This is a genomic window from Nostoc sp. LPT (assembly GCF_017115165.1).
Taxonomy (GTDB): domain Bacteria; phylum Cyanobacteriota; class Cyanobacteriia; order Cyanobacteriales; family Nostocaceae; genus Nostoc.
Genome location: NZ_JABXKF010000024.1, coordinates 1 through 57,671, shown reverse-complemented (window position 1 = coordinate 57,671; position 57,671 = coordinate 1). Strand labels below are relative to the sequence as shown.

Below are 57,671 nucleotides of genomic sequence, written 5' to 3'. Positions count from 1 at the left end.
TAAAACAAGAAAATCAACAGTTGCTCGTTCTCCCTAACTTAGATGAACTGACTTAATTAGTAAATCGCCGCTACTTTTAAATCTACCTGCTACTTTAGTTAATGCTGCTGAATAATATCGTGTCCGGTTAAAGACTTATCATTTAGACCGCAGTTATTGCTGGGGGCAGGGAGCAGGGAGAAAGAGGCTTTTGCGCTTTTTGCACAGATGCGGGAATTATAACTAATTAGGCGGACATGATATAAGCACTTAATCAGGCAAAATCAAAGGACGCGATCGCGTTGTAGTTTAATATAAAACTTATAATCAAATCACGAAATTGAAATTGATTAATAAGGCGATTGTCTCTAACATACTCCATAAGCGCAAGAATAAAAATAGCAATTGACAAGACTTTTTGTTGCCGATGAAACTTCCATCACCAGCTTGGGAATAATAAATCATGCTTGAGAAATATTTCTAATGAATCTCAGCAGATTAGGTGTGTTTACCATCGACAATTAAAGGAACAATTTGTTAATGAAAGTCAGTTCATCAGGAATTAAGCTAGGTTTTGCAGTTGTTAGCAGCAGTTGTCTCGCAGCAGTAGCGATCGCTATTAGTGGAACAAGTGCAATTGCTGCTAAATTCATCACAATTGAAAGCACTGGCACATTATCAGGAACTATCCAACTTCCCAGAAATAATCCTAATTTCAATAACAGTATTACTCGTATTGATACGGATGACACTGGAACTTATTACCGGAACTTAGGTACTAATAATAATCCTAATTATGTTCCTGTATACTAGTCAGACTATTTAAAGGTAGAAACACGCTCTGATGGAAGTCTGCATTACTTTGTTGACTTTAAAGGTATTCCGATTGTCTCGTTTGATGGTGTTCTGACATCGCCGGTTCTTTCTGGTGGTCAGTTGACTGCCTTTCTTTACCAGGGACAATTGGCAGGAACCACATTTCAAGGAGTAGTTCAAGATGAATTTAATCTCACAAAAGCTTTCTACACTGGTACTGTCATCGACCCAGACACCGGAAATAAGTATCAAGGTACTTTTGAAGTGAGTGGATATGGAGAGCGATATAGTAATCCCAATGAGAATTTAACTCCCACGGTCTTTGATTTTCAGTCCGATATCCCAGGTTTGCCAGGTGTAACATCCTTGACTATAACTAACGCTAGCTTGGCAAATTTAAGAATCAAAGTACCTATAAATGAAACTTCTATTCCAGAACCCACTAGCCTTCTCGGAACTTTGATGGTAGCTAGTTTTGGTATCGTTCTGAAAAGAAGAAAAGATATCGGACTTAGGAAGACGTTTTAAAACGGAAAGGCTGTTGTAAGAAAGCTCACAAGGCTTAAGCTGAATAGTAAACATATCAGCACCTTGTGAGCAAATGACTCCTGAATTCAGGAGTCAGAATTCAGGAGTCAGAATAGTTAAAGAATCAGATGAAGATTTGATAAATGAATATCCTAGCTATACTAAACTTCTTATATATTCTGGCTTCTGACTCCTGGGTGCTGAATTCTTGAAATTTAAAACTGATTCACCTATCAAAACTTTTGGGACAGACCATTAGTGTAATTTTAAATATAAGCCGGATTTACAAAAGTCCGGCTGAGTTTAATCAATCATCTATACGCAGTAGCTTGCGGTAAAACGGTTGTGAAAAATCGGTCACGCGATAACGTTTATAGTTGTCCATAAGTTCAATTAAAAAATTAATGAACTCGAAACTAGCCATCATCAGTTCATAACTCAGGTCAGCATTGCCATCAAACTGAATTCGGCAACGGGTTAAGTCTGAGGGTAAAGTAGCAACATTCCAGGAGGCGACAAAGGGGACATGTTCGCTAGCTTCAATCTTCCGATGTCCCTCCAAGACCCCTTTTTGATAAAGACTGATGGCATAGGGTAAGAAATTGCGCCTAGCGCCCTGAACATAAGGTAAGTAAACACTGGCTTGTTGTTGAGTTGCAGGCTGGAGTTGCTCAATAGACATAGTTAAATATTCCTCAAGTTAGTTAGCAACTGGGGATATTAGTGGATATTAGTAGTATTCCCCAAAGATGTATCTAAAGCACATAGTGGGGAATAGGGAATGGGGAATGGGGCATGGGGAATAGGGACTGGGGGACTGGAGAGCAGAGGAGTGGAGTTCAAAGACTTGTCAGCAAGTATCAAAGACTTACCCCTTATGCCCAATGCCCCATGCCCAATGCCCCATGCCCAATAAATGAAGTTACTACTAAGAAATATTAAAATTTCGGTTACAATGATGCTGCATTAACTGTTATCGAATCTGGGAGCGATAACACTAAAAATCCCTACTGTAAAGTGGTGAATACCGTTGTTGCAGTTTTTCCCAACAAAAAGCTGCTGCTACCTTGCTATTACTTTACCCAAACCGGAGTTCTCATTGGAGAAAGTCCGACTCTACAAGCTTCCTGCCCAAGTGGCTATCAAAGGAATTAAGCCTCTGTCTAAGAGTAGCAAACGTGGTTAATGCGAGGTAATTACGCAGAGTGGCGGTGACAACAAAGGTAGTCCCAGCGGCTTTTGGCTTAGGGATAGCGGGTATTGCAGTTTGCCCATTCCGATTAATATCGGGAAAAGTAGCTTAGGGATATTTGTCCGTAAAATTACTAACTGTAGACAAATAGTGGTTTTTGAATCAAGCAACCTAACCTATGCCAGCGAATTCCTGGCCCGAGGAAGATTCTTATCAAGAGCTTGATCCGCTCAACTCCTTGTTGTCTGACCTATCAGTAGATGAGGAGTCAGTGTTAGAGACAGATTCTATGTCTCTACCATCCCGGTTTCAAGGTCGTAGAGGCAAAGCAGCTCTCGTCTTGACTATCGTCTGGAGTGGCACGATCGCTCTACATTTAGTTTCTTGGGCTTCCATTTTTATTCTAGGACTGACCACCATTCTAGGATTTCATGCTTTGGTGGTAGTGTTTACTAAATCCCGTCGCTATCCAAAAGAAATACAGGGAGATTTACCTTCTGTTTCTGTGCTGGTGGCTGCGAAAAATGAGGAAGCGGTAATTACTAAATTAGTCAAAAATCTTTGTAATCTGGAATATCCAGGTGGGCAGTACGAAATTTGGATAATTGACGATCGCAGCAGTGATAGCACGCCACGTTTATTAGCAGAACTCCAACAGAAACACGACCAGCTGAAAGTACTAAGGCGTTCAGCCGAAGCTACTGGTGGCAAATCGGGGGCGTTGAATCAGGTATTGCCGCTGACAAAGGGCGACATTATAGCAGTATTTGATGCTGATGCCCAAGTAACACCAGATTTGCTGCAACAGGTAATACCTTTATTTCAAAGAGAAAACGTGGGGGCGGTGCAGGTGCGAAAAGCGATCGCCAACGCTAAAGAAAACTTTTGGACTAAGGGTCAAATGGCCGAAATGGCACTTGATACCTGGTTTCAGAAACAGCGGACTGCCCTTGGTGGCATTGGCGAACTGCGGGGCAATGGTCAATTTGTCCGGCGTTCAGCCTTGGAAAGCTGCGGTGGCTGGAATGAAGAAACCATTACCGATGATTTGGATTTAACAATCCGTTTACATTTGGACAAATGGGATATTGAGTGTGTTTTTCATCCAGCCGTACAAGAAGAAGGAGTGACAAGTGCAGTTTCACTCTGGCATCAGCGCAACCGTTGGGCAGAAGGCGGTTATCAGCGCTATTTGGATTATTGGGATTTAATTCTCAAAAACCGCATGGGAACACGGAAAAGCTGGGATTTGCTGATTTTTCTGCTGATTATGTATATCTTGCCGACAGCAGCAGTCCCAGATTTATTAATGGCGATCGCTCGTCATCGTCCACCAATGTTAAGTCCGATCACAGGCTTATCCATTTCTATGTCGATGGTAGGGATGTTTACAGGTCTGAAGCGGGTACGTCAAGATCAAAAATTCCCACTCTCTACATATCTTATGATGCTGGTGCAAACCCTGCGTGGCAGTTTATATATGTTGCACTGGTTAGTCGTCATGAGCAGTACTACTGCCCGAATGTCGGTAAGACCAAAGCGCCTAAAATGGGTGAAAACTTTGCATACGGGGAATGGCGAGTAGGGAATGGGGAATGGGAAGATGAGGGAGATGAGGGAGATGAGGGAGATGAGGAGAAGTTGCAGTAAGTTTTTCCCCAATGCCCAATGCCCAATTTCTTATTCATCATCCACTTCTGCTTCTTCTACCCATTCTGGTGTAGTTATGGAATCGGAGAATTCTGGGAAATCATCTGCAAAACGGATAATTTGTCCGTTGAAAAATTCTGCTACACGTTGAGCTGCGATCGCTACTTCGTCAGGTTCCCAATCAGGTGCGGGTGTTTGTTTTGGGGGTGGAGGCAAAGTTTGCATCCCGTTTCCATTTACCCCGTTTCCATTTACACCATTTCCATTTACACTATTGCCATTTCTTGCTGCCAACTCGCTTTTTTGTGGTGCTGGTGATGGATTAGTTGGCTGTGGTGCTGGCGCTGGAGGCGAAATTTGCTGGTTGTAACTAGGTGTGGGTGGCTGCTGAGGGCGAGTAGAGTCTTTTGGCGGAGGATTTTTTTTGGCTGAGGTAGAGTTTGAAGAAGTTCCTTTTTCTATATTTATCTGGATTTCACGCTGGAAAGTCTGCTGGAAAGCTGCCGTAATCATCGGTAGATAAGATTTTCCCTTGTCATACCATGCCTGTTTAATCGCAATTCGAGCCACAACACCGTCGAACTCTATGAGTTGGCTCATTTGACGCAGCATTTCTTGCCTTGATTTTGGCTGGAGGTTGGCAAGCACTTGTTGCCAAATCTGAGTTAAGTCATATTCTGCTTCGCCAACAACTTCTGAAGTAACTGATTCAATATTCACCGATGGCACAGGAACAGCAACAGGTTCTGGGGTTGGTGGTGAAACTGAGTTAGCAACAGAATTGTGATTTGTTCGCTGTTCAACTGGGGGAGATGAAGTGACGGACTGATTTTGGGCAGCCGCTTGATGATTGGCAGATGCAGAATTATGATTTGTTTTCGTTTCAGCTAAAGGTACAGAAGAGACTAGATGATTTTGGGCAACTACTGGAGGATAGCTTGGAGATACAGCAGGTGTATTAACTCGCGGCGCGACACTTGAGGCTTGTGGCTGAATATTCGTCGCACTCGGTAACAATCCTAGTAATGTTACTTCCAACCACAAACGCGGCTGGGTGGTATTTTTAATTTGTACTTCAGCTTCTCGCAAGTGTTTTTGTCCTGCCAAAATCACGCTCATATCGAAGTATTGAGCAAATTCAATCAGCGCTGTCCAGGTTTGCTGAGTACAAGCAACCAAATCATGGCGGTTGGGTGCTGTTTTAGCAATCAGTAAATCGCGGTAAAAAGCAGCGAGATTTTGCAGAATAGTTAGGGGTTCTCGACCACGATCTAGAATGTAGTGAGTACAGTCTAAAACTGCTTCCGGTTTATCTTGAGCGATCGCATTTAAAAGCGCTAACAAGTCCTGTTCGCTGACTGTCCCCACCAAATCCCAAACTCGCTCTGGTGTTACTTCACCCGCTAACAAGCCCAATTGATCGAGTAGACTTTCGGCATCCCGTAACCCTCCCTGAGAAAGTTGGGCTACCAGGGTGACAGCATCAAGTGAAATATGAATGTTTTCATAAGATGCGATCGCACTTAAATGCTTCACCATCGCCTCTAATTGAATGCGTCTAAAATCAAACCTTTGACAGCGCGAAATAATTGTTGGTAACACCCGTTGCGGGTCTGTTGTCGCCAACACAAAAACTACATGCCTCGGTGGTTCTTCTAGTGTCTTGAGTAGCGCATTGAATGCCTGGGTACTGAGCATGTGGCATTCGTCGATTACATAAACCTTGTAGCGACACTGCACAGGAGCAAACTGGGCTTTTTCAATCAACTCGCGGATATTATCGACACCAGTGTTGCTAGCAGCGTCGATTTCAATTACATCTAGGGTGTAGCCCTTGGTGATTCCCTGACAAACCTCACACACACCACAAGGTTCAGCCGTGGGCTTGTCACTTTTGAGACAATTGAGGGATTTAGCCAGAATCCGGGCACTAGAAGTTTTCCCCGTACCTCTAGGCCCAGTAAATAAATAGGCAGGGGCGATTTTGGATGTGCCGATCGCGTTCGTGAGGGTGGTGGCGATCGCCTCTTGACCCACCAGTTCAGCAAAACTTTTGGGACGATATTTGTGGTGCAGGGGTTCATAAGACATGGAAATATAGACTTCAATGCCTTTCAAAGTTAATTACTAGCACCGAGTCGAGTTTGGGATTCAACTATTTTAAACTCTCATACCTGCTTTGTTTATCGATGTTGCCATAGCGCCAGACTCAACTAATGCCGTAAATTTTGGCACTCAGGAAACTTGCAACCAGATATGATTTCAACATCTATGTATGGGAATTATAGCATACTTTTTAGTACATTTGTTCTGATTAAGAAGAGTGGGTAAGAATAACTATTGCCCAATCAGGACTTAGGCACTCAAATCCCCCAACCTCCTTAAGGGGTTAGGAGGATCTACGTTTCAGGCTTCAGTGCGTAAGTCCTATACATATCTCAAGCTAGACTCAGAACAGAAACACTATTTTTTAAGTGTTTATACTGTAGTTTCAAAGAAAAAGTATCGTTAGATTTACATAAATCACAAAAAAAAATGCCTTTTTAAACTACTCCTAATGACTTGTGACTTAGAGGCTGAGGCTACATAAACTAACGTTTTGAGGTTTCTTTAGTTAAAGATTTTCAGGCGTTGCATAACAGTAACAATTGTATAGTCTTTGTCCTTGTTCTACAAAGAATTAGGACACTGTTTTCGTTTGCTTTTAAATAGCAAACAGTCAGCAATATTTAATCAGTAAACCAAAAATTTTCCAGATTATGAATCATAACATCAATTACAAACCGACTCAACTGCTTTTTATTGATGCGACTGTTAGTGACATTGAGACTTTATTGCAAGGGGCTTTACCTGGTATTGAAGCGCACGTCCTTTCTGGTGAGCAAGATGGTGTAGCCCAAATTACCCAAATTCTGCAACACCGTCCAGAAGTTAATACAGTTTACATTGTTTCTCATGGTAGCCCAGGTTGCTTATACCTACCCAACACCCGACTGTGTCTTGATACCCTGCATCACTACACGTCACAACTTCAAAGCTGGTTCACTCTCTCCACCTCTCCCTCTCTCCACCTCTATGGTTGTAACGTCGCTGCTGGCGATGCAGGCGAAGAGTTTATAGAGAAGTTGCATCGACTAACTGGAGCAGAGGTGGCTGCGTCGCGCCAGGTAATTGGTGATGGTTACTGGTCGCTCGACATTAGCTCGACAGGAACAAATGCACCTGCCCCATTCAATGAAGCGGTGCTAGCAACCTGGATGGGACGACTGACACTGAGCATTAACAACCTCAGCAATTCATTCTATACCGAGCAGGCTCCTGCGATTGTCTTGGACAACGATATAAGCTTCTCAGGGGGTACGGACTACAAGGGCGGCTATATCGAATTCAGCCTGGACACTCCGACCTCATTCGATAATCTGACGCTAATCACAGATGGAAGCCCTTCTACTGTCAACAGTCAAATTTCCATCGTTGGTGATACGGTTTATATCGGCAATGGGACTAAAGCAGCAGTAGTCGGCAGCGTAGACCAGACGTTCAACGGTCAAAACGGTCAAAAGCTGCGGGTCAACTTTTTCAACGACGATTTCAATAACGGCAATTTTAATCTCGGTTCGCCTGGAAGTACCACCATACCGGGCTGGACTAGCGTGAACCAGCAGGTACAATTCGGTATCGATACCATTGCTGGCTTGCCGACGCCCATCGACACGACTATTCCGGCAAACGCATCCAACGCCGACAAAAATACGGCCGCAGACCCTGGCAGTATGACAACAGTCCTCGATTCTACTCAGAACGATGGGTCTGGCAATTCCGTCCAGTTGACGAGTTCAGGAATCACGACCGCCCAAGGCTTTGATATCGTTCGTGGGCCCTACATCTACAGCAATAGTACGGCATACCTATCAGTTGATGACGAGGTGTCTTTTGAATGGCAGGCTCAGGGTGGCGATGATGCCTATGACGTTTATGGCTACATCGTTGATGTCAACACTGGCTATATCCAGACTATTCTGGACGAGACGGGTAGCAGTGACACTGCCTCCACTACTTGGGCGACAAAGAAAATTACCGTCTCCAAGGCTGGTGAGTATAAGTTCGTTTTCGTTGCTGGTACTTACGACTTTAGCGGCGGTACGGCGGCAGGGGCACAGCTTTACATCGACGACGTGACCGTTACCAAGGCAGTGCCGCTTCCCGTTCTAAACGACACTCATCTATCCACCATCGCTCGGAGGGTTCAGTACAACAACACTTCCGATAACCCCGACACATCGAAGACCCTGACTGTTTCCGTTGAAAACAACGCTAGCCAAACGGCAAGCGCCACCGCAACTATCAATATCACGCTTGTCAACGACGCACCCACCCTCACAGCAACAGCAGCCACCCTCAGCAATGGTACAGAAAATACCGCTTATGCCATTACTGCCGTTCAACTCTTACAAGGGTTCACCGACGTTGACAATGATACCCTTTCCGTTTCTGGATTAACTGCTATCAATGGCACTCTGACTGACAATGGCGACGGAACTTACACCTTTAACCCTGCTGCTAACTACAATGGTACAGTTAGCCTTAACTACAACGTCATTGATGGCAAGGGTGGCATTACCACCGCAACTGGCAGCTTTAGCCTAGACGCGGTAAATGATGCACCTACCTTCAAGCTTTCAAAAATTGCGGATGATATCTTTAAAATCTCTAATAGCAGTAGCAAATCAAAACTTCAAGTTACTCTCACTGGACAAAGCTCTAATTTTGTAAATGAAATAGGAGTGTTTACTGTTGACGATGCTCAAGGTAATATCAATGGTATTGCTCCAGGCGCAACAGGTTATGCCCAAGCAGCTTTAGACCGAGCTAAGGTAATTTTCTCTGCTATTGCCAATCTTCCTAATGGGTTTAATACCGACAATTTGACACATCTGTTGGAATTTAACTCCGGTGATAACTTGAGATTTTATTTGGTGAAAAATAGTACAACTGATGCTCTACGAACTGGAGTAAGTCCATTCACAGACATACTATTTTCCGATCCTTTAACGCAAAAGATTACAGATTTGGGGAATGATGACTTTTCCCTTGCGTGGAAAGATGGCTCTGGTAATAACGCTGCTGACTTCAATAATCTGGTGGTAAAAATTCACTTCACAAATGATTCATTACTTCTGGGTACAAATCTCCAAGGAAACCCCGAAGGAGAAATGATTGATTTGCGCGGTGTTACAAGTCAGGTAAAAGCTGATTTTGTGGTCAACAGAGAAGCAGCTTTCAATAATTTCATCGGCTTCTATCAAGTAGCTGATGACAATGGTGGCATTGACACCAACTCAGATGGCAAAGCAGATATTCTCATCGGCCAGGCTGGTTATACTGAAGCCGCAGTTCGGGGGCGGGTTGCAGGCATTGACTTGACAGTTAATAATCAAGGTAGTGCAACTTACACAGGAACTTTCCAACCAGGTTCTATCTTTGTACCATTTATTATTACTAAAGGTACGCCTGATGCTTTACTTGATAGCAATCCAAATAACGATCCAGCAGTTTACTTCCCATTCTTAGGAGCTAACGCTGATAAAGTAGATCACATTCGCTTGCTAGGGAATAACGTTTTTGGCTTTGAGGATTTACCAAGTGGTGGTGACAAAGATTTCAACGATATGATCGTGCGAGTCAATATGACTATCGCCTAGTCTAAATTATTAAACATCGCCGCTAGCTAACAGTCGCCAATATTTCATAATGCAATACGGTTCAGTTAAGGACTAATGGTGTAGATAATTGGTCTTTGAAGACGCGATAAATCGCGTATCTACATGAGATAAATCGCGTATCTACATGAGGGTTTTGGGCTTATCTGAACCGTATTGTTTTATAATGTCTTCTTAATAAATCTCAACACTTCCACGATTAACTATTAAACTAGTACAGGTCGGCAGAAATAAACAGACCATTCAAAATGACACAAAAGCCCGGAATACAATTCTTTTGACTTTTGACTCTTGACTTTTGCCTTGCGGTACTAGGACTTACACAAAAACCCTCTCAAACTCTCATTTCTCCGTGACCTCTCCTTTTGGGAGAAGACCGCCCTGGCTTTCCAATAATGCACTAGAGGAAAAAAGAGATTTTCTGTCTATACGTTTTATTGACTGAACTAACCCTATAGTCCAGTGCGATCGCTACAATTTTATAGATAAGCAATACTCGATGGTGCAGCAGATGCTCAAGCGGCTATTTCAATGGCTCAAAAAGCTTTTTGGGGGCTTGTTTGGTGGAAAACAGACTACCTCAAAATCTAGGGGAAATGTGGAAAAAGAACCAGCACCACCCTTAAGCGATACGGATCTGGAATTTCTCTTCAACGAACTGTTGCAAGGAGTACATCAAGCACGAGGGGAAGCATGGGCACAGAAGTGGCTGCATAATATCGAACATCGGATCACAACTGAAGACTGGGTTGAGTGGTTAGGGCGCTTTGGCGACAGATTGCTCGCATCTCCGACACCAAATAATGAAATGGCTGCGCGGTTAGTGCAATTGGGTGAATTGGGCGTCGGAGAAATTGGAGATGTTGCCTATAATATCGGGATGCAGTTGTTGACACGCAATGAAGGCGAACCAATTTGGGAATACGAAGGGCCAGATGCTTTTAGCACTCCTTTGACTTCTGAAGTAGCTGCCCCAATATCAGAGTCAGCAGATGCACCAGAAAACCCCCCAGAGGGAGAATACCAAACTGTCACCCTAGAACAGTTGTTTGTGATGTTGCAGGAGGATGAAAATTTACGTCAGCAGATTGCTCAACAGCTTGCCGTTGAAACAGACGATCCACAAGTGCTTGTCGAGGCATTAATTAGTCAGTTATATCCTGCTGGTCAACCGACTACAGAGTAAACTGAAAATTAACTGCTTGCCAGAGTCAAATTCAAGAGTTAAATCTGGGAATTGTTACGTTGTAATGCTATTCTCTTGAAGATTTGTATATTTTTTGCTAACCTGCTACGGAAGCGCTGTCTGAATCTAATGGATTTTTACGTAATTGATGATTTTTTTAACACAACGATGGCTACAATCTAGAAAAACAAAATCCAAGAGTGTGGCAGATGCTCAGGCGGATATCGCAGTCGCTTAAAAGGTTTTTAAAGCGCCTCATTGCAAGTAAACAGAATAGTTCTCTCAAGGGTTCGAGAGGACGCAATCTGGTGGGGGTACTACCAGAACTGACCAATGCGGATCTGGAACAATTGTTTATCCAATTGTTAGAAGGCGTGCAGCAAGCACGAGGACGACAGTGGGCATTGAGGTTTCTGCAACGGATCGAAAATCGCATTCCGGCTGAACGTTGGATAGACTGGTTGGTGATGTTTGGTGAAAGCTTGCTAGCTTCACCTACACCAAATCCTCTTTTAGCAACACAGATGGTGCAATTGGGAGAACTTGGTGTTGGCAGAATTGGAGAAGTTGCTTATGACATTGGCATTCGGCTAATGCAAAACTTACCTACAGAGATACAATATCAGGACAATCAGGCACAAGATGAGGTAGAAAGCACTCCTGGGCAAGAACTGCTCCGCGATTTGGGCGAACAGTTATGGGAGTATGATCAGCCTAATGTGGTAGAAACTACTCCAGGGCAAGAACTGATCCGCGATTTAGGCGAGCAGTTATGGGAGTATGATCAGCCTAATGTAGTAGAAACTACAACCAATGAAGAAATTCTCCCAACTTCTCCTGGACAAGAGCTAATCCGTAGCTTGGGCGAACAATTATGGGAGTATGATGAGCCAGATGTTGAACCAATAACATCAACACCCGAAAATACCTCTTTTGAGGAAAGATTGCCCGAAAACTTCGAGGAACTGGTATGGGAGTATGAAAGGGAAGACGCCCAAACCACAATACCAGAAAATATTCTTCTGCCCGCACCGGAAGATTCAATTACCTCGTTAGCCCAATTGAGGTTTGACGATGAAGAAGAAGTTGTTCAAATTACAACACCAGCAAATCTCCTTTCCACTAGACAAAAGACTGAATTAGCAACGTCTTCTTCGGTGGAAACCTGGGATAACACTTTGACGAATTTAGAGCCGAATGTGGCTAATACCTTAGATGAGTTGTGGGTAAAATTGGATCAAAGTACCAATTTAGTCCAGCAACTTGCTTCAGACTTGGCAGTTCAAAGCAGTAATTCACCTGATATTATTGAGCGAAATAACGATAATCCGATTATCCACGCTCAAGGGTGGTTTTACCAAGGTCTAAGCCAAGCGAAAACAGGTGATTTGTTAGGCGCGATCGCATCTTATGACCAAGCCATTGAACTGCAACCCGGATTCTCAGAATATTGGTTTAATCGAGGCTTAACGCTGTTCCATTTAGAACGTTTTGAAGAAGCCATCGCCTCTTACCAAACAGCCGTAGAACTGAAACCAGACTTTTACAAAGCTTGGTACAACCGGGGTGGAACTCTCGGAGAATTAGGATATTTTGAAGAAGCGATCGCTTCTTTTGAAAAAGCTATAGAAATCAAGCCAAACTACAAAGAAGCGTGGTCTAGCAAGGGTTTGGCACTGCTGAAATTAGGTTGGCTACCAGAAGCTATTGCTAGTTATGACCAAGCACTACAACTCGAACCAGAAGACCAGGAAAACTGGTATCACCGAGGCATAGCCCTAGCTGTCAGCGAACAATTTGCCGAGGCGATTATATCTTACGACAGAGCTATAGAAATTGACCCAGAGTACCACGAAGTTTGGATAGATCGGGGTGTAGTGCTGTTTAATTTAGGTAGGTGGTCAGAAGCGATCGCCTCCTGGGATAAAGCACTTTCAGTTCAAGCCGACTTCTACTTAGCTTGGTACAACCGAGGTATAGCTTTAGATAACTTAGGACACCGCCCTGAAGCGATCGCCTCCTATCGGCAAGCGATCGCCATTAAACCCGACTTCCACTTAGCTTGGTATAATCAGGCAGTAGCACTGTTTTATTTAGAACAATTTGCCGAAGCGATCGCCTGTTATGACAACGCTTTGCAAATCAAACAAGATTATTGGGAAGCTTGGATTGGTCGGGGAACTGCGATCGGTAATTTAGTAGATTCTGAGGTATTGCGGAATTTGTCGAGTAGTCTGATAGCGACAAATCCCACCTTACAACAAGGCGGCTACGAAGGAAAATTAACCAGCTACGAAGAAGGGTTAAAGCATCTGCGGACAGATACCCATCCAGAAGGTTGGGGTAGATTGCATTTTGCGATCGCTAATACCTACTACGAGCAAGGCAAAAAACATACCAGTCCCCGCGATTATTGGCGCAAAGCTGCATCTGAGTACCATCAAGCGCTGTTAACCTTGACACTAGAATATTTTCCCCAGTTGCACCTAGAGGTTTTGCAGTCTCTAAGCAAAGTGTTGATGGGTTTGGGACAAACCACACAAGTTCAAGAATTGCTGCAACGTGGGACAGATTTATTGCGACAATTACTGAGTGAAGAAACTCGCTCAGACGAAAGTAAAAAACAGCTAGCTCTAAAATTTGCAGGCTTCAATCAATTGGCAGTTGATTTAGCTGTGGAGTCTGGTGATTTAGTAGAAGCTTGGGAAATTGCCGAACAAGGTAAAAATGCTTGTTTAAACTGGCTGCTTTCTGGCTGGAATGATAATATATATTCGCCTTATTATGGCGCAATTCAACAACTATTCAATCCCACAACAGCAATTATTTACTGGCATATTAGTCCAGTTGCCCTACATACTTTCATTCTCAAAGACCAAGCACCATCACCAATTCTCCTGTTTACACCCATGCAAGATGTTGGGGCAATACCTTTAGGAGAAGACGTTATCCGTCTAAATGAATTGCCTCTACCCGAAGCAGTGCAACGCCTAATTGAATTTGAAATTTGGCTAGAAGATTGGCATCAACAATACCAAGAATATCGCAGCACAGCCCACGACAAAGAAAGTAAAAGTCAGCATTCTTGGCGAGTTGATATGGAAGAGAAACTGTTGCAACTGTATAAAATTCTGAATATTTCTACAATTGCACAGGAACTCGAAGGCATCACCCAACTGGTCTTAATTCCTCACCGTGACTTGTACAGATTGCCCATTCATACACTTTTCCATCTTTCTTCGCCATCACTAGAAGAGTTACCAAATGTGGAATCAAATTTCAGCTTTACCTATCTACCTAGTGCCCAAATAGGTTTATCAATCAGAACTGAGGATATTTGGCAGTGGCAAAATAAGTTATTGCTCAGTGTAGAATATCCTGAAAGTACAGGTTATCCTACCCTGAAATTTGCCAAACTGGAGTCTGAAATTGTTAGCCAGATGTTCAATAATATCCAACGAATTCAGGGGGCAGAAGCTACAAAAAATATTGTCGGAAAGGCCTTATCTGATAATTATAATATCTTGCATTTTACGGGTCATGTCACTAATAATCTAGCTGAACCTAAAAAGTCAGAATTGGCATTGGCAGGTGAAGACAGACTTACTCTCGATGAAATATGCCAACAAAATCTTGCAAGTTACAACCTTATTACCCTCTCTGCCTGTGAAAATTTAAGTACTAGCAACCACACTATCAGCAGCGAATATATGAGTTTAGTCAGTGGTTTTGTGAGTCAGGGCGTACCTCATGTAGTGAGTACTCTCTGGAGTGTAGAATCTTCGGCTAGTGCCTTGGTAACGATCGAGTTTTACCGACGATTACAGCCTAATAAATCAGCAGTTACTGCTTTAGCTGAAGCAATACGATGGCTGAAAGAACTAACTGCTGGAGAACTAACAAAATGGTATGAAGATATCTTGAATAATCTGCATCCTGAAGAAGTAAGAATTCAAACTTATTTAGCAACACAACTATATAGAAACAGTAAAATGGCATCAGATAAAAATCTTTATAATCATCCTTATTATTGGGCAGCATTCACGATTATGGGTAAGCCGAATTAAAATAATTCGTAATTCGTAATTTGTAATTCGTAATGAAGCTTGCAGACTCGCTACCGCTGCGTTAACGTAATTCCTAATGGGAAGGTTTATTATGCCAGATGTTCGGTTTGATAAATACTATCGTTATGAAGAACTGACAAGCATTCTACACAGTTATGCAAAGGAATTTCCCCAACTAGTACGCATAGAAAGCATTGGCAAGAGTTACGAAGGACGTGACATCTGGCTATTGACAGTTAGCAACTTTGCCACTGGCGCACATCAAGAAAAACCTGCCCTCTGGGTTGATGGCAATATTCACGCCACTGAATTAGCACCGTCAAGTGTTTGTCTATATCTCTTGCAAACATTAGTGACGGCTTACGATACTCACCCAGAAATTACCCGTTGTTTAGATACCCGCACCTTCTACATTTGCCCCCGTGTTAACCCTGATGGTGCTGAGTTGGCATTGGCTGACAAACCGAAATTTATTCGCTCTGGGACTCGTCCCTATCCTCATAATGAGGAAGGTAACGATGGGTTAGTGATGGAAGATATCGATGGCGATGGTCGCATTTTACTGATGCGAATCCCCGATGCGAATGGGGCTTGGAAAGTCTGTCCTACTGAACCCCGCCTGTTGGTGCGACGCGAACCAACAGAAACAGGTGGTCAGTATTATCGCGTACTACCGGAAGGAAATATAGAAAATTATGACGGAGTTGAGATTAAAATTCAGCGTTCTAAAGAAGGGCTAGATTTAAACCGAAATTTTCCATTTTTGTGGCGGCAAGAATCTGAGCAATCGGGGGCTGGCCCCTATCCTACATCTGAAACAGAAGTGCGATCGCTTGTTGAGTTTATCACTACACATCCTAATATTACAGGAGCGATCGCCTTTCACACCTTCAGCGGTGTTCTCATCCGTCCCTACACCCACCTCAGCGATGATGAATTCCCGGTCAATGACCTCCGCACCTATCAACGCATTGGTGCAAAAGGTACTGAACTTACCCAATATCCAGCCATCTCCGCCTTTCATGATTTCCGCTATGACCCCAAAGCCGTAATTACAGGTACATTCGATGATTGGGCTTATGAATACCAAGGTCTATTTGCCTGGACAGTAGAAGTCTGGAGTCCGCAGCGCCAAGCTGGAATTAATGATTATAAATACATCGATTGGCAGCGAGAACACTCTGTAGAAGATGACCTGAAGTTGCTGCGTTGGAACGATGAAAAACTTGTAGGTAAGGGCTACGTAGATTGGTATCCCTTCGAGCATCCCCAACTTGGTCAGATTGAACTAGGCGGCTGGGATACGATGTATGCTTGGACAAATCCACCCCCTGAGTTTCTGGAGAAAGAAATAGCCCTCTTCCCAGAATGGCTGGTTTGGCATCTGTTAATATCTCCTCGTTTAGAGATTTACGATGCCAGTGTCCATAACTTGGGTGACGATACTTATCGGGTGCAATTGGTTGTGCATAATACAGGCTGGTTGCCCACTAATGTTACCCAAAAAGCTTTAGAAAAAAAGCTAGTGCGGGGCTGTATCTGTGAAATTGAACTACCTTCTGGGGGAACTTTAGTAACGGGTAAGCCCCGTGAAGAGTTAGGTCAATTAGAGGGACGAGCCTATAAGCCTTCAACTCCCATTAGGCGGCACAGCGATCCTACCAAGGATCGGGCAAAGGTGGAATGGGTGGTGCGTGTGCCTCAAGGTAGTACAGTTAAATTGCTAGCCCGTCATGAACGTGCTGGAGTTGTTCGCACTGAATTGACATTCCCATAATTTTGACATTTAAAATTGTCAAAAATTACCCTAATACAGCTTTGTCGAAACCGATAATTACTGTTCGCCTGATTACACGCGACGAACTTCCCCAACTTTTGGCTTTATATCATCATCTAAATCCCGTTGATGCGCCTCTACCAGCTGATGATGTTTTACAATCTATCTGGGATGGGATTTTACATGATCCCCGCTTGTATTACATTGTGGCTGATGTTGATAACCAGTTAGTAGCAACATGTAATTTAACCATTGTTCCCAACTTGACGCGTGGCGCACGTCCATACGGCATTATTGAAAATGTTGTCACCCATCTCGATTATCGACAACAGGGATTGGGTACGCAGGTGCTACATTATGCCTTAGCTTTAGCATGGGAGCAACAGTGCTATAAAGTGATGCTTCTGAGTGGCTCAAAACGCGAAGAGACGTTGAACTTCTATGAAAATGCAGGATTTAAGCGTGGACTAAAAACTGGATTTGTTGCCTTACCTCCAGAAGAGTTGTAAGCAAGATTGATACTGATTAGACATCTTCTAAAAACCCTAGTTTATCTTTGGGTTCATTTTCATAAAATTGTCTTTTGGAAAAAAATAATTCTTAGGCGAAAATCTTGGCGCAATCAGGCTCGAAATTTTTGATTGCGATCGCTAATTTCCAGTTTAGTATTTGAAAATTTACCCTCAACGACAACTATCTAAAGAGTGAAAGTTTTTCTTCAAAATCCAGCCCTGAGTTAGTTGTATAATCTCGATAAAAGATTAACAATACACCATATCGCCAAGATTGATTTTATTTCTTAAATATTGCTAAAGATTATGATACATTGAGTTTGACGGCATTAACCCTCGTCGGCAATTATAAAGAGACGGCTATTAAAGCCAATTAATTTACTGCTTGACTGCAATTTTAGAACTGAATAAAATAGCCTACTTGCATTAATTCTCTTTATTGTTGCAACATTTTATATTACCACAAGAGCCATGCTTATTCTTACGTATGCTCTGCGGTTTTTTAAAAAAAATAGGAATTCGATACTATGTGTGGTGCACATGAGGATAAACGTTATGAGATGTCAGAGCAGCTACTCATAATGTTCAACGTTTTAATTTTCCAGAGCTAAAAGGTTTCATTTCTGGTTTCCATATCGAGGCGAACCAAATAATCATCTAGATATTTGTATTCACTTAGCCTTGATCCAGTATTTTCCAATCGTCAACCCAAGAAATTGAAAAGAGGATATTTCCATGTCTAGTTTGTTTCGTTGGTCATCAGCAAAGGTTACTTTGCTAGTTCTGGGAATGACAGCTGCTACAATAACTCCCATCGTAATTTCTGCCCCAGCTTTATCTCAAACTCCTGTTCCATCTGCGACACCATCACCTGAGACACCATCACCTGCGACACCATCATCTGACACACCATCACCTGCAACACCATCACCTGCAACACCATCGCCTACCTCAACAGTTAACCTGTCTGATGTTTCCTCAGATTATTGGGCGCGTCCCTTCATTCAAGCCCTAGCTGAGAATAACGTGATTAGTGGCTTTCCTGATGGCACTTATAGACCAAATCAGCCTGTAACTCGTGCTGAATTTGCTGCCTTGATTCAAAAAGCTTTCGGTAATCAAAACCGAGTTCGGCAATTAAGTGCAGGTGGATTTAGTGATGTTCCTGCTAACTACTGGGCAGCTGCTGCAATTCAAAGCGCTTACGAAACTGGATTTTTGGCAGGCTATCCTGGGAATGTATTTAGACCAAATCAAGAAATTCCCAGAGTGCAGGGGATTGTTGCTTTAAATAATGGCTTAGGTTTAACTGGTGGCGATACAAGTACTCTTACTAATTTCTACAACGATGCCTCAGCCATCCCGGAATATGCTGTTAATAGTGTGGCAGCAGCGACAGTAGGTAATCTTGTTGTCAACTACCCGGATGTAAAACAGCTCAATCCACAACAGTCTTTGACTCGTGCTGAAGCAGCAGCACTTTTATATCAAGCTTTAGTTAAAACAGGACGGGCACAACCTATTGCTAGCAATCTTCCAGCTAGTCAGTACGTTGTAGCTGGAACTCCTGTCAGTACTGATATTGTTTCTCTGGCAGCATCGAGTAGTTCTTTTACAACTCTGACTTCTTTATTGAAGACAGCCGGTCTAGCAGATGTTCTTCAACAGCCAGGCCCTTATACAGTCTTCGCTCCCACCAATGACGCATTTGCTGCTTTGCCTGCTGCTACCTTACAACAGTTAGAGCAACCAGAGAATAGAGAAGCGTTAGTTAAGATTTTGAGATATCATGTGGTTCCCGGTGCGGTAACTGCTAGTCAACTCTCGACAGGGGAATTGACAACCGATGAAGGAAGACCTGTAAATGTTAAAATCGATTCCGCAAACAGTCAAGTCTCGGTGAATAATGCCAGAGTTCTCCAGGCGGACGTGAAAGCTAGCAATGGTATTATCCATGCAATTAACCAAGTCCTGATTCCGCCTGATGTTAACATCAGTCAGTTAAATCAGCCGCCAGGAAGTACAACACCTGATGTTAACGTAGGTAGAAGTACTCGTGGTGGCAGAAGCTATATCGGAGTTGGTGGTAACATTGGTTTGAGCGGCGATGATACAGCTCTGAGCGACACTAACTTTACAGTGATCAGCAAACTTGGTCTGACAAACAATATATCAGTGCGACCATCGGTGATCTTTGGGGACGATACAATATTTCTAGTTCCTGTGACTTTAGATTTTTCTCCCCGTAGAGCAGGTTCAGTGGGTGAAAGAACCTTTGCTATATCTCCTTACATCGGTGCGGGTGTAGCAATTGAAGCTAATACTGATACTGATATTGGATTACTGTTAACAGGTGGTGTAGACCTTCCTCTGGGTTCTAAACTTACGCTAACAGGTGGTGTAAATGCTGCTTTTGTGGATGATACTGATGTAGGACTACAGTTAGGAATTGGCTATAACTTCTAAGTAAATAGAAGTAGAACATGTGATAAGGGCGCACAGTTAGTTGTGCGCTCTTGCTGTATTAAGGTCGCTTGATTGCTAAAGTAAGTCCATCGCCGATGGGGACAAGGGAGAGGCTAATGCGTTCGTCATGATGTAACTTCTCGTTGAACGCCCGGATTGCTTGAGTGCTTTGATTTTGATTTTGCTCGTCAGCGACTTGTCCAGACCATAAAACATTATCAATCGCAATCAATCCACCTGGACGCACTAATTGCAGCGATCGCTCATAATATCCATCAGAATTTTCTTTATCAGCATCAATAAAGGCAAAATCAAAAGTCTCGGCTTGCCCAGTTGCTAATAACCGATCTAAAGTTTCCAAAGCTGGTGCCAATCGGAGATCGATTTTATCAGCAACTCCAGCTTCTTGCCAATACCGCCGAGCGATCGCAGTAAATTCTTCACTCACATCACAAGCGATAATCTTGCCATCAGCCGGCAGTGCCAAAGCTACAGAAAGTGAGCTATAACCCGTAAATACTCCAACTTCTAGGGTTTTCTTCGCTGCAATTAACTGCACCAGAAGGCTCATAAACTGCCCTTGTTCTGGTGAAATCTGCATTCCACTGCGGGGATGGTTTGCGGTTTCTTGGCGCAACCTCCCAAGAATCTCTGGTTCCCGTAGCGAAACAGATAAAAGATAATTGTAGAGTTGGTTATCAAGACCTATAGACTGTTTTGGCATGATAGATGAGAGAATTGAGAGAAACTACAGTTATACTATCGCTGATAAGTGGAATCTCAGGAATAACATGGTGCGGTTAGTTTTGACAGCGATATTGCTGGTGCTAGTAACAGCTTGTGGCAGTATTGGACTGCTACCGACTAGCGATTTAGTGCAAAAAGCGATCGCATTTGGGCTAGAACAAACTCAACAAAAACTTAGCCAACAGTTGGATTTAGATTTTCAAGGATTTGAAATCAAGCGGTTATCAATTACCCAGGAACAACCCCTGACGATTGACAATTTACCAGCTTTCCGCGTTCGGGGAACCTACGACTTGATTGTTAAACTGCCAAAACGGCGCTTGACGCAACCAAAAAAAACCTTTGATATTTATCTCCAAATTCAGCAAGAAGGTAAAACTTGGCGATTGCTGCTTCCAGAAAAAGGTAGTAAAAACACTCAATCAATTTGGCGTAGCTATCTCATCCAATAATTGGTATAACAAGTTCGCTATTCACCCAACAATTGAAATATCAACAGACGGACGTAATTTTGCACAAACTGACAAAACTTGATGAATTTCATGCGTTAAAAACTGATCAAATAGTTCCTTATCTATCCTGAGATCGGAGTCCAGCGTAGGAAAAGCTTGTTGATATAAAATGTAATCGAATCTTGATGCCCATTTTCTTGCTCCTAATCGCGCTGTTATCGAGCAATTATCAACCATAAAGGCGATGCCTTTGTGGTGCATATAGGGATTAAGAGAATCCACGCTTTCAATAATGGATTCATTAGCGATTTCTGAGTAGGAGTGCCCTTTTTCTTGAAGTAAGTCTACCTGAGCCATCATTGTGGCAATATAAATGCCTGCGGTGATGGGATTAACGGCAATATTTTCTGGATGTCTTTTAGCACGGACACTAGCGCCAACTTGCCACATTTGGGTTCCATCAATATTTTTCATAGGATAGCGTTGATGCCGATGTTCTGCTTCAATAACACTCTTGATTTCGCTTCCAGAAGCAACATCGTCATATATCTCCATCAAAATTTCAAAAGCAGGATGATAAGCAGCAGAGTAGGCTTTCTTAAAAGCTTCCTGATCTGTTTCATTTAAAAACTCGTAAACAGACAAAATTCCCTTTTGGGAAATCAGCTTAGTAATTGGGCCAGTGAGAGATTCCACACTCTTAGTAAACGCACTTTCTTTAGAGAATCCTTGACCAATAAACCAACGGTAAAGACTTTCTACAATCCCGTGAACTGCTCCAAGTAACACGCCTCTTTCTCCAAAGATATCAGACTTATATTCTTCTTCAAGCGTAGTTTTAAATGTAACAGGTGAACCGATAGCAATTGACCATCCAAGTGCGTAATCTGTTGCTTTGCCGTTAATATCTTGATGAATGGCAAAGCTAGAATTAATGCCAGCCCCATTCACTTCTTTACCTTGCTCATAAAGTCTCCTAACTGAAAGGCCCATCCCTTTGGGACATACGGCAATCACGTTAATATTTTCCGGAAAATCTTTACCAATACTTTTGAGGTATCCCAACAAAAATCCATGAGATAAGCCGAGTGTAGAACCTGGACAAAGAGACTCAAAAATTCGCTCTATATTGTTAGCTTGTGCAGCATCAGAAATGAGAAGTATGGACAATTGTGAAGACGAAAGCACTTCATACATCTCTCCCAATGTGCCATCCTCTGTGGTAAAGCCAGCTTTTTGAGCTAATGGAATAGAAGTCGAATTTTCTCGCAGACCTATTTTGACTTTAAGATCAGTTCCCCTAAGAGAATCTCTTAAATTCTGTGCTTGGGCAGAACCTTGAGATGACCAACCTATGACTCCGATTTGCCCAATACCTGCAAATGCTTTGGGTAAAAGTGGAAAAAGATGATGCCCTCCCCGGATGATATATTCTTGTGTATTTGCTAAAAGAATTTTTTCTTTTTGAAATATCTTGGTGTTGAAGTGCAAACTACTCATAGACTTATTACTACAGTGCTATATTTCGCAACGACTAGCTAATACATTAGATGCTAGCTGTCGCCCTGTCCAACACATTTTTTACAGGTAATTAACACTTAAAAAGTTCAAAAAATGGAGCTAAGGCATTTACGCTACTTTGTCGCAGTTGCAGAAGAATTACATTTTGGTCGAGCAGCCCAAAGACTCCATATGGCGCAGCAACCTCTAAGTCAACAAATACGCCAATTAGAGGCAGAATTGGGTGTCTCACTATTCCACCGCACCAAGCGTCAGGTTCAGCTTACAGAAGCAGGAAAAGCTTTTTTGCACGAAGCGCGTCAAGTTTTGGATAAAGCATCTCACGCAATAAAAGTGGCAAGACTTGTTGCACAGGGAGAAATTGGGCGACTTGCTGTGGGTTTCTCTGGTTTTGCAACTTATAGCATTTTGCCGAAAGTTCTTCGGATATTTCGAGAGCGTTTCCCTAGCGTGGAATTGGATTTAGAGGAAATGACAACCAGCGCCCAAGTACAGGCTTTACAAAACCGTCAAATTCATCTTGGGCTGATGATTCCCCCTGTAAATGATGCGTCTCTAAGCTTGTCTATGATTCTGCAAGAACCATTTGTGGTGGTTTTGCCAGAGTCTCATCCTCTAGCTAAAAAGCCGGAATTAACTTTGTCCGCCTTAGGCAATGAATCTTTTATTTTGGTGTCGCGTCATTTAGAACCCGGCTACTATGATTTATGTATCAGTTTATTCCAACAAGCTGGTTTCAGTCCTAAAGTCGTTCAAAAAGCAAGCCATAAGCAAACAATACTCGGTCTTGTCTCTGCTGGTATGGGTGTTTCCCTTGCTCCTGCATCAATTCGTAATATCCACAGGACAGGGGTTGTTTATACCAATCTCAACACGTCAATAGCAAACGTGGAGCTTGCAGCCGTCTGGCGACAAGATGAGTCATCACCTATATTGCAAACATTTATTGAGATCATTAAAGAAATTGTTCCTCAGAATTGATTTATGGTTGACCTATTGAACATCAGAATTTTTGAATTGTGAATTACGTACAATAAGATATGTGCTACGAAAAAAACTATCATAAGCATTCTGAACCCAAGAAATTTTGAGGTTTGAATTCCGCACAGTGGGATATGTGCTACTCAAAAAACCATCACAAGCATTTACGTATAACTGCTAGGGTAGAGTCACGATCGAGGTGATAGTTTCATCGGAGACAGGGTAAGATGTATATCAACTTTTTCATCGGTTCCATTATTGGAATTGTGGTTCCGGTGCTGGTGGCTTTTGGCTTACTGCAATGGTTGCACATACCTACAGGTAATTTTCTTGACTGGGTGATTGGTGGTGCTAGTTTTTGGTGGCTGTTGGTAATTGTTACCGTACCGTGGAATGTGCATTTTCAAGCCAAAGAAGTCTTAGCAGAAGCAGCACAATCAACTGAGAAAGGCATTCCAGTTGATGAGAAACAAGTGAAGTATGTCACAGTGTTGGCAAAGCGATCGCTCTGGGTTGCCATTGCTTTACACTTATTCTCAGCCGTTGGTCTTTATACTCTTGCTGCCACTGGTATTAGTACGGTTGGATATATAAGTTCTGGTGCAGCTTTGTTATTAACAATTCTGCGTCCTGCGATTCGCGCTTATGAGTATTTATATGCGCGGTTAGCGATGATTCGCCAAGAATGGAAGTATCCGCGCGAAGATATTTTTGAACTGCGCGATCGCTTCTCTATATTGGAACAAAAAATCCAGTCATTGGAAGATCAACTCAACCCAGAACAACCCTATTCATTATCCGCAACTCAACAACGCTTTAGTGAAGAGACTCGTAGAGATTTAGCTCGAATTGCCGCTAATTTAGAAGAATTACGGGCGACAAATCAAACGGAACATGAGCGTTTGGGGAGAGAAGCCAGAAATGCGATCGCGCAACTTTCCACCGATGGGCAATTTCTCGATCATGTCCGCGAAATTATTCGATTTTTTAAGACCGCTTAATTATTATTCTCATAGCTAGCTGAATTTTAAATTTTGGATCGTGGTAGTGAATATTTATCATCCAAAATTTAAAAAGTTTCTTCAAAGAAGGTTAATGAGACTCTACAAACAGAAAAGTAAGTTTTATAAACATTGTATATTTGGGCATACAATGTTTATTTTTTTTAGAAAAAAGGAAAAAATTATAAATGTTTGATTCTCTGATCTTAGTTTTTATATTAGGCATGATTATCCCTTTTTTTCTTGCTCAGATTATGCCAAACAGCAAGTGGCTAATAGGTTATGCTGTTTGTTTTGGAATTTTTGTTCTTTTTATACATTACGAGCACTTGACAACGCCAAGCGAGCGAAGAGGAAATGGTTTTGTCTACGCCTGGGCAGTACTTATGACTCGTTTAATTTATACATCAGGAAGTGTGGGAATAATCAACAGGGCTGTTGTATTAGCCTATAAGTCAAGAGGATATAAAATCAATATATGGTTCATAGTTAATATAATTTTTCTTGATTGGATGCTTATTTATATCGCATTAAAGATGTGGTAAATTTATTTCTACCTGGTTGAAAATGCACTATTGAGGCTCATCGTGTACCTAACTAGAACAGGAAAGGCTATAGTAAAGCTTACATAACTTCAGGAGTACTCACGGTGAATCAGATACAACTGACTTTAACTATTGGTTACTTATTAATGACATGCTATTTTTTAACTAATTGGTTAATATTTTCCCTACGTCATTTTGCTTCCAATCCAGAAGATAAATTTTTATCGATTGTGATGTTTGTGGTGACAACTATCTTCTGGCCTCTGATGATTCCGATGTCTTGTTTAGAAATGGTTCAACAAAAGCGAATAGACTTTAGTAAAATGATTCCTGTTATTTTAGTAATATTTGTATTTAGTATTTCATATTATTTAACCGAATAATTTATAATTCCTCCTCACAAATTGCATAGATATTAAAGAGAAGCCGGAGGTTTAACTTGTTACCCTCCGGCTTCTTTGTGCAACACACTACCTTAACTTCTTAGGCGGTGTATTTATTGCATTTGGAATTTCCTAACGGCGTCTGCTGCCAAAACCAGTTGAGCGGCGGGGTGCTGAACTACGCCCACTACCAAAACCACTACCAGAATTGCGTCTGGGTGAGGTGGCTCTGCCAGAAGGTTGCAAGGTACTACCACCAAAACCAGAACCAGAAGGACGGTTATTACCTGTAGTGCTACGCGGTGCATTGCGTATATTTGAATTTTGAGGATATGACCTTCTAATTGTCCCTGTATTGCGGAACGCAGTGCGATTTGTCACGGCTGCGGGTGGCGCATTATAGCGAGTTTGGTAGTTTTGAACTGCTTGGCCATAGCTTCCACCATATCCACCGAAGCCACTTAATCCTTGTCCTGATTGATAGACAGGGGGTACATAATACTGGGGTCTAAACAACAGACTACCAATCGCCTGACCTGCCACAGCACCAGCCACAGACCCAGCAAATGGTGCCCAGAAGTTATTTTCTCGACGGACTACAACCGTCTCTTGTTGTCCTGTTTGGGGATTAGTTTTATTCTCGGTAACGTTATGGACGTACTCAATTTTAAAGTCTTCCGTCAAATATAAAATCGGTTGTCCTTTTTCTACCTTTAGATAGGTTTTCTTACCCTGCTTGATTTCATCATCAGTTAACCGTGCCATTTGCAAATTTTCGGTTGCAAAGGTTGGGGGATTATTGTTAAGTAAAAACAAGCTATACTCACCAGTTGCATCGTCATAAGTAGCTTGTTGTATTTGATACTGCCCATCACTGAGTTTTGTGTTAGTAGAGGTTTGGCTAACGTTCTTAGCTGGAGGGGTAGTGGTATTTTGCTCTCCTCCCCCACAGGCTACAGTTGTCAGGCACAAACTCATAGCTAAAAAAACGGCTGTAAATTTACGCACTATGGTCATGATCATTGGATTATTGTCCTATCTCCAAGCTTAACAATTTCTCGATGTGAGTAGTAAGTACGGACTACCCAACAGATTACAAAGGAATCAGTTCTGGGTAATATTGCAACAGCTGATCGCTAGTTAGTTCATCGCCTAACTGTGCTGGAGAGAAATGCACTTGGATTGCCTTCAATCTATGTTTATAATGCAAATTTATCAATGCTTTCAATCCTTCCTTGAGTGCCTGAACGTTAGAAAGGTCGGTTTCCAAATCTGGTACTTCTCCTTCATAAGCTACTGTAATCATCACAATCACGTTGCGGGTTACAGGTATGGATAAAGGTTCATTCAATCCAGAGTTAGAGGCATAATCTGGTTCGCTGAGATATCTTTCGGCAGAGTCAGTAAATAATTCATTCACGTAATCTCCTGCCTCACCTTCATTCCAAAATACGTCACCTTCGTTGGCAGCAGAAAGCCAATATTCATCATATTGCAGCAGGGTTTGGCTAATTTCTACCAATCCTTCTCCTAAAACTTCTAAATCGCCATCGGCATCGATCGCATCCCGTCCAGCATTATTTAATACTCCCAAAATTGGCGCTACCTCACCTCCCCCTAAGTGCAGAAATAAGCGAAACACTACATAGCGAGTTCGACCAATCATTTTATTAAAGATATTGCTCATTTTTTCCTCCAAAATTTTGTTTTTTGTCATTTGTCATTTGTCATTTGTCATTAGTTCAATGCCCCATCCCCATAACTAATGACTAATATAATGAAATCCTTTGACAAAATCTATAATAATATCTAATGAAGGTAATATACTTTTTGTTGAATCACTGGACATATCATAAGCTGAAGCATTAAGAGCAGAGCGATTAATAAATCTTTTCCCAAAGTTGGGATGGTCATAAACAATCAAAGTGTGGGCACTGGAATTCGTTAAAACTATTTGGGCTGGGGCTTTACAAAAATTTAATTTTGCGGCTACTTCGATATTTTTTTTCATCTGTTTAATTGTTGTAGCCTGATTCATAGCTTGTTCAAAAAGAGTATTTAATTGTTTTACTATATGAGGCGATTTTAAGTTTTGGTTTGCAACATCACTGTTAATCATTTGCACTATACTGGAAATATTCTTTTGAGTAGATGCTGCATCTAGAAAGGGAAGAATGACAATGTAAGCAGTGGGAAATAATGCTTCGTCGCTATCTACATGAAAGGTGAAAATAGTCCGACGACGGCCACTTTCGATACTTGGAGGTTGTTTCAACCCTCGATATTCTTGAGCAATTTGGTAGTAAGCGCCAGCGATCGCAAAATTGGCTTCGTGTTCTAGGGCTGCATCAACTATAATCCGAATTGTTGGCGGTGTTTCGTTAAAAAAATCTCGTGACTCTTCAGAATGGAAGTTTTGGACAATGGAGCGATCGCCAGCTGGGCTAAGATCGACCCATTCACAAACCATGCCTTCGGTTTTTAAACCAAACCTGGAGGTTGCATAAAGCTTGGCTCCTGTTAAAGTTGCTCCTGTTAAGTCAGCACCGATCCATTCTGCTCTAATTAATTTTGCCTGAGTTAAATTGGCGTGGACTAAACTTGTATTTGTTAAATTGGCATTGCTTAAATCTGCGCCAATTAAATCAGCCCCGCTCAATTTTGCACCGCTCAAATCTGCCCACCGAAGATTTGCGCCGCTCAAATCAGCCCCACTCAAGTTAGCATGGCTGAGATTGGCTTGTCTGAGTTCGGCATCTCGCAAATTTGCCCCGCTCAAGTCAGAACGACTCAGGTCACTGGCGTTTAAGTTAGCCATCTCCAAGTTGGCTCCTGTTAAGGAAGCACCTTTCAAGATAGTCTCACTCAAGTTAGCGTGACGGAGATTCGCTTGGCGGAGTGTCGCCTCTCGCAAATCAGCACTGGTGAGATCGGCCTCCAACAAATCAGCGCGACTGAGGTCAGCGCGAATTAACTCAGCGCGGATTAATGAAGCTCCTCTGAGTTGAGCGCGACTGAGATCCGCTCGAATCAAATTAGCGACGTTGAGACTGGCGTTGTTGAGGATGGCGCTGCATAGATTTGCGCCACTCAGTCTGGCTACATTCAGCTTGGCATTGCTCAAGTTAGCTTCACTCAGATTCGCGCCACTCAGGTTGACTATACTCAAATTAGCATCGCTCAGATTCACCCCACTGAGTTTGACCCCACTCAGGTTGGCTTCTGGGAGGTCAACACCACTAAAGTTTAAGACTCCTGCTGCGTATTGTTCCAGTAATTCCTCTACAGTCATTGATGCTACCCCTTGGATACCAACTTTAATAGTTGGTAAAGTCATAAAAAACGGAATGTCAAAATCAAAAATGAATATTGGAATTTTAGGATTGGGATTGATAGGCGGATCTTTGGGCTTTGATTTGCGATCGCAAGGACATCATATCTTAGGAGTTAGTCGCCGTGAAGCTACCTGTCAAAAGGCAGTTACCCTCGGCAGTGTCGATGAAGCATCAGTCGATCTGAGCCTGTTAGCAGCCGCAGAAGTTGTATTTATTTGTACACCTCTAGCCCTTATTGTGCCCCAATTTGAACAGTTAGTCGCTCATTTGCCTACCGCTACAGTCGTCACTGATGTGGGTTCGGCGAAAGCACAGATAGTCAAGGATATTTCTCCCCTTTGGGATAATTTTATCGGCGGTCATCCAATGGCGGGAAGAACAGATAGTGGGATAGAAGCTGCACAGCGAGATTTATTTGTTGATAAACCTTATGTATTAACACCGATAACGACAACCCCAACTACAACAATTACAGTTGTGGAAGAAATTGTGCGATCGCTAGGAGCTAATATCTATTTTTGTCAACCAGAGCAACATGATCGCGCTGTTAGTTGGATTTCCCATTTACCTGTAATGGTCAGTTCCTCGTTGATTGCTGCTTGTTTGAGCGAAACTGACCCCGATGTTTTGCAATTAGCCCAAAAGTTAGCCAGTTCAGGTTTTCGGGATACTAGTCGTGTGGGTGGTGGGAATCCAGAGTTGGGCGTGATGATGGCGCGGTATAATCGTCAAGCATTGCTGCGATCGCTGCAACAATATCGTCAAAACCTCGATGAGTTGACTAACTTAATTGAGCAAGAAAATTGGGCAGTTTTAGAGGAAAAGTTCAAATCAAGGCAACAGGCACGACCTGATTTTGTTTAATAGTTGTCAGGTGCGTTTAGCTATGGATAACGCACCCATTTTTTAATTTAGTGAGTTAATTAATAAAGTTTGTTGGCTGCTTTTTTGTCAAAACAACTCTCCACAGCTACTCAGGAATTCCAACAATATAAATCTTTAAAAATGCTACTCAACAGTCTGATAGTCACCAAACCGATGTACCATACAGATAAATTTACAAAAATCAACAATGGTAGAACGTCCAATCAAAAAATCGGAACGTCAGTCTCAAGGAAGCACTGACAGCAATTCCGAAAATTCGGATTCTGTAACCCCTATTGAATCCAACCCCAAAAGCTCAAAACCGAGCCGCGATCGCTCATCTGACAAAGGTAAAAAAGCATCATCATATAAGGATGAAAGCAGACAACCGGTGAATCCTGCACTAGCGCGTGGCCCAAAACCCGTTAAACCTCCAGCCCCCAAAGTTAAAACAGAAGAACTTGAAACAGAATCAGAATCTATCTCTGAGGAGTCTCAAGAGTAACATTACAAGTGTTGTTGTGTGTGATGTGGGAGGCTATAAGCATATAAAGACTGGGATTTCTGGCTCCGAAGGCAGCGATCGCGCCCCCCATCACCATTAAGTTATTTTTAGCGATCGCATCTCTCAGAGAGTTCCTGTATGTCAAATGCGCGAATGGGTAGGTGTACAAATTCCACAGCCATAAAAAAGTGCTTATATCTCAATACCAGCAAGCATTTCACCTTACTTATCACCCAATTATCATCCGCGCAATCTCTGAAATGCTCACAAAAACTAGGGTGTCAGCCTTTAATTTTTCCCGGCACTCTTCCCAAAGGAATTCTCTAATGCTATGATTGCTCCAGAATCGCGCAACCGCACCTTGAAAACTAAATATAGCTTGGCTTTCACGCTCCCGCTATTGCAATTTATCAAAATCCCTATTAGGGATTGAAACTTTACGCAACAACTACGTAGTCGACTCCAAGACTAATTGCAATTTATCAAAATCCCTATTAGGGATTGAAACCACACCATAAAGTGATTCAACTGATAAATTATCAAATTGCAATTTATCAAAATCCCTATTAGGGATTGAAACCTGGCTTTGCTATTCTCTCAACTTTTGACTTTACAGAACATTGCAATTTATCAAAATCCCTATTAGGGATTGAAACAAAGCCAAACATTTTTAACTAGGGGATTGGGTATTAAGATTGCAATTTATCAAAATCCCTATTAGGGATTGAAACACGTACAATATCGCAGTATAAAATGTACGCCCTACTTTATTGCAATTTATCAAAATCCCTATTAGGGATTGAAACTGAGCCAAGCGATCGCGCCAATCTTCAATCTTTGCTAATTGCAATTTATCAAAATCCCTATTAGGGATTGAAACATCGTGAAATACCATTGTAATCTCAGCTAACTTTGGAATTGCAATTTATCAAAATCCCTATTAGGGATTGAAACAGAGCAACAAACTTTTATCCCAGTCGATAGAGCTATTGCAATTTATCAAAATCCCTATTAGGGATTGAAACATAGATAGAACTCTTTGGGAGACCTGGGAGATTATTGCAATTTATCAAAATCCCTATTAGGGATTGAAACACTGAGATATTTTTGGCTCCATGCTTGGCAAGCATTGCAATTTATCAAAATCCCTATTAGGGATTGAAACAACGCCTCTCCCACTTTTGCAGCTTCATTTTTTACATTGCAATTTATCAAAATCCCTATTAGGGATTGAAACATATCGCTTCTTTACTTGTTATCTACTTCCTATTTTGATTGCAATTTATCAAAATCCCTATTAGGGATTGAAACGGCTCACATATATGACGATACTTGGAGTAACGCTGAAGATTGCAATTTATCAAAATCCCTATTAGGGATTGAAACTTGATGGCATTAACGACATATCGGGACAAACTCTGATTGCAATTTATCAAAATCCCTATTAGGGATTGAAACGCGAGTTGTGATGCTTGGACTAAAACCGTCTGTAATTGCAATTTATCAAAATCCCTATTAGGGATTGAAACAGTTTACCTACGCACTGATTCAGTACTAATTACAGATTGCAATTTATCAAAATCCCTATTAGGGATTGAAACTTGTACTTAACCCTTTGTAATCCTGGCACGACTAAGAATTGCAATTTATCAAAATCCCTATTAGGGATTGAAACTACTTGGGCCCACATAAAGCCCGTAGCCGCGAAATTGATTGCAATTTATCAAAATCCCTATTAGGGATTGAAACCTAAATCCCGAAATTGGGCCGGGCTAGCCTAAAGATTGCAATTAATCAAAATCCCTATTAGGGATTGAAACTGCTGTGTATGGAGAAGAACACGCAGTATTCCAAATTGCAACCATCACGGCGAGCGCCAGCCTGAATCAACAGAGCGATCGCGCTTAACATTTACCAATTAAAAGCGATCGCTCCACCACAATACATTACTGTTCTTCACCTTTTTTTTGAAGGAGCGATCGCCAATCTTCAATCGCCTTCTCCGTCCACAGCCAATTTTTAGCTAATTTATCTACCTGGAAATTTTCTCGGTCGGACTTGAGAACCGTTTGCCGCAACTTGATCGCTTCATTCAGATACTGTGTCTGCTTACCACTAGATTGACTAAGTGCAGATTTATACAGTCCAAGAGCTAAACCAGCATAAGAAGTTAAAGCATCTTGAGGAACTGCTGTATTTCTGGATGTTGAATTTGTGTTCTGTTCTTTGAGAGCTAAATTCAAAGCCTTGAACCAAGAATCATTGGCGCGATTCAGATTGCCTTCTGTGTAGTAGGCAAATCCCAAAGCGTTATTATACAAAAGCGATTCGGGTTTAGCTTTGGCAGCAGTTTCCCAATAACGACGGGCATCATCGACACTATAATTATTGTCTCCAGTTTGGATAGACTGCCATGCCAATCGTCCCTTGTAAAAATTCACAGATGGATCGTCAGCTTGTTTACTAGGAATTAGTTTTAAGGAAGTTTCAGCCGCAGCCAGTGCGCCCCGATTGAGTAGTTCTTCTACAGCCAATAACCCACCTTGCAAGTCACCCTGACTCAATTTTTCCGTAGCAGTCGCAGTGACAATCCCAGTCGCTTCTATTCCTAAATCGATATTCCGCTGCTTTTGAATCGGTCGAGAGTCAGGTAGAGACTGGGTGGGAATTTCTGGTATTTTAGGCAGTGCTTGGGGGCGATTTTGCCACCACCAATTTAAACCGATCGCAGCTGCTAACGCACTGATCCCCACAACGCCCACAATTGGCCACAGCTTACGGCGACGGGTACGATTTCTTGGTGCGGGTGGTTGCGATGCCTGGGTTGGGCTATGCCTATGCGAAAAATTAGAATTTTGCCAATTTTCTTCAAGGTTTCCAGGAGTTGCAGGTGGCGGTGGTGGAACTTCTCCCCACAAATCTGCTGACTCTTCTGAAGAAGTCATTTCCTCTGAAATCTGGCTTTGGTGAAGACTACTTTCGCGAATTTGTTGATCCGGTTCAGTTGCAGCTTTTTGGTTATCTAGCTGACGAAACAAATCCGAAACTATTGCAGAATCTTCTTCATAGCTTGGGTCATCATACTCAATTTCATCAACCAGATCGCCCCAAGTATCTTCACCCAGCCAGTCCAATCCAGAAGAGTCCCGCGTCAAACCAGTAGGAATCATGTCTTCCATTCCTAAAGGTATCTCACTATCATCAGGCATACCAGGGTACATCGTAGAAGTTGCCCCTAAAGGCGGACTATACTGATTCAGCGACTCCGTACTTGTAGATACCTCAGTTTCCTGACTTAAAAAACCGTCAAATTCTGGCTGGAGATATAAAATCGGTAATGCCCAGTACATCTGGTGAGAACCATAAGCAGAAATTAATCCTTGGCGCACCCGACTTACACACAAATCTACTGGATATCCCTGACTTAAGTTGCGGTAAAACAATTGTGTGAGCGTCAACGCCACTTCATCAGGAATCCGTTCTGACATCGCCAAAACGCTTCTAATTCCGCGCTTTACGAGACTTTCTGCTAAGTTTCGTTCGCCAGTATCTCCAGAGGGATTGGACGCTGCTGTGTACGCGCCCAAGCAGGAATTAAACACTGCCATTTGGATATTATTGTTGACGAGCAAACCTGCCAAATCGTCCCCAGTCAAGATTTCTGTTAAGCCAGTTCTGCGACTAACAAGATAAATTTCTCCGCCATTTGCGCCTAAGTTACTATGACCAGAGTAGTGGAGAACGTGGTATCTACCTTGTTCTAGGGCTTGCGTCAGTTCTTCCCGTCCTGGTTGGTCTAATACAGTGAGTTCAATTTCGGGGAAACGATTGCGACCTTCACCAGGTCGTGACGTTTGACGGTGAAGTTCCGCTTGCAGTTTAATCGCTTCCTGTTTCTGTAAGTCAAGACGGACTTGATCTGAGGGGGAAGCAATTACCATCAAGACTTTGACACCACCTTGTTCTAGGGGTGTGGGCATATTTTGCGTAGGCGTAGCCCCCCGCAGGGATCGCAAAGGAGAAGCCCCCAAAATTCCACTTTGGAAGCGAGAAAAAGCCACATAAGGCCCAGTAGCCAGAGGGCGATCGCCTGCGTGCATCACTTCCCAAGGTAAACGAGCTAATCTAGTGTCTTTTAACCCTAAGCGTAACCGTAGTACTTGTTGATGGTTCTGAGCAATACCTTGGGCAGTAATCCAACTATCTCTGAGAGTGCCTTGAAATAGGGCATTATAAAATTGTTGACCCAACGCCACCAAATTCACAGAGTTTCTGGCGATATCGCTTTCATGCCCGCCAGAGGTAAATGGATCTCCTTGTAACACCGAATTCAACGGGTCATTCATCAAATGCCCAGCAGCCATCAACCAATCAGCTATAGGCCAAGTCACCAATTCTTCTGCCAATGGTACCCCAGGCGCGACTTGTTCCGTCCGCACCAAGTAGTCATTTTGCCCTACTGGGGTTACGGAAATATGGAATTCCTGGGTCACAGTTTCTCCTGTCCGCCTCCTAAATCTGGTTTGAAACGCGAAAGTTTCAAGTCGATTTTTCGCTCCCTCTGATAATTTAGATGCATCCCGCCCCTGAATGTTTCTGATTCGGTGTCGTTTTGGTTTTTCTGCCTTTACAACTTTATCCGGATCGGATTACTTGGGTCTAGAACACTTAATTGGTAGATGCACCTTGATCTTCAACTCCCCTAGTTGGCTAACACCCACTGGGGGTTTTTTTGTTTTTGGCAAACAACAGCAACTTCTGACGCAGATATTCTCTACCAGAAAATAGTGCTTAATCCTAGAATACTTGATTAATAGATGGATGTCCCTCGATCTTTAACTCCCTTAATTCAGTTAATATCCACTTTTGTTTTTTTGACACACGACAACAATCAATTTTCTAATAAATTTATCCGGAGCATGGTGGTTAAACCTAGAACATTTAAGTGGTAGATGCACCCTGATAACTAGCTCCCCTGGTTGGCTAACGCCCACTGGGGGTTTTTTTATGAAAATTGAGTGCTATTGATTAACCCTGACACACCCATTTTGTAAAACAGCGCACCGAGCGTTTAATTGGTAGGTCTGTCCTGATAACTAACCCCTCTGAGGTTTTTCTTCGATCGATAAACAGTAACAACCTCAACCTCTGCTAATTTATCCGGTAGCGACCCATTTATTTTAGAAAAGATTATTGGTAGATGCACCCTGATAACTCACTCCCCTGGTTGGTTAACACCCATTGGGGGTTTTTTCTAGTTGCGTCACCGATAACGAACGCGAATGCGTCTCGTAGAGAAATCTTAGCGAGTCCTTTCCTCTTAGAGATGCTACGCGTAGCTTGCTTCTCCATAGGGGTACGAGCTTCACAGCCCATCGTAGACATCGCCTCTGATTTAGTTCTTTTTTCCCGGAAGATGCTGGCTACCCCTAGAAAAGATTATTGGTAGATGCACCCTGATAACTCACTCTCCTAGTAGGTTAACACCCACTGGGGGTTTTTTTTATTTAAAAAAATAACTGACCCTGATAACTCACTCCCCTGATAGGTTAACACCTACTGGGAGTTTTTTCTACTAGTTGCGTTACCAATAGCGATCGCAAATGCATCTCGTAGAGAAATCTTAGCGAGTCTTTCCTCTTAGAGATGATACGCATAGCTTGCTTCTCCATAGAGGTACGAGCGTCACAGCCCGTTGTAAACATCGCCTCTGATTTAGTTCATTTTTCCCGGAAGATACTGGCTGCCCCTAGAAAAGATTATTGGTAGATGCACCCTGATAACTCACTCCTCTAGTAGGTTAACATCCACTGGGGGTTTTTTTATTTAAAAAATAACTGACCTTTGTACAAATTTATCCGGAGTATGGTCTTCAACCTGAGAACATTTAATTGGTAGATGCACCCTGATAACTAACTCCCCTAGTAGGTTAACACCCACTGGGGGTTTTTTTGGCGTAGACGCGTAGCGGTGCTACTGCTGGTAGACCTTGAGTATCTTCCTGTTGCCAGGATAGAGCATAACTTGCTCGCTCAATTCCTGAATCGCTTTCTTTTTATTTTGAGCTAGAGATGCCACTCCAAAATGATTGCTATGATATTTAATCACGTTCTTAATTTTTTTTATATATTTTGAGGAGTTCCCTTTTAACTTTCACTATTTGTCTGCCAGTCTGCCTCAGCAAATCTTACCTTCTTACTCAGCACAGACTCACAGACTAAATGTCATGCTATCCATGTACAGCACTCCAGAAGCAATTGAAAACTGCTAGAAGTTGCAATTTTTTAGCTGGCTGGGATTAGACGGTATTTGTGTGGTAAACAGGCGGTCTAAAATTTCTGATTTCTGTTCGGAACTGAAGTTGTCATAAAAATTTTCCAGCTTGTCAATTATTCCGAAATTTCTGAAAGCCTCTAAATTAGAATCTGGTTTTTCAATTAGAGATTTTTGTCTATTCTGGGAATAAGTAAGTATGTCTACTGTATTATTCCTGCGATGCACAAGCTGCATCAATAAATCCATTGCAACACTTGGCAGAACACGGTAGTTATAATTCACAAAAAAATCAAAAGTCATATTTCCTAGACGGATGCGATCGCCATCTTTGAGCTTGATCGGCATAAGAGCGCGATTACCATTTACAAACGAGCCATTGGTACTGTTGAAATCAATTAAGTAAAAGCCTTGCTCGTCAATATGCTGAATAGCAGCGTGGCGACGAGACAGATGACTGTCAGCAATGTAAATACCACTGTTGCGATTACGACCTATCGTCCAGATTTGTTGTGGCTGTCGTAAACTCTGAGTCTGATTGTCGCCCAAGTTAGTCATCAAATAAATAGCAGTATTATCCACTACACCATGTACGTAACCTGCCTTGACTCTCTTCAACGACGGTTGAGATAAGTTTTCTAGCTGAAGAATTTCATCTAGAAGGCTGCTGTGGTGTTCATACAACTTGAGGAATACTTGATATAAAGTTAATCGCCGTTCTATTTCCGTTTGTGCAAAGTCAGTCATTATCCGTAAACCTTATACTACCTGATTTCGGTTGTGATCTACTTCTCCAGCCTACAATCAGGGATAATTGATTTTTTGCTTTTTGCTGCCATCTGAAAAATTGAGTGGTTTAGAATCATTCTATTTTAAAAATTTTCGGTGTGAGATTCCTTATTGTTTATAGCCATAAAAAGCATGGAAATATCTTTGAAAATTATTATGATGCTTTATTGTTTATTGTAAATAATCATTTGTTATTTGTAACAGATAAAAATCATAAAGATTTCATGAAGAATTGACAAATATCTACGTGTTTTTACTAGATAGGTGAATATTTCTTAATATTCGTAATAGTGATAGCTATCGCTCAACCTAAACATTATATATATTTGGTCAATTCTGAATAAATCTAAGTTTTTATCGAAAAGAATCAGGGCTAATTTTCCCAGATGTGAGAAAAGTTCAGCCTTGTGATTCTGATAAAATAAGCGTTTTAAAATTGTTAATAAAAATGGAGAGCTTAAAAGCAGGGAGTTGAAGCTATTCTGCTAATCTAAAATAATTGATTTCAATAAAAAGGGTTCATCCGTCAGGATAATCTAGAATCTAATATAGGAGAATATTCGGATAGAACTACAGCAACAAGAGAGCTATTCCCGACGAATTGGGAAACCCCATCCGTCTATAGGCTGGGGTAGTTCACACTTTAAAATCACAACAAGCCTCGTTTCCCATTGGGGCGCACGGTCATCCAATTTGTTTTTGCTAGTGCTAGCTGCTCATCAGAAATTTTGGCACTGGTGAGATTAGCACCACACAGATTAGCTCCTCGGAGGTTAGCATTGCTGAGATAAGCATTGCTAAGGTCTGCGCCTCGCAGGTCTGCTCCTTCTAAATCAGCATGGTTAAAGTATGCTTTGCTCAAATTAGCATCTTTAAGATTTGCTCGAGTGAGACTGGCTCTGCCAAAGTCACTATTGTGAAGATTAGCTCCCTGAAGATTGGTTTTTTGCAATTGAGCAGAATGGAAATTTGTTTGAGATAAATCAGCACCTTGCAGATTCAGCAAATTTAAATTGTGTAAGGCAAAATCTCGTCTTCCTTTCAGATAAGCTGTTAATAAACCTTGGGTATCTAGCTTCCGCCCAACTCTAGAATTTTGAACTTGTGAACCATTGCTGTTGCTAGTGAAAGTCGTTGATTTGCCCATCCCAGAACCCTGGTGCAATCCCACGGCTTCCGCTGTCTTGGCTCGTCTAGCACGAATTGCAGCCGCGACCTGTGCCACTCCAGCACTAGTAGCAGCAGGGTTGTTACATAAAACAGCAGAATTTTCTAGGTGGTTATGTGTTCGCTCTTTAGATCCATTATCAGATTTAATCAGCAAACCCTTTGCTAAACTATCTAAGTATGGTTCTATTTCCAAGGCTCTGAGAACTTCTGCCGCTGACTGATAGCGATTACGTACAGACACCTCTAACATTTTTCGTAACACATTCCCCAAGTGATCGCTCACTTGCACAAGTTGCTCCCACATCATCTCGCCAGTATTGGGATTGTAATCTAAATCTTTAGGAGTTTTGCTAGTCAGTAAATAAATGCATGTTACCCCCAATGCATAAATATCACTGGCGTAGACTGGACGCATAGCCATTTGCTCTGGAGGTGCAAAACCAGGAGTACCAATTGCATACGCAGTTAATGCTGTCTGTCCTGATGGGCCTGTAGCACTTTGGCTAATTTGGTTTTTGACCGCACCAAAGTCGATGAGTACCATTCTGGCATCTTGGGTGCGGCGGATTAAGTTGGCTGGCTTGATATCACGGTGAATCACCTTTTGCTCGTGGATGTATTGCAACAGTGGCAAAATCTCACTCAAAAATTGCTTCACTCCAGTTTCGCTCAATATGCCGTTAAGTTTGACCTCCTCTTGCAAGGTATCGCCACTGATATATTCTTGAACTAAGTAGAATTGCTCATGATCTTCAAAATAGTCTAACAATCTTGGTACTTGGGGATGATTGCCAATCTTACCTAGAGTTTTGGCTTCTCGCTCAAAGAGTTCTCTGGCCATCTGTAAAACGTGTGGGGCGCTTCCTGATGGGCGTAATTGTTTGATTACGCAACTCGGTTCTCCTGGTAAGCCTTGATCGTTGGCTAGGAAGGTCGCTCCAAAGCCACCCTGACCTAATGGTTTAATCGCCTGATAGCGATCGCGCAACAGTAGTTGCGAGCCACAAGACTGACACCTTTGGCTATATACCAAATTTTCTGGATTGGAACAGGTAGGATTTAAGCAGTAGCTCATGCACTCTCAACTCGCTGCACGAATAATCACGGGGAGTGTTATACTCCCTTTCAATTATTTAGACATTAATCAACTCTTGCCAGGTAATTTTTGCTGGAAATCCTTTGAAGAGTTCCTAAAGTTTAGCTGAGATTACCTAAAGCGAGCGCTAAACAAGATTATTTATTATACTTACATTCATTGGCAAATACTGTTTATGCTACTTTCTACCAATTCGTAATTCCTAATGAGACTCTCTTAAGGCTTGTGACGTGCATCGTGCTGTTAAGCTAAAAAACATCTAATTTGCATAATCGAATAAAATATAACTCTTGTGGGGTGGACATCTTGCCCGCCCAGTATATGCAATTTAAATGTGGAATAGCTTATCCCATTCAGAAAGTCAGCTTTAATCTGGTTTGTTTGCATGGGAGAATTGGTATTTAAAGGTATTGGAGGGCAGTGCCCAACGCCAGTTACTATATTTGGGGAAACCCCAAGACCGCACTGGCTACCCTACAGAAAATCGCTGTAGGATTTTGGATGCCCAAATTTGGAGGCAATTTAGAATCATCTCCATTAGTCATTAAGAGATTATTAGCTAGCTTTCATGTTCACACTAATCAGCTGTTCGATAAGTGCAAAAACATCACTGCGGCTGAGTTTCTCTTTACCATTAGCAAGGGCGTCAAGAGTGCCGTTTGCCAAGGTGAAGGGGATTTGACAAAAATCTAAGGCTGGCCCCCCAGTAGGAAGGTCTTTGATATAAGCTTCTGCTAGGGCTAGATTGCGCCGAGCATATTCTTGCATATTTTCTGCACTCCAACCTTCTGGGAAGAATTCTACCCCACGCCCCAAATCTTCAGTATGGTTACGCAAGATATTGACTGCTTGTAAACCCCGACCAAAACCAATCGCTTGGGTACGGTTCGTTTGTGTTCCATCATACCAAGTCCACAAGTCAGAAAGTAACAGTCCCACTGCACCTGCAACTCCAAAGGTATAACGATCTAAATCAGATTCTGTATAAATTTTCCAGTTTTTTTCTGCCCAATAAGCCATCCGGTCTGCCATTGCAGCAGTGGCATCCCAAATTCGAGGTGCAATGGTGTCTGGTGCTAGCAGTGACCATTCTCTAATCCTCAAAGTGACTTCTTCTAATGAATTCTCATACCCACTAAATCCTGCAAAGAAAGCATCTACCGCAAAGCCATCAACTCCTGCCTGTAATGTCAGGCTAATGGTTCTTAACAGCTTTGCTTTAGTAGCGTTATCTAGTTCGGGATGATCTTCAATTTCATCAATGGCACGCATACACAAATATGCTGATGCTACTGCTTCTTGTAATCCTGGCGGTAAAACACTAATTGGGATATAAAAAGTTCGGCTAGTTTCTTTGAGGATTTGCAATGCATCTCTACGTAAATTCATGTTTTCACTCCCCACTTGATTTTGGCACCACATGAAGTTTGCAGTTTTTTGATGATACTGGATATAGTTTTGACTAAACCTTAAAAACTATAGACTATAAGATACGCTAGTATTTCATTTAAAAATTGATAGTTTTTGGTGTTGCAATTAACAAAACTCTCAAATTTATCAAAGTTTAGTCTAGTATAGAGGTTTTTGGGTGCAAAAGTGTTTGAAGTGTCGTTTGATATAGCTTTCATAGAATTTTAGTATATATATCAAGAATTATGGTAATATTTGGTTGGATATGATGAAATTTTTCCATAAGCAAACATCCATTTTAGAGATTTGAAAGGGCTTGAAGTCTGCGTTAATCTGACTAACAAAGTGTAATTATTGTATATATAAAGACAATTCAGGAAAAGCTGACAACGGATAACAGCATTTGTACATACCTTTGGATGGGTACAGTGGTTTAGCGAAGAGTTAGGGTCAGTTAAATTGGACGACATATAAGGCTGCAATGCCTGAGTTGGACTAGACCTAATCTATTGGAGTCAGAACCGCTTTGCTGTTCAAAGTGACATAAAGTGACCAAAACTCAAAACAAGAAGTTCCCGTATATTTACGAGATTGACAATAAAAAAGTTGGCTGTTTGCCCACTCAACACAATATTTGTGAATATTTAACCAAAATATCAACGGCGTGCAAGCCCCTAAATTCTATTTATGGGGGTTGCAGGAAAGCGAATTTAAACGCCTTTCAAGTTTCGTTCTGATTTTGAATGTACATTTTAATAGTGTTTAAAGTCGCACCGCCAACAGTGGATACAAAGTTTCGGGCTGTTATAGTCCAGATTATGTTTACAAAAAAACCGAACAGTCTGTAAAAACTCAAAAAAACATTGAAGTATTCCTAATTATTAAATTTTCTCAATCCCTTGTTGATACTGTAAATATTTTTTCTGTAATTCCTCTGGAATGGGAATAAGACGATTATTTTGCAGACTGACAAAACCACCCTTCTGGCTAGCCACTGCTGCTAACTCATTGTTAGATAAAATTTCAGCTTGCACAGTCCACTTTAAGCGTCCTAAACTACTCAGCCATAAACGTCCAATTACCCGATCAATAATCTTTATCGGACGTTTATATTCAATTTCAGTTCCGGCTAGAATCGGTGTATATCCTAGCTCAATTTGTTGATTGAGCTGCCAATGTTCATCTAAAAACTTTAGACGTAAATCCTCTAGCCATCTGATATACACGATATTACTCACAATTCCCATAAAATCAATGTCGTATGTTTTTACAGGAATTGCTAATACTACTTCTAATGGTCTGTGTAAGTTGTGATTTACTAGCATTATTTCTCTTAATATTTTTTAATACTGCTCGGTCTATTCAATTAAAGAGAAGTTTCCAAGTATTGAATCAGGTGATTAATTACCCTATGTATATGAATTGAATCTCCATAAAGCTTGCTGATCATTATGCCTCCTTCCAATGTTGCGATGATGATGGTAGCGATTTCATCAGCGCTTACTTCCGGGCTAATTTCACCCTTTTCAATTCCTTTTTCAATAATTCGACAAATTAGATGCAGCCAAGAGTTCATTGCTTGTTGAGCACGTTCTCGCAACGCCGGATGAGCATCATCACTTTCCACAGCAGTATTTAGCAGTGGACACCCTCCCTTGATCGGTGGATTTTCTGCGAAGCTACTAAACACTCCAATGATTGTTTGCAAACGTTCTACTGCGTGGTGTTTGCTTCGTAATGCAAATTTAGTATGCTGCTTAATGCGAGCGATCGCAAAATCAAAAGCCTGTAGTGCGAGATCATCTTTGCTTTGGAAGTGATTGTAAATTCCTCCTTTCTGCAATCCAGTTACACGCATAATGTCTGACATCGATGAACCTGCATACCCCTGTTGATTAAACAGTTCGGCTGCTTGCTGAAGAATTCTGGTTTTTGTTTCTTCACCTTTGGACATTACAGCGATTTTGATAGTAGGGAATTTATTGAATTGAAAATTGCTATAAATAAAATATTACCGACCGAATGGTTTGATAAAATTAGCATGATAGTTGCTTGCAAGTCAAGCTTTTTTCAACACTGAGTAAAGAACTAGGCATTGGCTATTCCCCAAACTCGCTCGGTATACTGTAAGAGTTTTTGCCATTTGCGATCGCGCATAATTGTCAGGGTGCTATCTAGCACAATAGCCAAAGTTTGAGCACGATCCAAACCATGCAATGCTGTCAATTTCGTCCAGCCAATGCAGACTTCACCTGGTCATAGATGCCGTTAGCTTTGATGCTACCTCTACCATAAGTAATCAGGATTTTGGCATTATCAGGAATTTCAGCAGCAATGTTGGCGATTTGACCTTTGTCAAACAGGATTTTGACTGGATTGCAAAAACAAAATTTGGAATTATCCTTATGCTTATTAACTTGTAGGTAAATTTTTGAGCAACCAGTCCGTAGTGAGTTTGACGGACTGCGGTGTATTTTCCAGATAATTGAGCGATATACAACGCGAATACGCTGGACGTTTGATCATGCTTACTAGTAAAATACGGTAAGTGCATCGCTTTACGTGCTTTTATATGTAAAACCGCAGAAAAACCTAGTTAGAAGTTGAGTTTAGCAGAGCGACTGACCAATAAGCAGTTATCAAAGTCTGTTTCAACTAAATGCCAGTCGTCATGCTTACAAAAACTTCCAGACAGGTTTTAAGTTGTCCAGGAATCCTTGAGAAAGACAATAACTTGTCATAACTAGCCCTGTCTAGCACTAGGCTATAGTTTGGCTGAGTTGCTGCTCTCTAGCTGCTCGTAGTTAAGTCAGTGAAAAGTTATTAAGGCTTCGTTTGGGGATTTAATCAACCCCTACCGACGCTGCTCACTTATAGAAGTGAGAGACTCAACAGGACTCTGATAACTGATAACTAATTGTTGAAACCCCCGAAGAGTATGCACTATTTATTACTACCGTTCTTAAGCTTTTTTGTTGGTATCATCGTTGGTTTGACGGGAATTGGTGGAGCGTCTCTCATCACCCCAATGTTGATTTTTATTTTTCAGGTTCCGCCTTCTATCGCTGTGAGTTCTGATGTTGTGGCCGCCACCTTAATGAAAATTGTTGGTAGCGTCAAGCATTGGGAACAGAAAACCCTTGACACAGAAGTTGTCAAATGGCTGGCATTTGGGAGTGTTCCAGGCTCATTGTTCGGAGTGGGGATTTTGCACTTCATTAAACATACAGGTGAGTATAGCCTGGATAATATCTTGCTCCGTTTGCTTGGCGGAATGATTTTGCTAGTCACAGTGTTAGCACTAGTGCAATTGTTGTTATTGACTTTTTTCCCCAAATTTAATTTACCCGAACTGCCAAAGTTAGACTTAGAAAGTAACTTTGGTCGATTTATGACAATTACTTTGGGAGCAATTTTAGGCTGTTTGGTTGGTCTAACTAGCGTCTCATCAGGTTCAATGTTTGCCCTAGTGCTGATTGGGTTTTTCCGCCTTGATGCGCGGAAGTTAGTGGGTACAGATATTTCACACGCAGCAATTTTACTGTTGTTTACAGCCCTTGGTCATCTGAGTTTGGGAACAGTTGATTGGAGTTTGGTAGTACCTATATGGCTAGGCTCTGTTCCGGGGGTGTTAGTAGGCGCTAAAATCTGCCAGGTAGCTCCGCAACGCCCACTACGGTTTATCATTTATACCATTTTGATGATGGTAAGTTGGAAATTAGTTCATCAGGTTTGACAAAACTCGGTAATAGAGTTTGGTTATAAAAATTTTTCGCTGCTCACTCATTCTCCAAAAAAACGGCACCGAGATTAGGTGCGGCTAAATCTATCCCTCCGTTCGTTCCAGTATTCGTAGGAAAACAAGAATTAGCGACATTCAGCAGTGTTTTGGGAGTGCAAGTAACATCAGGGCCAAACAGCGAGTAGCCGTAGACCTTTTTTCCCTGTGACACAAGTTCGTCGGTGCGAATCAGAAGACCTCCTAAAACTTGGTTCGGTGGAATAGTGAGTGCGGGGTTTATGGAAATTCCAGGATTATTTTTGGCAGCATTGTTTAGGAAATAATATTGGGGAATCGGGTCTTGTAACGGTGTTTTACCCCAGGTGGAAGCTGCTATCACGTAAATGGGCCCGTAGGAAGTGGGATTTCCTTGTTTATCCACACTTGTAATCGCCGCAATACCGAAACCATCGTGTCCAGTAGGTAATCCACGCTCGAAGACGGTAAAGTGAATTTTATTACTTGCCTTCACAGGTTTAACAAGTACAAAGTCAAGGCGCTCGATACTAGCGTTACCGTTGTAAAGTGTGCCACCTAAATTTGCACCTGTGTTAGTAAAAACGTTATCTGGGCCTGCCAAGATATTGTTGATACTAAACAGCGTTTTCTCTGGAAGTGGGCCCAAACTAAGAAAGTCAAAGGTATTAGAGGAAGAATCAAAACTGCCTTGGTAGTAAGCTAGCTTTCTGTTATCTGTGGCGGGGTTACGACGAATCTGCACAAAAGCAGGGATGGATCTAAATGTTGTACTGCCTCCTATGGTTGTCAATCCTGTAATTGATTGAATTTGCCCCCCGAAGTTGAGAGTAAAAGTATTGCCTGCAAATTCGCTGTCACCTGCAACTTTGGTAATAGATATAGTAGGAAACGAAGCAGTGTCAGTAGTAATTGAAGTGATATCTTGTCCGATTATCTGTGCTTGTGCTGAGGTAAAGCACAAAAATGGGGTGATCATTGAAATCAGATAAAAACTAGATTGAATGTTTGGGCAAAAACGGATAGGATTGCACCTAATCGCAGAGATAAGGGAGTATTGCATTACACAGCTTTTAATAAGTCAGACTATTATATTGATACTCAACCTCATCTAGGTTAAGAATTGGTAAACAAGAAGTTTTTCTCCGAAGATCGAACACTAACGATTTTGTGCATATTTCTATGACAAATTTTAGATTTCAGATTGGAGTCTTCATCGTTCAATCCCACGAAATCCAGCATTCAATATTGATTAACTTCTTACCCAAGGTAGTAGAGTGAATGTACCTCGTTCATACATAATGAACAGACCCAAGCCAATTAACACAAAAGGTACAACAGCGTTACCATAGCGATTTAAAATATCAGCAATAGTAGGTTGACGGCTTAAAAAATAAGCGATCGCACACCAAACCCCTACCATGATAAAAAATATACCTAGAATTACTCCCAAACTGACAAGATTGTGACCTGCGAACAAAGGGATATATATACTAATATTGTCACCACCATTAGCGATCGTTACTGCTGCCACTTTATAAGTTTGGGGATGCAAAACACTCAAAATAAAAGACAATACTGGGTTAGTAGGTCTAGACTGTCTAAAATCACTACTGACTGTCTGAACTGTTATAGTTTCTTCTTTTCTAGATACTAATTGTTGAATTCCGATTGCTATTGGTAACAATCCTAACAATCCTATCCATTCTCGCTGTACAACCAATCCCCCAAAAAATCCTGGTAAGCTAGCGATGATAATGGCTGTAAAACCCAGATATTGACCGAGTAAGATATGCCGCCGCCGAAAGTTAACATCTACCTGTGAAAAAAAGATTAACAAGATAATGATGTCATCTATGTTAGTGGCGATGAAGGCAATTATCCCTTCACTGAAGGCTGTCCCTAGCTGACTCATGCTGGATTTTTAGAACCTACAATTTATCACCATACCAAATTCACTAATTCGTAATTCGTAATTCGTAATTCGTAATTATTGGGTTGAAGTCCCCCACCAAATTATATTTATTGGCGGTCTAGAAGAAAGTTGGGGTCTAAATTACCAACTAATTCAATTACAAATTATTTTAACCTTCTATAGCAATCTGATTTGATTCCTGAATTACTCGTAGAGACTGGGGACTGGGGACTGGGGACTAGGGACTGGGAAGAAGGAATAAAGATGTACTGAGTTTTTTTCAAAAATAAAATATCAGTCCTATAGCACAACTAAGCTTTAAAATGACAAAGTAATTATCCTCACAAGTAAGCCGGCGGGAAAATTTACAAGTATGTAACCAAAAGTTAATCATAGTCATCGTAGAAAACGGAATAATAATCGAAGTTATCCAACCCTAACTCCACAACCACCACAACAGCTTCCCTAGCCTCAAAACTATGGTAGGTTTGGAATTACACTAAGTAATACTTAAACAATAAACCAAGTTTTAGTGATAAAAAAACCCACAAAATATGAACGAGTTAGTTACTGCAATTACTACTGGGTCAATTGCGTTCATTGCTACTAATATTGATGATATTGTTATTCTATTATTGTTTTTTTCTCAAATAAATGCTAACTTTCGCCCTCGGCATATAGTTACTGGTCAGTTTCTAGGTTTTACGGTTCTGTTAATTCTTAGTCTTCCTGGTTTATTTGGTGGGTTAGTTTTATCAAAAAGCTGGATTGGATTACTTGGTTTACTACCAATGTCCATAGGTATCAGCAGTTTAGTGAATCGCGAAGAAGATTCATTAAAAGAAGTTGTAGCTGCAACAGAAGAAGCTGAAGCATCAACAATTACTAGTTTTTTTTCTCCCCAAGCTTATAGTGTGGCAGCCGTTACAATTGCCAATGGTAGCGATAATATTAGTGTCTATATACCTTTATTTGCTAGCAGCAACTTAGAGAGTTTTGTGGTAATTATCGGATTATTTTTTCTCTTGTTAGGAGTTTGGTGCTACGCTGCATACAATTTAACTAATAACAGAGTCATAGCTAGTGTATTGACTCGCTATGTTAATAATCTTGTGCCTTTTGTGCTTATAGGATTAGGCGCTTTTATTGTATTAAAAAGTGAAGCTTTGAGTCCAATTAAGTTAGCTGCTAGTTGTTGCTGTTTAACAGTTTTGGTAAAAAATGATGTTGCTAGCCATTAACAACAAATAATTTAGGAGCAGAATTGAAGATGCTCTGTTTCCGGTTAATAGTTAGAGGATGTCTGAGAAGTATCAAATATTGGTTGATCCCCCTTACCCCCTTTTTAAGCCAGGGTGGTTTCATACGAAAAAAGAAAAATACATAAGTCTTGATTTCTCGTTTTATGTCCAGGCTTTTTCCCTCACTTCCATTCCTCTCCCCCACAGGGGGAGAGGCTTTGAAACCCAGTTTTAGTTTTTCTCTGCTTGTATGAAACTACCCTGCCTTACCCCCTTAAAAAGCAGGGCTGTTTCATTCGCTATCTTAAGGATTTTGTCAACAGTATCAGCCAAAAACTTTAGGTAGTAGGAAAAAGAAAAATCACTGTTTCAACCAATATATTAAGTACGAACGCTAGGGTTATGAGCAAATAAAATTTTTGAATTACCTGATTTTTTTGGTTGATACCCTTGTAAATCATGGTGTTTTAGGGAATGAAACAGCCCTGCTTTTTAAGGGGAATTTAGAAGGATCTAGAACTTTTGATACCGACAAGTGGACTTTTAAAACATCCTCTAAGCTCAATTAGTGAAGCGATCGCTTATCACCATTGCGTATGCTTAACTTTTGTCAAATGATGATTTGCACTGTATATAGCGGTTCTCGTTTACGTGAGGTGTAGGGGCACGGCAGTGCCGTGCCCCTACACCTCGCAATATAATGTTGTACCGCATCTGAATGGAAACCGCTATATATTGTGACTAATCAACTATCCAATAGGTGTAACACACGCTACAAAATCAAATATTAAACTTTACTCAACCACTCATTCTCCTCTGGGTCTTTGAATAGTGAGGTGCTGAGGTAGCGTTCGCCGAAACTAGGCTGGATCATGACGATGAGGCGACCTGCATTTTCTGGACGTTGTGCCACTTGAATAGCCGCGTATAAAGCAGCGCCACTAGAAATCCCCGATAGTAATCCTTCTTCTTTTGCGAGGCGACGGCTATAAGCGATCGCTTTTTCATCCGCTACCTGAATCACTTCATCTACCACTTCTGAACGATAAATTGCTGGGATAAATCCCGCGCCAATACCCTGAATTTTGTGAGGCCCTGATTTACCACCTGTTAATACCGGACTGTTGCTTGGTTCAACTGCGATCGCTTGAAAACTCGGCTTCCGTTTTTTAATAACTTCTGCAACTCCCGTAATTGTTCCACCAGTACCCACTCCCGCCACGAGAATATCTACCTCTCCATCGGTGTCATTCCAAATTTCTTCGGCTGTGGTTTCGGCGTGAACTTTCGGGTTAGCAGGGTTGCGAAACTGCTGTAACATATAAGCATTGGGCGTTTGAGCTACAAGCTGTTCTGCATGAGCGATCGCTCCTCGCATCCCTTCTACCCCTGGCGTTAACTCTAGTTGAGCGCCATAAGCTTTGAGCATAGATCGTCTTTCGTGGCTCATTGTGTCAGGCATCGTTAGAATGAGATGGTAGCCCTTGGCAGCTGCCACCATCGCTAGCGCAATTCCTGTATTTCCAGAAGTTGGCTCTACTAAAACAGTTTTTCCGGGGTGAATCAAGCCTGCTTCTTCTGCCGTTTCCACCATACTCGCGCCAATCCGGTCTTTCACAGAAGATGCTGGATTCATGCTTTCTAGCTTCACCACAATCCGAGCAACCGCTCCTGAAGCTTGGGGAATCTTGTTTAATTGAACTAAAGGAGTCCGTCCGATTAACTCTGTGATATCTTTTGCTATCCGCATGTGGGTACTCCGTCGTGTCTAAATATAATACATTGGACTCTGCTGGGCGCGAGTTTCTCTTTCGTCGCACAAGTTTTGGAGTGTATAACGACCCAAAACTTCAATTGAGGCAGCGTTAGCTTGCTCCCAAACTTCATGTATCAGAGTCTTTTCTAGAGTGGAAGAGTTAGAGGTATCTTTCTCTTTCCGCTCGCCTTCGACCAAAGTGACAATTTCAAGTATTGTAATCTGCCAAGGTTCACGAACTAAAACGAAACCTCCTTTAGAGCCGCGTTGACTCTGCACCACACCAGCACGCCGGAGGTTGGTCAAAATTTGTTCCAGATAGCGCTCAGGTATGGGTTGCTTGGCAACGATCTCGCTCATGGTTAGAGGAAGTTTTTTCCCGTGGTGGCTTGCTAGCTCTAAGAGTGCCAGCAGCGCGTATTCCACTTTGGAAGACAGATCCAAGAGAGCGTAGTTTTGGCTATTCAAGACTGTACTCAATATACTACGGTGAATTTAGGGACTTATCGCAGTTTATGCGAAATTAATTTTTTTCAACTGTGGAATGTGATAGCATCCCACTTATTACCCACAAAAACACTATAATCTATCGACTTACCGTAGATTTTGAAATGACACAATTCCTATAAAGGACTCGATCTTTTTCTGGGAATTATCCTGAGTTTCTGTTTTCAGAGCCTCACTTACCAACAAAAATCTCAACAGAGTATGCTACTAACTGATTTGCGAACCATTTTTGAGCGTGACCCAGCAGCCCGTAACTGGCTAGAAGTATTGTTCTGTTACCCTGGACTCCAAGCTCTAGTGTTTCATCGATTGGCGCACTGGCTGTATAAAATTGGAATTCCCTTCATACCAAGATTCATCTCTCATCTTAGTAGGTTTTTTACCGGAATTGAAATTCATCCTGGGGCATTAATTGGTCAGGGAGTGTTTATCGATCACGGCATGGGAGTAGTGATTGGTGAGACTGCGATCGTAGGGGATTATGCTCTGATTTATCAAGGTGTCACCCTTGGCGGGACTGGGAAAGAAAGCGGTAAACGCCATCCAACTTTAGGCTCTCATGTGGTTGTGGGAGCGGGTGCGAAAGTATTGGGAAATATTCAAATTGGCGATCGCGTCCGTATTGGAGCTGGTTCTGTGGTGCTACGAGATGTCCCTAGTAACACTACAGTAGTTGGGATTCCAGGGCGCGTAACTCGTCAGAACAACTTAAATAGCAATGTTCTGGATCATGATAAAGTACGCGACGTAGAAGCTGAAGTAATCCGCGCTTTATTTGAACGCGTCAAGTCTCTAGAGAAACAGTTTGAGCAATTAGAAGATCAATCAAGTTTGTCCTCAACAGAGGTTGGCGACGAATTAACCGACAACCCTAAGAGCAAATCTGATGGGATGATTGAAGATTTTCTTGATGGTGCGGGAATTTAATTTAGGGAATGGGGCAAAACAGTTTCGAGTTTTGAGTTCCGAGTGCTGAGTAAAGAAGTGAGATTCCCCACTCAGCACTCTAAGCCGAGGCACTCCTGAAAGGCATTGGGCATTGAAAAGAGACTTGGGGACAAGGAGAATTGGGGACAAGGGGAAGGGAAAGACTTGTTGCAAGTTCTAACTTTAGTCACCTTGTCACCTTGTTCCCTTGTCTCCCCTGCCTCTCTGCTCCCCTACTTCTCTCTCCCCTCTTTAAAATACCCATAGGTTCTTAGAACCTGATATAAATATAATACTACGGTTCATTTATCGGAGAATAGTTTTATATAATATGGTGTCTTTGTACACAAGCTTCTCTAGTTCAAACAGTAACAATACTAAGCAACTTTTTGCCCGTAGGTCATTTCTACCAGAGCATCATAACGACCTTTGGAAGATTGAAACGGGTTTTGTGAGAACTTTTAGTTATCTGGAAGATGGTACAACTGTTGCTCTAGGATTGTGGGGACCTGGAGATGTCGTTGGTAAGAGTTTGTCAAAATTAGAACCTTATCAGATGGAATGCCTAACTAAAGTGGAGGCAACAGTTTTACCTATAGAGGAGTGGACTGAACTAACAGAAACTCTACTTGCCCATATCCAACAGGCTCAAGAATTGACGATCATTCGTAGCCATAAAAAAGTCGATACTATGCTCATCAAGCTATTGGCATGGTTATCCAAAAAGTTTGGTTCGGAAGTTGAGAAGGGACGTTTAATAGATATGCGTCTGACTCATGAAGACCTGGCGGAAATGCTCGGTTCAACTCGTGTGACTATCACTCGTATTCTTGGGCAGTTTGAGCAAGAGGGCTTGATTAATCGTCTTTCTCTACATCGAATTGTGTTGCGAGAAGAAGAAATTTGGTACTATGAAATTTAAATTATTTCAGTAAAACCAACTATCGCCGTCAGCATTCGGCTTGCCCACAATTCTAATATTCAAGGATTCTAGGTAAGCTAAACCGCTAGCAATTTGTGGCACTGTTCCCCGCAGTTCAATGTCAAAGCATCCTTCTGCATCTGCATTTGGTTGTAGCATAGCGTTGGTAATATTAACTACCAAGCCATAAGTAGAAATTAACTGCGAAATCACGGGTGCTTGCAGATAGCATTTGGGAATATGTATCCGCAGACGAATCTGAGTAACTTGGCTTTTTTCGTAAACTGAAGAAACCAGTGATAATCTGTTTTGAGAATTGGTTTTTTGGTTATTTAGTCCTGCCATTGGATAGTGATGATTTTATTAATTAGCGATCGCTATAAACGCTAGACAAATCCAACCATATCGGTAGTCACTAGTTAGTTTCTTCTTTCAGCAGCAATGATTTCACCTACATCTTATCTTTTCCTTTGTCAGGAGGAAAGCAAATTAACTCTAAATCATGTCCATCAGGGTCTTTAAACTTGAAGGCACGGACACCACCAGATGCTTCATTATCAGGTGGTATTGTCTGCGGCGCAACTGAAATGGGTTCAATGGGAAATGAACGCACTTGTGCATAAGCACGATCCATGTCACTCATTACAATTGCCAGATGTTGAAACCACAGGTCATTGCTTTGCGAATCGCTGGGGTTGGATTTTCTCTCAATGTTGAGATACTCCATTAACGTGAGTTCATCTCCTAATCGCAAGGTGACAATGCGAATTTTTGCCCCAGTTACACCTTCTAGGTCGCTGTAATCCTGTCCTTCAACAATGATGTTAGAAACGAGTTCAAAAGCAAGTGCTTGCCTATAGAAATCAACAGAGCGATCGCAGTTTATTACCTCTGTCACGGATGTATTTACCCTGGGTTCTCTGTGGGTACTGATTGCCAAGCAAGGGGATGTTTCCAGTGCGATGTGAAATTAAGTTGAACTGCTTGGTTAAAGTCCTCCAAAGCTGCTAAAAAAGCTTTCTCTTTTAGCTTTGCTGCACCTTGGTTGTTCAATTGTTTAGGGCATTGTGGATTCCATACATATTTTTGACAAGTTTGGTGGGCAATTTCTACATCACTGCCATTTTCAAGATTTTGAAAGACGGGATGATAATGTAACCTGTTGCAGCAAACTTGCAACCATTTTTGCCACCCACAGTTCCACAAGCGCACTGTTCCATCAAGACTACCACTGGCAATCAGTTTAGCATCAGGGCTAAAAGCTGCGGAATTTACCCAATACTCATGCCCGCGCCAAGGTTGAGTGATCGGGTTGCCCTTAATATCCCACAAGCGGATTGTCGAATCATTGCTGGCACTGACAATCCACTGACCATCAGGGCTAAAGGCGACAGAATTAACTTCTTTTTCATGTCCGCGCCAAGGTTGAGTGATCGGGTTGCCCTTAATATCCCACAAGCGGATTGTCGAATCATTGCTGGCACTGACAATCCACTGACCATCAGGGCTAAAGGCGACAGAATTAACTTCTTTTTCATGTCCGCGCCAAGGTTGAGTGATCGGGTTGCCCTTAATATCCCACAAGCGGATTGTCGAATCATTGCTGGCACTGACAATCCACTGACCATCAGGGCTAAAGGCGACAGAATTAACTTCTTTTTCATGTCCGCGCCAAGGTTGAGTGATCGGGTTGCCCTTAATATCCCACAAGCGGATTGTCGAATCATTGCTGGCACTGACAATCCACTGACCATCAGGGCTAAAGGCGACAGAATTAACTTCTTTTTCATGTCCGCGCCAAGGTTGAGTGATCGGGTTGCCCTTAATATCCCACAAGCGGATTGTCGAATCATTGCTGGCACTGACAATCCACTGACCATCAGGGCTAAAGGCGACAGAATTAACTTCTTTTTCATGTCCGCGCCAAGGTTGAGTGATCGGGTTGCCCTTAATATCCCACAAGCGGATTGTCGAATCATTGCTGGCACTGACAATCCACTGACCATCAGGGCTAAAGGCGACAGAATTGACCCAATTCTCATATTTGCGCTGCGATCGCCCGATGATCCGATCTTGTAGTATTTGATGTAGCTCCCACAAACGCACAGTTTGATCGCCACCACTGACAATCAGCTTGCCATCGGGGCTAAAGGCTAGGGAATTAACCTGTCCTTCATGTCCGTACCAAGGTTGAGTGATGGGGTTGCCATTGATATTCCACAAGCGTATTGTTTGATCGCAGCTACCACTAATAATAAACTTGCCATCAGGGCTAAACGCTACAGAATTTACATGTCCTTCATGCCCGTGCCAAGGTTGACCGATGGGATTACCTTGTATGTCCCACAACCGCACTGTAGAATCACTACTACCACTGACAATAAACTTGCGATCAGGGCTAAAGGCGACACAAATAATTTTCGCCTGATGTTTGTGCCAGGGTTGAGTGATGGTGTTACCTTGTAAATCCCACAAACACACTGTTCCGTCAAAACCAACACTGATAATACGATCGCCATTTGGGCTAAAGGCGACGGAAATAACTCCTTCCTTGTGTCCGCGCCAGGGTTGAGTAATGGCGTTACCTTGTAAATCCCACAAACACACTGTTCCGTCAAAACCAACACTGACAATGCGTACCCCGGAGCGGTTGGCGCAGCCATCGCCATTTGGGCTAAAGGCGACGGAAATAATTCCTTCCTCATGTCCCTGCCACGGTTGAGTAATGAGACTACCTTGTAAATCCCATAAACACAAAATTCCGTCAATACTGCCACTAACAATAAACTTGCCATCAGGACTAAAGGCTATACAATTAACCTCTTGCTCATGCCCCAACAAAAATTGAGCAGTAGGATTGCCAATGATATTCCACAAGCACACCGTAGAATCACTACTACCACTGGCAATAAAATTGCCATCAGGACTAAAGGCTACACAATTCACCTCTTGCTCGTGTCCGCGCAAGCTATTTGTCTCTGTGGGTGTGTTCATTGCTTCCTTTAAGCTTCCCAAAACAGAAGCTAGAAGCTGGTTTGGGTATTTCTCTAGATTCTCACCCATTGTTTGAATTGCCAGCACCAAACCCTCTAGTGGTTGGACAGGAAGTAAATTCAAAACCCTGGCAGATTGCTCGCGCAGTTTTAATTCAGTCAGTGCAAGGTTTAACTTTTGAATCTCTTGTTCCTGGCGATCGTGCCATCCAACACTAGCATTAATAAATCGATTAGCTTGTTCGCTTAAATAACCAAAAGTTTGCTCTTTTAGTTCTTTATAAGTCTTTGTCTTCAGAACCCGGTTTGCAATATTTTCCCTTTCCCACAGCATATCTAAGGTGTATGCCAGAAGTGGTAAATAATCATTTTGTTGGTGAAAATCATGAATAATTTGCTCAATTAATCCTTGTTCAAAGGTAACGCCATTTCTAGCAGCAGGTTCAGCGATCGCTAATTTTAATTCGCCATCGCTCATTCTAGTGAGTATACAACTATAGCGATCGTGAATCTTCGCAAGTTGAGGATACTCACTAAATCTATCCAAAAAATCAGATCGCATTGTTAAAACAATTTTGACAGAACTATCCTGCTGCTGAAACAGTTGAAAGAGACTAGCAACAAATTTATCACGTTCCGGCTTTTGAGTTTTCGTAAATAGTTCTTCAAATTGGTCAATAAAAATTAGAACGCACTGATAATCTTGTTTGAGGAATGTGACAATTTGTATTAGCAAATCTTCTCTAATTTTTCGAGCAATATCGGCTATTTGCGATTTTTTACCATAAGTAAAAGCCAGACACTGATAAATAGATTTAAAAGGATTTTCATCTGGGTGAAAACTTATATTAATTAATGAATTTTTATTAAATCCTAAATAAGGAATTAAGCCTGCCCGAATCAATGATGATTTGCCACTGTCTGATGCTCCTAAAAGCAAGAGTATATTATCTTTTTTTAAGCGATCGCCCAGATTAGCAATCCACTCTTCCCGACCAAAAAATTTGTCTTTATCTTTAATTTCAAAAGTTTTTAGTCCTAAGTAGGGAGAGTCTGTTTTGAGTGGACAAGGATGAATGTCCTCAGACTTAATGTCAGAAAAAAAGTTGTATTCAGAAATACCTTGGACATTACACCCAATATTTATATCGCCTTCAGAACTGTTAACCATCTTATCTCCTTACCTTTGGACACCCTCTGGCTAAATCTTTCCCTCAGTTATAGTTCCTCGGCTAATCTTTGTAAGGACTTCAACAAAATTAATTACACATTCTCTTGTGAAGCTTTCCCTGTCGCCACCCTATAGGATAGAAGTTTTGTAAATCCCATCCGTGAAAGATTAAGGTTTTAAATAGCTTTATTCAGCAAAATTACTTAAGTAACTTTCAAAAATCTGTAGTAACTTTATCCTAAAACGCCGGAAATGACAAACGGGATGGAACTTTTTGATAACCTACACCTTGCTATGTTTAGCGGCAAAGGTGGAGTCGGAAAAACGACAATCTCCTGCACCTTTGCATGTCGTTGGGCGCAGAAATTTGTCAATGAGCAAATTCTTTTAATATCAACCGATCCGGCTCACTCTCTTGGAGATGTCTTACAAGTTAGCGTTGATGACATTCCTCGTCCCATAGCGGAACTACCCAATCTACTAGTAAGGGCGTTGGATGCAAAGCGTCTGCTACAAGAGTTTAAAGAACGTTATGGTCAGGTGTTAGAACTGTTAGTGGAGCGCGGTAGTTTTGTTGAAGGAGAAGACTTGCTTCCAGTTTGGGATTTAAATTGGCCTGGACTAGACGAGTTGATGGGCTTGTTAGAGATCCAACGGCTTTTTAAGGAGCAACAGGTAGATCGAGTAGTAGTAGATATGGCTCCTAGTGGTCATACTCTCAATTTGTTTGGATTGATGGACTTTTTAGACACTTTCCTCCACTCTCTTGAACTGTTTCAAGAAAAGCATCGGTTTATTAGCAAGACCTTTGCTGGAAGTTACACACCCGATCGCGCTGACGAATTTTTGCAAACCCTGAAAGCTGAACTGTGGCAAGGTCGTCGTCTGCTTCAAGATCCCACCCATACTGCTTGTTTGTTAGTTGCGATCGCCGAAGCAATGAGTTGGTTGGAATCAAAACGATTCCTAGAAGCCTTACAAACCATGCAGGTTCCTTGCGGAGGGTTGTTTGTTAACCAAGTCCTTGCCAGTGCGACTGACCCAGATCGTTACCAAGAACAACAACCGCTCATCAGCCAGTATACGGCTCTTGCTAGCGGAAAGCCGATGTTTATTATGCCACAACAAGATGAGGAGCCTTTGGGAATTGTAGCCCTCAGCCATCTGATCAACCAAATCCATATTCCTCAGCTTGAACCGCTATCTCCTGTTCATCCACTCCCAATTCAATGGCCTGAAAAAATTCCTCCTAGCTTTGGAGATTTTCTGAGCAAAGGTCGTCGCCTGTTACTAATTGGCGGTAAAGGTGGAGTAGGCAAGACCATAGTAGCAGCTGCGATTGGTTGGGCTATGGCTCAACAACATCCTGAGCGTAAAATTCGCATGGTTTCTATCGATCCAGCCCACTCCTTGGGTGATGCCTTTGGTCTGAGTTTAGGACACGAACCATATCAAATAACTGCCCTAGCTATCTAATTGGTATACAAAGCAGGTAAGCTGAAAACTTGCATCTAGCA

Annotated in this window: 41 protein-coding genes, 2 pseudogenes and 1 CRISPR repeat array (1 of these 44 running past the window's edge); of the genes and pseudogenes, 22 read left to right on the top strand and 21 right to left on the bottom strand. The window is 41.9% G+C overall.

Translation table 11 applies throughout. The annotated features are described in order from the left end of the window. From HWQ58_RS04985 to HWQ58_RS04975, 3 genes and pseudogenes are all read left to right on the top strand, one after another. Positions 1-53: pseudogene (locus HWQ58_RS04985) on the top strand (AAA-like domain-containing protein); its annotated part reaches 1,360 nt to the left of the window's first position; the annotation flags it as partial. Between the two features lie 466 nt (positions 54-519). Beyond that, positions 520-792 carry a hypothetical protein gene (locus HWQ58_RS04980; protein ID WP_292858548.1) on the top strand — a complete coding sequence of 91 codons (273 nt, stop codon included), beginning with the start codon at positions 520-522 and terminating at the stop codon, positions 790-792. A gap of 123 nt (positions 793-915) precedes the next feature. Next, positions 916-1,323 carry a PEP-CTERM sorting domain-containing protein gene (locus HWQ58_RS04975; RefSeq protein ID WP_292858545.1) on the top strand — a complete coding sequence of 136 codons (408 nt, stop codon included), beginning with the start codon at positions 916-918 and terminating at the stop codon, positions 1,321-1,323. A gap of 307 nt (positions 1,324-1,630) precedes the next feature. Here the strand turns inward: HWQ58_RS04975 and ebsA are convergent, their stop codons facing one another. Beyond that, positions 1,631-2,005, bottom strand: coding sequence for a type IV pilus biogenesis protein EbsA (gene ebsA / locus HWQ58_RS04970; RefSeq protein WP_104905290.1), 375 nt, complete (start codon positions 2,003-2,005; stop codon positions 1,631-1,633). Positions 2,006-2,693: 688 nt separating this feature from the next. Between ebsA and HWQ58_RS04965 the strand changes: the two genes are divergently transcribed. Beyond that, complete coding sequence (locus HWQ58_RS04965; RefSeq protein ID WP_292858542.1) at positions 2,694-4,100, top strand: glycosyltransferase family 2 protein; 1,407 nt, start codon at positions 2,694-2,696, stop codon at positions 4,098-4,100. Positions 4,101-4,195: 95 nt separating this feature from the next. Here HWQ58_RS04965 and HWQ58_RS04960 read toward each other — a convergent pair whose 3' ends face one another. Further along, positions 4,196-6,256: a DNA polymerase III subunit gamma/tau gene (locus HWQ58_RS04960; RefSeq protein WP_292858774.1), complete on the bottom strand. Its 2,061-nt coding sequence runs from the start codon at positions 6,254-6,256 to the stop codon at positions 4,196-4,198. A gap of 668 nt (positions 6,257-6,924) precedes the next feature. On the opposite strand from HWQ58_RS04960, the gene HWQ58_RS04955 reads away from it, so the two are divergent. The 6 genes from HWQ58_RS04955 (at position 6,925) to HWQ58_RS04930 (ending at position 19,893) form a co-directional block, all read left to right on the top strand. Then, positions 6,925-9,867 (top strand): DUF4347 domain-containing protein, encoded by a 2,943-nt coding sequence (locus HWQ58_RS04955; RefSeq protein WP_292858539.1) that lies wholly within the window; start codon positions 6,925-6,927, stop codon positions 9,865-9,867. A gap of 529 nt (positions 9,868-10,396) precedes the next feature. Then, positions 10,397-11,071, top strand: a complete 675-nt coding sequence (locus tag HWQ58_RS04950; protein WP_292858771.1) for a hypothetical protein — start codon at positions 10,397-10,399, stop codon at positions 11,069-11,071. Between the two features lie 209 nt (positions 11,072-11,280). Further along, on the top strand, positions 11,281-15,138 hold the full coding sequence (locus HWQ58_RS04945) for a tetratricopeptide repeat protein (protein WP_292858537.1): 3,858 nt from the start codon (positions 11,281-11,283) through the stop codon (positions 15,136-15,138). A gap of 91 nt (positions 15,139-15,229) precedes the next feature. Further along, positions 15,230-16,915 carry a M14 family metallopeptidase gene (locus tag HWQ58_RS04940; protein ID WP_292858534.1) on the top strand — a complete coding sequence of 562 codons (1,686 nt, stop codon included), beginning with the start codon at positions 15,230-15,232 and terminating at the stop codon, positions 16,913-16,915. A gap of 2 nt (positions 16,916-16,917) precedes the next feature. Beyond that, positions 16,918-17,424: a GNAT family N-acetyltransferase gene (locus HWQ58_RS04935; RefSeq protein ID WP_292858531.1), complete on the top strand. Its 507-nt coding sequence runs from the start codon at positions 16,918-16,920 to the stop codon at positions 17,422-17,424. A gap of 738 nt (positions 17,425-18,162) precedes the next feature. Then, the gene (locus HWQ58_RS04930; RefSeq protein WP_292858528.1) at positions 18,163-19,893 is read left to right on the top strand and encodes a fasciclin domain-containing protein; all 1,731 of its coding nucleotides are present in this window, start codon (positions 18,163-18,165) and stop codon (positions 19,891-19,893) included. Between the two features lie 58 nt (positions 19,894-19,951). On the opposite strand, the gene HWQ58_RS04925 is transcribed toward HWQ58_RS04930, so the two are convergent. After that, positions 19,952-20,617 carry a class I SAM-dependent methyltransferase gene (locus tag HWQ58_RS04925; protein ID WP_292858525.1) on the bottom strand — a complete coding sequence of 222 codons (666 nt, stop codon included), beginning with the start codon at positions 20,615-20,617 and terminating at the stop codon, positions 19,952-19,954. A 67-nt stretch (positions 20,618-20,684) separates the two neighbouring features. Here HWQ58_RS04925 and HWQ58_RS04920 point away from each other — a divergent pair, with 67 nt between their 5' ends. Continuing rightward, positions 20,685-21,092, top strand: coding sequence for a hypothetical protein (locus HWQ58_RS04920; RefSeq protein ID WP_292858769.1), 408 nt, complete (start codon positions 20,685-20,687; stop codon positions 21,090-21,092). A gap of 21 nt (positions 21,093-21,113) precedes the next feature. Here the strand turns inward: HWQ58_RS04920 and HWQ58_RS04915 are convergent, their stop codons facing one another. Further along, positions 21,114-22,592, bottom strand: a complete 1,479-nt coding sequence (locus HWQ58_RS04915; protein WP_292858523.1) for a ketol-acid reductoisomerase — start codon at positions 22,590-22,592, stop codon at positions 21,114-21,116. Between the two features lie 114 nt (positions 22,593-22,706). Here HWQ58_RS04915 and HWQ58_RS04910 point away from each other — a divergent pair, with 114 nt between their 5' ends. The 4 genes from HWQ58_RS04910 to HWQ58_RS04895 all read left to right on the top strand — a co-directional run bounded on the left by HWQ58_RS04910 (position 22,707) and on the right by HWQ58_RS04895 (position 25,523). Further along, positions 22,707-23,594, top strand: a complete 888-nt coding sequence (locus HWQ58_RS04910) for a LysR family transcriptional regulator (protein ID WP_292858520.1) — start codon at positions 22,707-22,709, stop codon at positions 23,592-23,594. Positions 23,595-23,821: 227 nt separating this feature from the next. After that, positions 23,822-24,595 (top strand): hypothetical protein, encoded by a 774-nt coding sequence (locus HWQ58_RS04905; protein ID WP_292858518.1) that lies wholly within the window; start codon positions 23,822-23,824, stop codon positions 24,593-24,595. 188 nt (positions 24,596-24,783) lie between these two features. Next, positions 24,784-25,140 carry a hypothetical protein gene (locus tag HWQ58_RS04900; protein WP_292858515.1) on the top strand — a complete coding sequence of 119 codons (357 nt, stop codon included), beginning with the start codon at positions 24,784-24,786 and terminating at the stop codon, positions 25,138-25,140. Between the two features lie 146 nt (positions 25,141-25,286). Beyond that, positions 25,287-25,523, top strand: a complete 237-nt coding sequence (locus HWQ58_RS04895) for a hypothetical protein (RefSeq protein WP_366837367.1) — start codon at positions 25,287-25,289, stop codon at positions 25,521-25,523. Between the two features lie 132 nt (positions 25,524-25,655). Here HWQ58_RS04895 and HWQ58_RS04890 read toward each other — a convergent pair whose 3' ends face one another. The 3 genes from HWQ58_RS04890 to HWQ58_RS04880 all read right to left on the bottom strand — a co-directional run bounded on the left by HWQ58_RS04890 (position 25,656) and on the right by HWQ58_RS04880 (position 28,815). Beyond that, entirely contained in the window at positions 25,656-26,546 is an 891-nt protein-coding gene (locus HWQ58_RS04890) for a hypothetical protein (protein ID WP_292858509.1), read from the bottom strand. Between the two features lie 70 nt (positions 26,547-26,616). Further along, positions 26,617-27,210 (bottom strand): DUF1517 domain-containing protein, encoded by a 594-nt coding sequence (locus HWQ58_RS04885; RefSeq protein ID WP_292858766.1) that lies wholly within the window; start codon positions 27,208-27,210, stop codon positions 26,617-26,619. 75 nt (positions 27,211-27,285) lie between these two features. Continuing rightward, entirely contained in the window at positions 27,286-28,815 is a 1,530-nt protein-coding gene (locus HWQ58_RS04880; RefSeq protein WP_292858764.1) for a pentapeptide repeat-containing protein, read from the bottom strand. Between the two features lie 70 nt (positions 28,816-28,885). On the opposite strand from HWQ58_RS04880, the gene HWQ58_RS04875 reads away from it, so the two are divergent. Continuing rightward, the gene (locus HWQ58_RS04875; protein WP_292858762.1) at positions 28,886-29,722 is read left to right on the top strand and encodes a prephenate/arogenate dehydrogenase; all 837 of its coding nucleotides are present in this window, start codon (positions 28,886-28,888) and stop codon (positions 29,720-29,722) included. A gap of 208 nt (positions 29,723-29,930) precedes the next feature. Next, positions 29,931-30,227 (top strand): hypothetical protein, encoded by a 297-nt coding sequence (locus HWQ58_RS04870; RefSeq protein ID WP_292858506.1) that lies wholly within the window; start codon positions 29,931-29,933, stop codon positions 30,225-30,227. Positions 30,228-30,626: 399 nt separating this feature from the next. Further along, a CRISPR array of direct repeats spans positions 30,627-32,047; the repeat unit is 37 nt; unit sequence ATTGCAATTTATCAAAATCCCTATTAGGGATTGAAAC. 126 nt (positions 32,048-32,173) lie between these two features. Here the strand turns inward: HWQ58_RS04870 and hetF are convergent. The 7 genes and pseudogenes from hetF to HWQ58_RS04835 form a co-directional block, all read right to left on the bottom strand. Continuing rightward, on the bottom strand, positions 32,174-34,720 hold the full coding sequence (hetF, locus tag HWQ58_RS04865) for a cell division protein HetF (RefSeq protein ID WP_292858503.1): 2,547 nt from the start codon (positions 34,718-34,720) through the stop codon (positions 32,174-32,176). A 1,774-nt stretch (positions 34,721-36,494) separates the two neighbouring features. After that, the gene (locus HWQ58_RS04860; RefSeq protein WP_292858500.1) at positions 36,495-37,247 is read right to left on the bottom strand and encodes an FHA domain-containing protein; all 753 of its coding nucleotides are present in this window, start codon (positions 37,245-37,247) and stop codon (positions 36,495-36,497) included. Positions 37,248-37,938: 691 nt separating this feature from the next. After that, positions 37,939-39,534 carry a serine/threonine-protein kinase gene (locus HWQ58_RS04855; protein ID WP_292858497.1) on the bottom strand — a complete coding sequence of 532 codons (1,596 nt, stop codon included), beginning with the start codon at positions 39,532-39,534 and terminating at the stop codon, positions 37,939-37,941. Between the two features lie 576 nt (positions 39,535-40,110). Next, positions 40,111-40,944, bottom strand: coding sequence for a phytoene/squalene synthase family protein (locus HWQ58_RS04850; protein WP_292858494.1), 834 nt, complete (start codon positions 40,942-40,944; stop codon positions 40,111-40,113). 902 nt (positions 40,945-41,846) lie between these two features. Beyond that, positions 41,847-42,290: a thioesterase family protein gene (locus tag HWQ58_RS04845; RefSeq protein ID WP_292858492.1), complete on the bottom strand. Its 444-nt coding sequence runs from the start codon at positions 42,288-42,290 to the stop codon at positions 41,847-41,849. Positions 42,291-42,331: 41 nt separating this feature from the next. Then, a complete protein-coding gene (locus HWQ58_RS04840) occupies positions 42,332-42,919 on the bottom strand; it encodes a TetR/AcrR family transcriptional regulator (protein ID WP_292858490.1) in 588 nt (195 codons plus the stop codon). A gap of 271 nt (positions 42,920-43,190) precedes the next feature. Further along, positions 43,191-43,394, bottom strand: a pseudogene (locus tag HWQ58_RS04835) (hypothetical protein); the annotation flags it as partial. 509 nt (positions 43,395-43,903) lie between these two features. Between HWQ58_RS04835 and HWQ58_RS04830 the strand changes: the two are divergent. Then, a complete protein-coding gene (locus HWQ58_RS04830; RefSeq protein ID WP_292858488.1) occupies positions 43,904-44,701 on the top strand; it encodes a sulfite exporter TauE/SafE family protein in 798 nt (265 codons plus the stop codon). Between the two features lie 43 nt (positions 44,702-44,744). Here HWQ58_RS04830 and HWQ58_RS04825 read toward each other — a convergent pair whose 3' ends face one another. Beyond that, complete coding sequence (locus HWQ58_RS04825; protein ID WP_292858485.1) at positions 44,745-45,701, bottom strand: hypothetical protein; 957 nt, start codon at positions 45,699-45,701, stop codon at positions 44,745-44,747. A 273-nt stretch (positions 45,702-45,974) separates the two neighbouring features. After that, entirely contained in the window at positions 45,975-46,637 is a 663-nt protein-coding gene (locus HWQ58_RS04820; RefSeq protein WP_292858482.1) for a cadmium resistance transporter, read from the bottom strand. Between the two features lie 554 nt (positions 46,638-47,191). Here HWQ58_RS04820 and HWQ58_RS04815 point away from each other — a divergent pair. Next, a complete protein-coding gene (locus HWQ58_RS04815) occupies positions 47,192-47,878 on the top strand; it encodes a cadmium resistance transporter (RefSeq protein WP_292858479.1) in 687 nt (228 codons plus the stop codon). A gap of 787 nt (positions 47,879-48,665) precedes the next feature. Here the strand turns inward: HWQ58_RS04815 and cysK are convergent. Both cysK and HWQ58_RS04805 read right to left on the bottom strand, forming a co-directional pair. Continuing rightward, positions 48,666-49,628, bottom strand: coding sequence for a cysteine synthase A (gene cysK, locus HWQ58_RS04810; protein ID WP_292858476.1), 963 nt, complete (start codon positions 49,626-49,628; stop codon positions 48,666-48,668). An 18-nt stretch (positions 49,629-49,646) separates the two neighbouring features. Beyond that, positions 49,647-50,129: an Rrf2 family transcriptional regulator gene (locus HWQ58_RS04805; RefSeq protein WP_292858759.1), complete on the bottom strand. Its 483-nt coding sequence runs from the start codon at positions 50,127-50,129 to the stop codon at positions 49,647-49,649. 213 nt (positions 50,130-50,342) lie between these two features. Here HWQ58_RS04805 and cysE point away from each other — a divergent pair, with 213 nt between their 5' ends. Together cysE and HWQ58_RS04795 are read left to right on the top strand one after the other, a co-directional pair. After that, positions 50,343-51,068 carry a serine O-acetyltransferase gene (gene cysE, locus HWQ58_RS04800; protein WP_366837361.1) on the top strand — a complete coding sequence of 242 codons (726 nt, stop codon included), beginning with the start codon at positions 50,343-50,345 and terminating at the stop codon, positions 51,066-51,068. 331 nt (positions 51,069-51,399) lie between these two features. Continuing rightward, positions 51,400-51,990, top strand: a complete 591-nt coding sequence (locus HWQ58_RS04795) for a Crp/Fnr family transcriptional regulator (RefSeq protein WP_292858473.1) — start codon at positions 51,400-51,402, stop codon at positions 51,988-51,990. Positions 51,991-51,996: 6 nt separating this feature from the next. Here HWQ58_RS04795 and HWQ58_RS04790 read toward each other — a convergent pair whose 3' ends face one another. The 3 genes from HWQ58_RS04790 to HWQ58_RS04780 all read right to left on the bottom strand — a co-directional run bounded on the left by HWQ58_RS04790 (position 51,997) and on the right by HWQ58_RS04780 (position 56,154). Further along, positions 51,997-52,335 carry an NIL domain-containing protein gene (locus HWQ58_RS04790; protein ID WP_292858470.1) on the bottom strand — a complete coding sequence of 113 codons (339 nt, stop codon included), beginning with the start codon at positions 52,333-52,335 and terminating at the stop codon, positions 51,997-51,999. A 106-nt stretch (positions 52,336-52,441) separates the two neighbouring features. After that, a complete protein-coding gene (locus HWQ58_RS04785; protein WP_292858467.1) occupies positions 52,442-52,888 on the bottom strand; it encodes a VOC family protein in 447 nt (148 codons plus the stop codon). Between the two features lie 8 nt (positions 52,889-52,896). Beyond that, positions 52,897-56,154 carry a WD40 repeat domain-containing protein gene (locus HWQ58_RS04780; protein WP_292858464.1) on the bottom strand — a complete coding sequence of 1,086 codons (3,258 nt, stop codon included), beginning with the start codon at positions 56,152-56,154 and terminating at the stop codon, positions 52,897-52,899. 252 nt (positions 56,155-56,406) lie between these two features. Here HWQ58_RS04780 and HWQ58_RS04775 point away from each other — a divergent pair, with 252 nt between their 5' ends. Beyond that, positions 56,407-57,630 (top strand): TRC40/GET3/ArsA family transport-energizing ATPase, encoded by a 1,224-nt coding sequence (locus tag HWQ58_RS04775; RefSeq protein ID WP_292858461.1) that lies wholly within the window; start codon positions 56,407-56,409, stop codon positions 57,628-57,630. Positions 57,631-57,671: the final 41 nt, after the last annotated feature.

Coding starts and splice junctions, on each gene's coding strand:
- HWQ58_RS04860 (WP_292858500.1), bottom strand. CDS start 37,247: ATGACTGACTTTGCACAAACGGAAATAGAACGGCGATTAACTTTATAT.
- HWQ58_RS04775 (WP_292858461.1), top strand. CDS start 56,407: ATGACAAACGGGATGGAACTTTTTGATAACCTACACCTTGCTATGTTT.
- HWQ58_RS04780 (WP_292858464.1), bottom strand. CDS start 56,154: ATGGTTAACAGTTCTGAAGGCGATATAAATATTGGGTGTAATGTCCAA.
- HWQ58_RS04950 (WP_292858771.1), top strand. CDS start 10,397: ATGCTCAAGCGGCTATTTCAATGGCTCAAAAAGCTTTTTGGGGGCTTG.
- cysE (WP_366837361.1), top strand. CDS start 50,343: ATGCTACTAACTGATTTGCGAACCATTTTTGAGCGTGACCCAGCAGCC.
- HWQ58_RS04960 (WP_292858774.1), bottom strand. CDS start 6,256: ATGTCTTATGAACCCCTGCACCACAAATATCGTCCCAAAAGTTTTGCT.
- HWQ58_RS04920 (WP_292858769.1), top strand. CDS start 20,685: ATGGTGCGGTTAGTTTTGACAGCGATATTGCTGGTGCTAGTAACAGCT.
- HWQ58_RS04900 (WP_292858515.1), top strand. CDS start 24,784: ATGTTTGATTCTCTGATCTTAGTTTTTATATTAGGCATGATTATCCCT.
- HWQ58_RS04915 (WP_292858523.1), bottom strand. CDS start 22,592: ATGAGTAGTTTGCACTTCAACACCAAGATATTTCAAAAAGAAAAAATT.
- HWQ58_RS04885 (WP_292858766.1), bottom strand. CDS start 27,210: ATGAGCAATATCTTTAATAAAATGATTGGTCGAACTCGCTATGTAGTG.
- HWQ58_RS04790 (WP_292858470.1), bottom strand. CDS start 52,335: ATGGCAGGACTAAATAACCAAAAAACCAATTCTCAAAACAGATTATCA.
- HWQ58_RS04850 (WP_292858494.1), bottom strand. CDS start 40,944: ATGAATTTACGTAGAGATGCATTGCAAATCCTCAAAGAAACTAGCCGA.
- ebsA (WP_104905290.1), bottom strand. CDS start 2,005: ATGTCTATTGAGCAACTCCAGCCTGCAACTCAACAACAAGCCAGTGTT.
- HWQ58_RS04890 (WP_292858509.1), bottom strand. CDS start 26,546: ATGATCATGACCATAGTGCGTAAATTTACAGCCGTTTTTTTAGCTATG.
- HWQ58_RS04965 (WP_292858542.1), top strand. CDS start 2,694: ATGCCAGCGAATTCCTGGCCCGAGGAAGATTCTTATCAAGAGCTTGAT.
- HWQ58_RS04830 (WP_292858488.1), top strand. CDS start 43,904: ATGCACTATTTATTACTACCGTTCTTAAGCTTTTTTGTTGGTATCATC.
- cysK (WP_292858476.1), bottom strand. CDS start 49,628: ATGCGGATAGCAAAAGATATCACAGAGTTAATCGGACGGACTCCTTTA.
- HWQ58_RS04815 (WP_292858479.1), top strand. CDS start 47,192: ATGAACGAGTTAGTTACTGCAATTACTACTGGGTCAATTGCGTTCATT.
- HWQ58_RS04910 (WP_292858520.1), top strand. CDS start 22,707: ATGGAGCTAAGGCATTTACGCTACTTTGTCGCAGTTGCAGAAGAATTA.
- HWQ58_RS04940 (WP_292858534.1), top strand. CDS start 15,230: ATGCCAGATGTTCGGTTTGATAAATACTATCGTTATGAAGAACTGACA.
- HWQ58_RS04895 (WP_366837367.1), top strand. CDS start 25,287: ATGACATGCTATTTTTTAACTAATTGGTTAATATTTTCCCTACGTCAT.
- HWQ58_RS04980 (WP_292858548.1), top strand. CDS start 520: ATGAAAGTCAGTTCATCAGGAATTAAGCTAGGTTTTGCAGTTGTTAGC.
- HWQ58_RS04845 (WP_292858492.1), bottom strand. CDS start 42,290: ATGCTAGTAAATCACAACTTACACAGACCATTAGAAGTAGTATTAGCA.
- HWQ58_RS04905 (WP_292858518.1), top strand. CDS start 23,822: ATGTATATCAACTTTTTCATCGGTTCCATTATTGGAATTGTGGTTCCG.
- HWQ58_RS04945 (WP_292858537.1), top strand. CDS start 11,281: ATGCTCAGGCGGATATCGCAGTCGCTTAAAAGGTTTTTAAAGCGCCTC.
- HWQ58_RS04870 (WP_292858506.1), top strand. CDS start 29,931: ATGGTAGAACGTCCAATCAAAAAATCGGAACGTCAGTCTCAAGGAAGC.
- HWQ58_RS04840 (WP_292858490.1), bottom strand. CDS start 42,919: ATGTCCAAAGGTGAAGAAACAAAAACCAGAATTCTTCAGCAAGCAGCC.
- HWQ58_RS04880 (WP_292858764.1), bottom strand. CDS start 28,815: ATGACTGTAGAGGAATTACTGGAACAATACGCAGCAGGAGTCTTAAAC.
- HWQ58_RS04875 (WP_292858762.1), top strand. CDS start 28,886: ATGAATATTGGAATTTTAGGATTGGGATTGATAGGCGGATCTTTGGGC.
- HWQ58_RS04930 (WP_292858528.1), top strand. CDS start 18,163: ATGTCTAGTTTGTTTCGTTGGTCATCAGCAAAGGTTACTTTGCTAGTT.
- HWQ58_RS04955 (WP_292858539.1), top strand. CDS start 6,925: ATGAATCATAACATCAATTACAAACCGACTCAACTGCTTTTTATTGAT.
- HWQ58_RS04925 (WP_292858525.1), bottom strand. CDS start 20,617: ATGCCAAAACAGTCTATAGGTCTTGATAACCAACTCTACAATTATCTT.
- HWQ58_RS04825 (WP_292858485.1), bottom strand. CDS start 45,701: ATGATCACCCCATTTTTGTGCTTTACCTCAGCACAAGCACAGATAATC.
- HWQ58_RS04855 (WP_292858497.1), bottom strand. CDS start 39,534: ATGAGCTACTGCTTAAATCCTACCTGTTCCAATCCAGAAAATTTGGTA.
- HWQ58_RS04795 (WP_292858473.1), top strand. CDS start 51,400: ATGGTGTCTTTGTACACAAGCTTCTCTAGTTCAAACAGTAACAATACT.
- HWQ58_RS04820 (WP_292858482.1), bottom strand. CDS start 46,637: ATGAGTCAGCTAGGGACAGCCTTCAGTGAAGGGATAATTGCCTTCATC.